The organism is Psychrobacter sp. UBA6766 (genome assembly GCF_002453355.1).
Lineage (GTDB): Bacteria > Pseudomonadota > Gammaproteobacteria > Pseudomonadales > Moraxellaceae > Psychrobacter.
Genome location: NZ_DKGQ01000010.1, coordinates 1 through 42,483 on the forward strand (window position 1 = coordinate 1; position 42,483 = coordinate 42,483).

The 42,483-nt window shown below is 44.2% G+C and carries 31 protein-coding genes and 2 tRNA genes; 20 read left to right on the top strand and 13 right to left on the bottom strand.

Features of this window, described 5'->3' with window-relative positions; translation table 11 throughout:
- Window positions 1–395: 395 nt before the first annotated feature.
- Entirely contained in the window at window positions 396–1,421 is a 1,026-nt protein-coding gene (locus tag B4K26_RS02530; protein WP_296243334.1) for a purine-nucleoside phosphorylase, read from the bottom strand.
- Window positions 1,422–1,675: 254 nt separating this feature from the next.
- Here B4K26_RS02530 and B4K26_RS02535 point away from each other — a divergent pair, with 254 nt between their 5' ends.
- The 5 genes from B4K26_RS02535 (at window position 1,676) to B4K26_RS02555 (ending at window position 6,869) form a co-directional block, all read left to right on the top strand.
- On the top strand, window positions 1,676–2,086 hold the full coding sequence (locus B4K26_RS02535; protein ID WP_296243335.1) for an OsmC family protein: 411 nt from the start codon (window positions 1,676–1,678) through the stop codon (window positions 2,084–2,086).
- 52 nt (window positions 2,087–2,138) lie between these two features.
- Complete coding sequence (locus tag B4K26_RS02540) at window positions 2,139–2,603, top strand: flavodoxin family protein (protein WP_296243336.1); 465 nt, start codon at window positions 2,139–2,141, stop codon at window positions 2,601–2,603.
- A gap of 68 nt (window positions 2,604–2,671) precedes the next feature.
- Window positions 2,672–3,325 (top strand): DUF938 domain-containing protein, encoded by a 654-nt coding sequence (locus B4K26_RS02545; RefSeq protein ID WP_296243338.1) that lies wholly within the window; start codon window positions 2,672–2,674, stop codon window positions 3,323–3,325.
- Window positions 3,326–3,743: 418 nt separating this feature from the next.
- The gene (locus tag B4K26_RS02550) at window positions 3,744–5,831 is read left to right on the top strand and encodes a catalase (protein ID WP_296243339.1); all 2,088 of its coding nucleotides are present in this window, start codon (window positions 3,744–3,746) and stop codon (window positions 5,829–5,831) included.
- 255 nt (window positions 5,832–6,086) lie between these two features.
- Window positions 6,087–6,869 carry an MBL fold metallo-hydrolase gene (locus B4K26_RS02555; protein ID WP_296243340.1) on the top strand — a complete coding sequence of 261 codons (783 nt, stop codon included), beginning with the start codon at window positions 6,087–6,089 and terminating at the stop codon, window positions 6,867–6,869.
- Window positions 6,870–6,942: 73 nt separating this feature from the next.
- Here B4K26_RS02555 and B4K26_RS02560 read toward each other — a convergent pair.
- From B4K26_RS02560 to leuS, 7 genes are all read right to left on the bottom strand, one after another.
- Window positions 6,943–7,018 (bottom strand) — tRNA-Lys (locus B4K26_RS02560).
- A gap of 156 nt (window positions 7,019–7,174) precedes the next feature.
- A tRNA-Lys gene (locus B4K26_RS02565) sits at window positions 7,175–7,250 on the bottom strand.
- A 429-nt stretch (window positions 7,251–7,679) separates the two neighbouring features.
- Window positions 7,680–9,674 carry a MacB family efflux pump subunit gene (locus tag B4K26_RS02570; RefSeq protein WP_296243341.1) on the bottom strand — a complete coding sequence of 665 codons (1,995 nt, stop codon included), beginning with the start codon at window positions 9,672–9,674 and terminating at the stop codon, window positions 7,680–7,682.
- Between the two features lie 108 nt (window positions 9,675–9,782).
- Entirely contained in the window at window positions 9,783–11,144 is a 1,362-nt protein-coding gene (locus B4K26_RS02575) for an efflux RND transporter periplasmic adaptor subunit (RefSeq protein WP_296243343.1), read from the bottom strand.
- A 190-nt stretch (window positions 11,145–11,334) separates the two neighbouring features.
- On the bottom strand, window positions 11,335–12,408 hold the full coding sequence (gene holA, locus B4K26_RS02580) for a DNA polymerase III subunit delta (protein WP_296243345.1): 1,074 nt from the start codon (window positions 12,406–12,408) through the stop codon (window positions 11,335–11,337).
- A 96-nt stretch (window positions 12,409–12,504) separates the two neighbouring features.
- On the bottom strand, window positions 12,505–13,224 hold the full coding sequence (locus B4K26_RS02585; RefSeq protein WP_296243348.1) for a hypothetical protein: 720 nt from the start codon (window positions 13,222–13,224) through the stop codon (window positions 12,505–12,507).
- Between the two features lie 96 nt (window positions 13,225–13,320).
- The gene (gene leuS, locus B4K26_RS02590) at window positions 13,321–16,080 is read right to left on the bottom strand and encodes a leucine--tRNA ligase (protein ID WP_296243398.1); all 2,760 of its coding nucleotides are present in this window, start codon (window positions 16,078–16,080) and stop codon (window positions 13,321–13,323) included.
- 167 nt (window positions 16,081–16,247) lie between these two features.
- Here leuS and B4K26_RS02595 point away from each other — a divergent pair, with 167 nt between their 5' ends.
- Window positions 16,248–16,619, top strand: a complete 372-nt coding sequence (locus tag B4K26_RS02595; RefSeq protein WP_296243349.1) for a Spx/MgsR family RNA polymerase-binding regulatory protein — start codon at window positions 16,248–16,250, stop codon at window positions 16,617–16,619.
- Window positions 16,620–16,919: 300 nt separating this feature from the next.
- Here the strand turns inward: B4K26_RS02595 and argB are convergent, their stop codons facing one another.
- The 5 genes from argB to B4K26_RS02620 form a co-directional block, all read right to left on the bottom strand.
- A complete protein-coding gene (argB, locus tag B4K26_RS02600; protein WP_296243350.1) occupies window positions 16,920–17,831 on the bottom strand; it encodes an acetylglutamate kinase in 912 nt (303 codons plus the stop codon).
- Window positions 17,832–17,933: 102 nt separating this feature from the next.
- On the bottom strand, window positions 17,934–19,646 hold the full coding sequence (locus B4K26_RS02605) for a phosphomannomutase (protein WP_296243352.1): 1,713 nt from the start codon (window positions 19,644–19,646) through the stop codon (window positions 17,934–17,936).
- 106 nt (window positions 19,647–19,752) lie between these two features.
- Complete coding sequence (gene dut / locus B4K26_RS02610; protein ID WP_296243353.1) at window positions 19,753–20,217, bottom strand: dUTP diphosphatase; 465 nt, start codon at window positions 20,215–20,217, stop codon at window positions 19,753–19,755.
- 69 nt (window positions 20,218–20,286) lie between these two features.
- Entirely contained in the window at window positions 20,287–21,690 is a 1,404-nt protein-coding gene (gene mgtE / locus B4K26_RS02615) for a magnesium transporter (RefSeq protein ID WP_296243354.1), read from the bottom strand.
- A 254-nt stretch (window positions 21,691–21,944) separates the two neighbouring features.
- Window positions 21,945–23,978 (bottom strand): UvrD-helicase domain-containing protein, encoded by a 2,034-nt coding sequence (locus B4K26_RS02620; protein WP_296243355.1) that lies wholly within the window; start codon window positions 23,976–23,978, stop codon window positions 21,945–21,947.
- Between the two features lie 923 nt (window positions 23,979–24,901).
- On the opposite strand from B4K26_RS02620, the gene ndhC reads away from it, so the two are divergent.
- From ndhC to B4K26_RS02690, 14 genes are all read left to right on the top strand, one after another.
- Window positions 24,902–25,525 (top strand): NADH-quinone oxidoreductase subunit A, encoded by a 624-nt coding sequence (ndhC, locus tag B4K26_RS02625; protein ID WP_296243356.1) that lies wholly within the window; start codon window positions 24,902–24,904, stop codon window positions 25,523–25,525.
- Between the two features lie 114 nt (window positions 25,526–25,639).
- Window positions 25,640–26,308, top strand: coding sequence for a NuoB/complex I 20 kDa subunit family protein (locus B4K26_RS02630; RefSeq protein ID WP_296243358.1), 669 nt, complete (start codon window positions 25,640–25,642; stop codon window positions 26,306–26,308).
- Between the two features lie 254 nt (window positions 26,309–26,562).
- On the top strand, window positions 26,563–28,317 hold the full coding sequence (nuoC, locus tag B4K26_RS02635; RefSeq protein WP_296243399.1) for an NADH-quinone oxidoreductase subunit C/D: 1,755 nt from the start codon (window positions 26,563–26,565) through the stop codon (window positions 28,315–28,317).
- Window positions 28,318–28,479: 162 nt separating this feature from the next.
- Window positions 28,480–28,989, top strand: a complete 510-nt coding sequence (nuoE, locus tag B4K26_RS02640) for an NADH-quinone oxidoreductase subunit NuoE (protein WP_296243360.1) — start codon at window positions 28,480–28,482, stop codon at window positions 28,987–28,989.
- Complete coding sequence (gene nuoF, locus B4K26_RS02645; RefSeq protein WP_296243362.1) at window positions 28,986–30,410, top strand: NADH-quinone oxidoreductase subunit NuoF; 1,425 nt, start codon at window positions 28,986–28,988, stop codon at window positions 30,408–30,410. The genes nuoE and nuoF overlap by 4 nt, the downstream gene beginning before the upstream one ends.
- A 10-nt stretch (window positions 30,411–30,420) precedes the next feature.
- Complete coding sequence (gene nuoG, locus B4K26_RS02650) at window positions 30,421–33,543, top strand: NADH-quinone oxidoreductase subunit NuoG (RefSeq protein WP_296243364.1); 3,123 nt, start codon at window positions 30,421–30,423, stop codon at window positions 33,541–33,543.
- A 49-nt stretch (window positions 33,544–33,592) separates the two neighbouring features.
- Window positions 33,593–34,594, top strand: a complete 1,002-nt coding sequence (gene nuoH / locus B4K26_RS02655; RefSeq protein WP_296243401.1) for an NADH-quinone oxidoreductase subunit NuoH — start codon at window positions 33,593–33,595, stop codon at window positions 34,592–34,594.
- Window positions 34,595–34,670: 76 nt separating this feature from the next.
- Window positions 34,671–35,219, top strand: a complete 549-nt coding sequence (gene nuoI, locus B4K26_RS02660; RefSeq protein WP_296243366.1) for an NADH-quinone oxidoreductase subunit NuoI — start codon at window positions 34,671–34,673, stop codon at window positions 35,217–35,219.
- A complete protein-coding gene (gene nuoJ / locus B4K26_RS02665) occupies window positions 35,216–35,977 on the top strand; it encodes an NADH-quinone oxidoreductase subunit J (RefSeq protein WP_296243367.1) in 762 nt (253 codons plus the stop codon). The genes nuoI and nuoJ overlap by 4 nt, the downstream gene beginning before the upstream one ends.
- Before the next feature lie 98 nt (window positions 35,978–36,075).
- A complete protein-coding gene (gene nuoK / locus B4K26_RS02670; protein WP_296243403.1) occupies window positions 36,076–36,384 on the top strand; it encodes an NADH-quinone oxidoreductase subunit NuoK in 309 nt (102 codons plus the stop codon).
- A gap of 4 nt (window positions 36,385–36,388) precedes the next feature.
- The gene (gene nuoL / locus B4K26_RS02675; protein ID WP_296243369.1) at window positions 36,389–38,263 is read left to right on the top strand and encodes an NADH-quinone oxidoreductase subunit L; all 1,875 of its coding nucleotides are present in this window, start codon (window positions 36,389–36,391) and stop codon (window positions 38,261–38,263) included.
- A 1-nt stretch (window position 38,264) separates the two neighbouring features.
- Window positions 38,265–39,893, top strand: coding sequence for an NADH-quinone oxidoreductase subunit M (nuoM, locus tag B4K26_RS02680; RefSeq protein WP_296243370.1), 1,629 nt, complete (start codon window positions 38,265–38,267; stop codon window positions 39,891–39,893).
- Between the two features lie 3 nt (window positions 39,894–39,896).
- A complete protein-coding gene (locus B4K26_RS02685; RefSeq protein ID WP_296243371.1) occupies window positions 39,897–41,375 on the top strand; it encodes an NADH-quinone oxidoreductase subunit N in 1,479 nt (492 codons plus the stop codon).
- Between the two features lie 205 nt (window positions 41,376–41,580).
- On the top strand, window positions 41,581–42,399 hold the full coding sequence (locus B4K26_RS02690; RefSeq protein WP_296243372.1) for a ferredoxin--NADP reductase: 819 nt from the start codon (window positions 41,581–41,583) through the stop codon (window positions 42,397–42,399).
- Window positions 42,400–42,483: the final 84 nt, after the last annotated feature.

Genomic DNA, 42,483 nt, shown 5'->3' on the forward strand with positions numbered 1-42,483 from the left:
CATCGTCAGCTCTCTATTCTAGATTCGCCCCCAACGTTAATTCGTTGGGGGCTTTTCTTTGTGTGCGCGGTTCTCATAGACGAAGATCCTCACTCATCAGAACAAGGGTTTTGTCCTGAAGCTACTATCACGAGTGGTTATTCATCAGCTGACTTACTGAAAACTTCCTTCAAGCTAGTTGGTTGTTTGCGCTTAACTTCATTGTGCTCGTGACGCGCTTTAGAGGTAGATGGTAGGCTTAACTAGACCATGATTGGGTAGGGTTAAAATAGGGCTTATAATTAAACTGTAAGCTTATAAGTTTCTGAAACAGGTATTAAACCCATTCCAGAATAATTGATTGGTAATTAGCTGCTAGTCTACTTCTATAAGATCACAGATCTATTCAAGAGTTTTTATTTTTGCTGGAGTTCTGGTACGCCATTCTTCCAAACTGTCCAGTTATTAACAATATGATCAACAGTTTTTGATCCTACTAACACTATATTTTCTACTGTTTCTGCAAACCCACCAGCGGTTTCTCCTGGAGCTGGATCTAGATGTTGAAGAGTAGTCTCATTTGGATGGCCTTGGTCAAAGTTTACTGCACCACGTAAGCTCATTATGCGCTCAGTTCCTACAGTTCTATCTAGAACTTGCGCTATTGCAGCGGCTTCCATTTCAGTGATTACGTAATCATCAGCATTATACAGCTCAGTGATGTATTGAGCTTGTTTAGACAAACCGGGACCATGAAAAAACGTATCTCCTGTCATATGAGTCCCTACCGTTATGGCTGGACTACGTCTTGCTTCAGCATTTGGGTATCTCATTCGATAAACACTGGCTTCTTTTGAGTCTTTCAAAGAAACTGACTCGCTCAGATATAGGTTCCATTTAAGTAATTTAGGGTTGAGTTGATAACGACGAATATCTTCATAACCTTTGCGAGGCATAAAAGTAGGCGCGCCTTTTTCGCCTTCTTCTGCTTTCCAACGGTGACCTAAGTCATAATCCACCAGCCAAGATGCCCAGCTTACATCTCCTATAGTGCCTTTATTAGGAGGTGTGCCTGCGACGCCGCTTAGAATGAAATAACTCTTTGAAAAATCAAATTTAGGAGAGAGTGTAATTGCTTGCATAGATGCTGAAGATCCTACTTTACCCATACCTAATACTGACCCACAGACGCCTTCAGAATTACAGTAGACTGGGCTATAAGCTCCTTCTACTTTTATAGGCTTACTGTCGGCAAAATACCGCGCATACCAATGCTGAAACTCACCTGCTTTATCTCCACTGTTTTCGCCAATTTCAAACATTGCTGCAATAAATACTTTCACTGGGATTATATCTTGATGAGTTTTAGCTTGTGCACTGCTGCAAAACATGATTATCATAGTAAAAAATGATAGATAAAAAGAATGTCTTTTTATAAACATATTGGATGCCTATTTGAAATATGTGATTCTGAGTTTGATTAATTTACATGCCAACACTCTTCTAGCTAAAGCTAGGAGAGTGTTGGTGCACAGGGTACCATAATCTGTAGATAGGCTGCAGAAGCTAGCTAACTTAAAGCGTCGATCAATAGGTTTTAATATAAATAGCGTTTCTCTTTTTCAGCTATTAATATATTAATCTGAAGCTTATTAAAAATAGAAGTTTAACAATCATAACTAACAAAGAGAAAACTATGACAACTTCAAAAGTAACCTACCAAGGCAATCTACGCACTACCGCCATTCACTTTCAGTCAAACAATGAAATAATTACTGATGCTCCTATCGATAATCAAGGTAAAGGCGAAGCGTTTTCACCGACTGATTTATTGGCGACCAGCTTAGCCAGTTGCATGTTGACCATTATCGGTATTAAAGCGCGTGATATGGAGATCGACATTGCAGGTACTACCGCTGAGGTGACCAAAATAATGGCAGCTGAGCCAAGACGTGTCAGTGAAATACATGTCGAGATCACTTTTAATCAAGAGTTAGACGATAAAACGCAAAAGATATTCTACAACACTGCGTTAACTTGTCCGGTTGCGAAAAGCATCCATCCTGATATCATTCAAAAGGTAACTATTGACTCTAAGAGCTATTAATTCTAAAAGCTCTTGATTCATAGAACTAATGATCTTTATAGGGGTGAGTAAAATGGCCATCAAAACCTTACTTATTGTCGCTCATGCACCGTCGCCTAATACCAAGAAATTGGCTCACGCGGCGTATCATGGTGCCAATCATCCTGATATAGATATCAATGTCATATTAAAGTTACCACAGGATACTCAGCCTGAAGATGTATTGGCAGCGGATGCGCTAATACTAGGGACGACTGAGAATTTGGCTTATATGGCAGGGCTGACGAAAGATTTTTTTGATCGCTGTTATTATCCAGTGTTAGAAGAGAAGCAAGGCATGCCATTTGCGTTATATATCCGAGCAGGTCATGATGGAACGGGTACCAAACTTGCTATAAAGACTATCATTACCGGCCTGCGCTGGAATCAAATCCAAGATACGTTGATTTTACAAGGGGATTGGCAAGAGGTATTTACTGAGCAAGTAGAAGAGCTAGCAATGACACTTGCAGCTGGGGTAGATGCAGGTATTTATTAGATTGTAGTTGCTTATCGCCATTATTAATATCAGCGCTTTATTTATTCAGAATGATAAGGGTGGTAATTGTGTTTAACGATGATGCAAATAATACTCAGTCTATTGCTCCAGAGGGCGTGCCGTTTTCCCAAGCTTGCGAAAATAATAAGCAACCTATTTTAGAGATTTTGCAAAAAGAGCTGCAAGATGCAACGCATGTATTAGAAGTTGGGTCTGGAACGGGGCAGCATAGCGTCTATTTTGCGCCGCGATTGACGCATCTAACTTGGCAGACTAGTGATGTTTCAGCGCATCATCACATTATCAATGCTTGGCATGCCGCTTACCCTGCGCCAAATTTATATGCGCCATTAGCTTTTGATTTATCTTGTGATTCGATACCAATCAACAAAGCCAATCCCACTTCTTACGATGCAGTATTTACTGCTAATACCTTACATATTATTTCTTGGGCATTGGTTAAAACGCTTTTTGAATTGGTCGGAAATACTTTACCTCTAGAAGGTAAACTTATCGTTTACGGACCGTTTAATGATAATGGACTCTATAGTAGTGAAAGTAATCGTCAGTTTGATTTAAGTCTACGACAGCGTGATAGCAACAGTGGTATCCGTGATTTGCAAGACGTTATAAAAGTAGCTCAAAAGAATAAATTGCAATTATCACATCAATATTCAATGCCCGCCAATAATCTAATCTTAGTTTTTCAAAAGCAATCGTAACCTACCCCTGCTTTTAATCTAGTCCATTAATTACTCTATCAAAACGCTATTTTATTCTATTGCCCTTTGATTGAATCCTCTCTTCTGGTTTTAACGTCAAGTTTATTATTAATAATAAAATCAATTAAAATTGTTTCGTAGCCTTGCGCGCAGGCATCGTGATTAACCAAAAATCAACACGCTTAACGATATATGTGACATACCTACGGTAGATTTTGAGTAATATGATTGATGAGCTTATCGATGCTGTCATGCATCAATGTCTAACAGCATTCTCATCTATCAAGAAACAATTGCGCTGAACACAGAAAATTAAACGACATCTGAAGTCAAAGTTATCTCTAAGGATATAAAACTGTGTTGGTGCTTATTTGGTGGGCTATCTGTAGTCCATTTTACTCATTAGCTAGGATATTTTATGAAGAAGAATATTGATCATACCGACCCCGCTAAAAATATGAATACCGAACGTGGTAATGGCGGTGAAACGCATCAGCGTGCCGATGGTGATACAAGAGCGATGACCACCCAGCAAGGCGTTGTCATTTCTGACAATCAAAATTCGCTTAGAGCCAATACTCGTGGTCCAACGTTGTTAGAAGATTTTGTCTTACGCGAAAAAATTACTCATTTTGACCATGAGCGTATTCCTGAGCGTGTGGTGCATGCGCGCGGTAGTGCTGCCCACGGTTATTTTGAGCTGACCGAGTCATTAGAAGAGTATACGACGGCGAAAATTCTTACGGAAACGGGTAAGCAGACGCCTTTATTTACCCGTTTTTCTACCGTAGCCGGTAATAAGGGCTCAAAAGATACGCCACGAGACGTTCGTGGTTTTGCCGTAAAGATGTATACTGAAGAGGGTAATTGGGACTTAGTCAGTAACAATATGCCGATTTTCTTTATTCAAGATGCGATTAAATTCCCTGATTTGGTTCATGCAGTTAAGCCTGAGCCTGATCGTGGCTTTCCACAAGCGGCCTCTGCTCACGATACCTTTTGGGATTTTGTTTCCCTTAGCCCTGAAACCATGCACAATGTCATTTGGTTAATGAGTGATCGCGCGCTGCCGCGTAGCTTTAGTATGATGGAAGGCTTTAGTATTCACAGTTATCGTTTTATCAATAAAAACGGCAAAAGCACCTTTGTGCGTTTTCATTGGAAGCCGGTTAATGGCGTACAATCATTAATTTGGGATGAAGCTGTTAAAGTTTCGGGCGCCGATCCTGATTATAACCGCCGTGATTTGTTTGAGTCGATCGAACAAGGTTATTTCCCTGAATGGCATCTTGGTGTTCAGTTATTTACTGAAGAAGAGGCAGCGACATTCCCATTTGACCATTTGGATGCGACCAAACTGATTCCTGAAGAACTGGTTCCAGTAAAAATCGTTGGTAAAATGGTGCTAAACCGTTATCCAGATAACTTTTTTGCAGAAACCGAACAAGTGGCGTTTTGTCCATCGCACGTGCCACCAGGCATCGATTTTAGTAACGATCCATTGCTGCAAGGTCGACTGTTTAGTTACCTTGATACTCAGCTTTTCAGACTAGGGTCACCAAACTTTGCCCAAATTCCGATTAATGCGCCAAAATGTCCATTTGCCAATAATCAGCAAGACGGCTATATGCAAATGCACGTTCCGAAAACCAGAACGCTTTATGATCCTCAAAGCTTAGACCCTGAGCGTCCGCGTGAAAACCCGAAAAAAGGTTTTGAGTCATTTCATGAGCAGTTAGATGACGGTGTTAAAGGTCGCGTACGCGCTGAAAGCTTCGCGGACCATTATAGCCAGCCGCGTATGTTCTATCGAAGCCAGACGCCAACTGAGCAAGCCCATATCGCCTCTGCCTATGCGTTTGAGCTCGGTAAAGTAGATACGCCGCATGTACGAACACGAATGCTTGGTCATTTAATGAACATTGACGAAGACTTGGCAAATCGTGTAGCAACGGCATTGGGAATGAAGCTACCAGAAGCCATAGAACCAGCAGCGCCAGTACAAGATTTGCCAACCTCTAAGCCACTACAAACGATTGGTCGAACGCCAAAGAGTTTAAAGGCACGAATGATTGGTATTTTAGTCGCAGAAGGCTCGAAGCATAGTGAAATTCAGAAGTTTGAAGAGGCAGCAATGGCGCAAGGTGCTCGCGTTAAGATTGTGGCACCAAATAAAGAGGTAACTTTAGATGATGGGATTATCATACAAGCCGATGAGCGTGTCGCTGGTGGTCCGTCAGTCATGTTTGATGCCGTAGTGAGTATCATCATGCCAGATCAAGCGAAAAAGCTGGCAAAAGATAGTTCTACTCTAGATTGGTTCAATGATGCTTATGTTCACTGTAAAGCAATTGCTTATTGCGGCGCGACCGATGAGTTTATCTTGAGTAAACTACCGATTGAAAAAGATACGTTTGTGACGCCACTCGCTGAGCTTGAAAGCTTTATCGAAAATGCCAAATCACGCTTGTGGGAGCGTGAGCCAAAGGTGCGTGACTTGGCTTAATTGATAATAATATAGCTTGCTAATAATAAAAAACTCAGCCTATGTGCTGGGTTTTTTGTCTAATGACTTTGTAGATTAACGATAAATGACTTTTCAACACTTTAACTTTAGTCACAAGCGTTCACTCAAAGACGTTTATTTTTAACTGATGAACGTTATACTAAAGGACAGTTTTTTATTATTACATCAAAAAAGTGACTAAAATGCATCACTGATTAGCGATTAGTAAAGCAGGAAAGAGGTCAAGGAAGATAAATGAGTTTATGTCAAATCGTACGTTTGGACGGTTATATTCAAAGCAGCTATCTTGCTGTTTATCCAGATAAATTGCTGTTATTGGATGGCGGCTGTCGTCCTGATGTGGCAATGATACTGGATTATATTAAAAACACGCTCAAGCGTCCAGTTAGTGATTTAAAAGTGGTGATTGTCACTCATATGCATCCAGATCATGCAGGTGGCGCGCATAAGCTTAGAAAAGCCACTGGCTGCCTGATTGTCTCGGCTGTCAAAGAAACTCAGTGGTATAGTGGTTTTGGAGGGCAAGTCATGCATTTGGTCGATTTGGGTCTTGCTCACTATGTGGCAAAGAGGCAAGGGCGTTCTTTTAAAAAACTCTGGTATCCTGCGCACTTAGAGCCTGATTTGACAGTAAGCGATGGTGATACTGTTCCGCAATTTGATGACTGGCAGGTACTTGAGACGCCAGGGCATACGGATCGCGATTTATCCTTGTTTCATGTTTCAAGCCGTCAAGTTTATACCGCCGATTTAATTATTAAGCTGCGCCATAAATTTGTCGCACCGTTTCCCATTTATAATCCTAAAGTTTATATGCAGTCACTACAAAAGGTAAAAGACTTACAACCATCTAATGTCATGATGGCGCATGGCTGTGAGTTGGGTATCGATGCAGCAACTTTTGATCAGCTCATTGCGCAAGCGCCTAAGCATCGGCGCACTATTAAAGATACCATTAAGCATAAATTGCTTTGGCGCCAAGATGATGGCTTTAGTATCCGGAAACGTAAACGCTAAAGTTCATTGAAACTCTACAAATGAAAGACATAAAAAAAAGCCCAATCATTAGATGACTGGGCTTTTCTAAATATGGTGGGCCGACCGCGACTCGAACGCGGGACCAATTGATTAAAAGTCAACTGCTCTACCAACTGAGCTATCGGCCCTGAAGAGCGTATAAAAAAAGCATTGCTTTTTTAGCTCTGCAAGATAAATTTCCTTAAAGGAAAATTTATAACAACTAGACATCAAAAACAATGTCTTTAAACTTATTATGCCACTACCGGATAGGGTAGCATACATCATAAGTATAATACTAAATATGGTGGGCCGACCGCGACTCGAACGCGGGACCAATTGATTAAAAGTCAACTGCTCTACCAACTGAGCTATCGGCCCTGAAGAGCGTATAAAAAAAGTACTGCTTTTTTAGCTCTGCAAGAGAATTTACATTTTCGTAAATTCTGTGGAAACTATAAATTGCATGACAATTTTAGCTTCGCAAGATAAATTTCCTTAAAGGGAAACTTATTAAAACCAGACATCTAAAAAATGTCTATAAGCTTAATTTCTTTATCTATAGATGAATCTATATCAAAAGAGGCAACAAGCTTGTTTCATCGTTTAGATTATTTGTATCGCTAAACGTGAGAGCACATTATATATATAATTTTGACAATTACAACCCCGAATCCTAAAAAAAGTGCAAATCCTTGCTAATAACTGATAATTTTTTTAATTTAAGTGCTATTTGTCTTTTGGACTAAATAAAATACTAACAATATCGCCCTTTAAAAGGGTAATTTTAGATATCAAGGCTAAATTTTCTTAGTCTCTAGATAGGGCTTCTACTGGATCTAATCTGGCAGCGTTACGAGCAGGTAAGAATCCGAAAACAACCCCAATCAGCGTCGAGCAAATAAAGGCGGCAATAATAGATGTTGGTGAATAAATGACTTGGAAGCTGTCACCGCCGACACGATTGATAATTTCACCAATAGCGAATGCCAGCCCAATCCCTAATAGTCCGCCTAAAATACAGACCAAAACGGCTTCAATTAAAAACTGCTGCATGATATCGCTTTGACGCGCACCGACCGCCATCCGTACGCCAATCTCATTGGTGCGCTCGGTCACCGAGACCAGCATAATATTCATAACGCCAATACCGCCGACAATTAGCGAGATAATAGCGATAGAGGATATGAGCAAGGTCATCGTTGCGGTGGTAGCTTCAATGGTTTGACGAATCGAGTCGGAGTTACGGATGCGAAAATCATCGGTGCCATGCCGGCTTGTCATGAGCTCTGAGATAGCAGATTCAGCGGCAGCAGAGGAGATATTATTGTCAATGAGTGCGATAAAGCTTTCAATGTAGGCGCTGCCTATCAGTCGCGACATCATGGTGGTGTAGGGCATATATAAAGTAGGCGAGTCGACGCTGCGACCAAAGCCGCCATCATTTGGCTCTAAGACGCCAATGACGCGCCCAGGAACGCTCCCTACGAGTAATACTTCGCCAATCGGATTGGCATTATCAGGAAAGAACGTTTTACTGGCATTATCATCGATAATAATATCTTGAGTACGGCGCAGAATACTTTGTTCATTGAACCCTTGACCTAGGGCTAACTTTTCACCGCTGACATCGAGATAATCTTTACCAACGCCGCTGATACTGGCGGCTTCTTGGATATTACGATAGCGGACGTTCATATTGCTATTGAGCTGCGGGCTGACACTAACCACATATGGCTGATCAGCAACCGCTTGGGCATCTTGCGGCGTCAGATTATCATCGTTGTATTGCCGTCTAGGGTCACCGTAGGGATAGCCATCAGTGACGGTGATGGTATTGGTACCTAGGGAGCTAATATTAGATAATATCTGCTCTTGTGAGCCTTTACCAAGACCGACCACTGATACTACTGACGCAATACCAATAATAATCCCTAACATCGTCAATAAAGTGCGCATTTTATGAGCGCGCATAGCCAGCAATGACATTTTAAACGCTTCAAATAGGCGGTCGATAAAGCTGCTAAACGCGCTTTTACGGTGCTTATCTATGTCAGCTGCTGGCTGTGGTTCTGCATGCTGATAATCGTCATTTTTGTAGTCGGCAATGATATAGCCGTCTTTGATTTCGATGACACGCTCAGCTTGAGCGGCAAGGCTAGGATCGTGGGTAACCATAATGATGGTATGACCTTGGGCGTTTAAGTCTTTGAGGATTTGGACGACATCTTCACCCGATTTACTATCGAGCGCACCCGTCGGTTCATCGGCTAAGATAATATCGCCACCGTTCATCAGCGCCCTTGCGATAGAAACGCGCTGCTGCTGACCGCCAGATAGCTGGCTTGGACGATTATTGACCTTGTCACCGAGTCCCAAATCTGACAATAGCTTTTCAGCACGCTCGCTGCGAACTTGTCCATCCATTCCTGCATAAACGGCCGGTACGGAAACGTTGTCGCGAGCGTTGATATCACCCAATAAATGATAGCGCTGAAAAATAAAACCAAAGTGCTCACGGCGTAACTTTGCCAACTCATCCGCATCTAGGCGGCTGACCGATTGACCAAATATTTTATAGTCGCCCGCCGTCGCTTGATCTAAGCAGCCCAAGATGTTCATCAAGGTCGATTTGCCTGAGCCTGATTGCCCAATAATGGCTACCATTTCGCCTTGATTGATGGTCAAGTTGATATCATGCAAGACACGAATCATCTGCTCGCCAGCTTTAAACTCTCTAATCAGTCCTTTGACTTCCATCAAAGGCATCTTAGTCGCATTAGAAGTCGGATATTGGTTATTCATTTGCTATCCTGCTTATTTTAAATCTCAAGTCATTATCAAAGCTAAAGCCAAAGCTGATGTGTTGCTCGCATCGATTTTATTTAACTATTTTTTACCAAATTTTAAATACTAGAACGGTCGACCGCCTCTGCCACCTCTACCACCCTTGCCTTTATCAGCACCTTCCTCACCTAATATGACCTCATCACCTTTTTTCAGACCGCTTAGAATTTCCGCATTAACACGGTTATTGATACCGACTTTGACCGTTTGCTCAACCACTTCGCCATCAGCTTTAAGGACACGTACCATCGCCGTTGTTGCATGAGAATCGTTATTAGAAGCAGCCGTATCTTTTTTAGGGTTTCCGGACTTTCTAGATTTACCAGCAGGTTGTAGCGCCGCAGAAGGGATAAGTAGTGCGTCTTTTGCTTGATTGATGACGATATAAACTTGCGCGGTCATATCAATACGAAAGCGGCGTTCGGTATTGGGAACTTCGATATAACCGATGTAATAAATCGCCGCATCAGTCGAGCTGGTGTCGCTGATTTTCTCAGGAGCGGGTTCAATGGCTTTAAGGGTCGCATCGTATTTTTGGTCAGGATTACCGATAATATTAAAATAGACAGGCAAGCCTGCTTTGACATTAATGACGTCGGCTTCAGAGATTTGCGCATTGATACGAACAGTCGATAGATCGGCCAAGGTCACAATGGTTGGCGCGGTTTGATTGGCGTTGACCGTGGTGCCTTGCTCAGTGGTCACCGATACCACTGTTCCTGACATCGGCGCACGGATGGTGGTATAGCTTAAATCTTCCTGTGCAGTGCTGACGTTGGTTTGAGATTTACGTAACGCCGCTTGTTGACTATTGATATTAGCTTCAGTTGTCGCAATCGCCGCTTTTGCGGTATCGATAGCAGCACGAGCATTAGCAACGGCGGCCTGTGCCGTGGCAACTTTGGTCGCTTGCGTATCATAATCTTGCTGCGATATCGCGTCGATAGCCAGTAAGCCTTGCAAGCGTGAAAAGTCTGCTTGCGCTTGCTTTAATTCAGCTTGACGGCTGACAAGATCCGCTTGCGCACTTTTTAGACTTGCCTGACGGCTTAATGACTCGGCACGGGCACTTTGTAGCGCCGCTTCACTTTGCTCAAGGCTCGCTTGCTCATTGCTTAAATTATTCTTTTGCGTTACCTGATCAATTTGCGCAATTAAATCGCCTTTTTTAACTTCATCACCGACGTCGACAAATAGCCGCGTCACTTCACCCGAGACCTGAGCACCAACATCGACGGTATTTAACGCTTTCACTTTACCCGAGGCCATAACGTTATTTTCGATATCGCCAATCTCAGCGGTCGCCGTTAGATAGTTGGGTGTGGTTTCTTTTGGTTTAAACGTTTTGTAGGCTAAAGCCCCTAAAGCTACGATGACAAGGGCAATGACGCCCCATTTTATAGCAGACTTTTTGCTCATTTTGCGCATGACAACAATCCAATCACAGTTAAATCAAGTGTAGCTATAGTAGAGGCTTGACGCCTAAAAGGGAATGGCAATTAGTTTGCGAAACGTTAAGAGGAAAAAGTTTAGCAGCAATAATCATGAAAGCACAGACAAAAAAATAACCCTATAAAAAGGGTTAAATAACAGAACGCAATATTTTATCGTTAATGAATTACGGTGTCTTGAACAACCTCTGCCCTGACAATTCCAATGCTGCTTGTAACAGTAACTCCCACGCTGGCTGGCGGACCAAGCCTTTAATCGCTTGGTCACATTTGTAAAGCAGAGCCGGCCAAGTAGCCGTTTGGGCTTTTGAGTGGCGGCGGCACGCTTGCTGGTATAAACCTTGCTTGCTACGCCAAATGCCAAGCACTTGTGGGTCTTGTCCATCCATTAACTGCATGATTTGCCGCATGTCTTTACTAATCGCCCATAAAACCAAGGTAGTTGGCTCATCGGTGGCTTTTAGCTGAAAAATGATTTTGGCAACTTGGGCGCTATTACCAGCAAGCATCGCATCGGATAAATCAAACACGCTAAACTGTGCGTCGCTGACCAATGCCGCTTGCAGGTCACCAATGTCTAATGCCACGTTTTTCACGGGCAGAGTAGAGGTACTTTCAAAATTCTCACTGCTACTATTCGCCATCAATTGTGGTGCAAATAAATACGATAATCGCCATAAGGCTTGATAGGCACTAAGCAAATGATGTTCAGTATGTGACATCAAAAGCTGCCAAGCTTCTTGCGACAGTGTTAAACCAAACTGCTGAGCTTGTATCTGCAATAACTGCTGACGCTGCTGCTCGTTGTATAAATTACAGTCGATAACGTGACCGTATTGCGCAAATGGCGCAAACCATTTGCTGGTCTGCGCACGCTTATCTTGTTTTGGTGTGAGCCACAATAAACTGTGATTATGTGCCCCTGTTTGCGCATCAACGGCAAAGCGTTCTAGCTCGGCGATAACGGCTTTGTCAGGTTTATGATTGCCGGTGACAATCACTGCACTGGCATCATCGAATAAAGACTGGCTACCAAGCTCTGACAGCACTTCTTGCCAGCTTTTTACTGACATCAGCTCGAGGCGTTTAATGGCATAGTTTTGCGCGCGCCAATGTGGACGCAGGGCATCGACGAGCCATTGACTGAGTAATGGCTCATCACCGTGCGCCAGCCACAAGCCAGCTACTGCAACGGAAGGTTGAAGTAGTCTTGGGAACGCTTGTATAAAGGTATCTTGCATAGATAAAAGGACACAAGGTTATGAATATAAGACTAAGACTGCCTTTAATAAGGATATGTTTAATAACTTCATTTTTAAACATGAAAAACATCAGTATTAGGGTTTTGGGGCGATAACAGCAGTAGATACTGAGCCTTTACTATTTTTAATAGCGGATTTGACACTATTAGGAGCAACTTTAGGCAGTGAAATCGCTACATATTGGTCAGTGATGCGGCGCGCTAAGCTGTCGTAAAGCCAATCACGAATTTGATCACCTTGCTGGTCATCGGTACTTACCGAAGCTTCGTTATACTGATAGCTACGCTCAACTTGAATAGGGTTGGTGAGTGTCACAGGATTGCCGTTTTCTACGGTTTTGTAGCTGACATCAGCCGATATCACCAAGCGAATTTCTGTCAATACACCCACCAACTCGTAACGCTTAAAACGGACATTATTAACTGTAATTGTCGAAATAGGATCAGCGTCCGCTTTTTGGTTATTACTAGCGACATCCGCTAAAGTCATATTATCAATCACCTCGACCCCTAGCGCTTTTAAGCGACTAACGAGAGGCAATTTTAATGGAAATGAAGTGCGATTGTCTTCGATAATCACGGCAGTTTTATTGACGTCAAACAACATTGGCACATCATAACCGCGTAGCTGAAAACCACAACCGCTGAGGCTCAAACCTGTGCCCAATACTGTAACCATTGGCAAAGCTGTCAATAGCGCGGTTGCGAGTTTTTGCGCGCCTGATTTATAAGCCAGGGTGCTTTGTCCGTTCGATTTTGCTTGCTGTGACTGCGACGCTCGGTGCTTATACAACATAATCGCTATCCTTATTTTGATAAGAAGGCCTACAACAACGTGTTTTTAAACGTTGCCTTTTAAGCGCAACGTCTAAAAACTCAGTGTTCAAGAGAACTAGCCTGCAACCACGATATTAACCAGTTTATTTGGTACGACGATTTCTTTTTTAATCTCGCCAGTAAGGAATTTTGCCACGCCTTCAAGCGCTTTTGCTTGCATTTTAACCTGCTCAGGATCGGTATTGGGCGCCACATCCATTTTACCGCGCATTTTACCGTTAACCTGCACCACCATAGTAATCGTATCTTGTACTAAAGCGCTTGCATCGACTTCTGGATATTTTAACGTCACGGTATCCATTCCTAATTGCTCAAGCAAGTGCTCACCGATGTGCGGCGCGTATACCGATAGCATAATCAATAAATCTATCAAGGCTTCATGCTGAACTTGTAGGTCTTGCTCACTACTTGCTTTAAAGTTACTCAGCTCGTTAGCAAGCTCCATCAGGCTAGAAACTGGCGTATTAAGTGCTAAGCGCTTGCCTAAATCACTATCGATCTTACCAATGGTTTCATGGATCTTACGGCGTAAGGCTTTTGCTTCTTTGCTTAAGTTATCCGTATTTAATGCTTCGCTATTCAAAGTAGCAAGGCTTAAATTGGCATCAGTTAATGCTTGAAGATGTTCGGTAGCAATGCGCCAAACCTTTTTTACAAAGTTATAAGGACCTTTTAACGCATCGTCTGACCATTCTAGTGTTTGGTCAGCAGGTGCAGTAAATAGCGTATAAAGGCGCACGGTATCCGCACCATATTTATCAATCGTAATTTGCGGATCAACACCGTTATTTTTTGACTTCGACATCTTTTCGATTTTACCAATCGTCACGGGCTGACCGTCTGATTTTAACGTGGCTTTAATCGGCTGACCACGCTCGTTGTAATCAATATCGATGTCTTCAGCAAAATAATAGGTAGTACTGCCATCTTTATTGCGGCGGTAGAAGGTACCAGCAAGAACCATCCCTTGGGTCATCAAATTGGCAAATGGCTCATCGCCTGATACCAAGTTTTCATCGCGCATGAGCTTATGGAAGAAGCGCGCATATAGTAAATGCATCACCGCGTGCTCGACACCGCCAATATATTGATCAACTGGTAGCCATTTGTTGGCAGCAGATTTATTGACCATGTTAGTCGTATCATGCGGGCTAGCAAAGCGCGCGTAGTACCAGCTCGACTCTACAAAGGTGTCAAAAGTATCGGTTTCGCGCTCAGCCGGATTGCCACATTTAGGACAAGTCGTATTAACAAATTCTGGGATGTTTTTTAGGGGATTACCGCGACCATTAGGGACAACGTCTGTTGGTAGAACGACTGGTAGGTCTTGCTCTTCAACCGGTACTGTACCGCAATGCTCACAATTAATCATTGGAATAGGGCAGCCCCAATAACGTTGGCGTGAGACACCCCAATCCCGCAGACGGTATTGGATTTTTTTCTTCGCAAGCGCTTGTGGTTCAAGTTTAGCAAGCATGGCTTCAAACGCTTGCTCAAAGTCCATACCGTCAAATTCGCCTGAATTGACTAAGGTATTGCGTTCGGTATAAGCATGGTTATCATTACCTTCTTCTACATCGTCAAAGTAGCCAGCAGGAATGTCAATCACTTGTTTAATCGGTAAGTTGTACTTAGTCGCAAACTCGTAATCGCGCTCATCATGAGCAGGAACCGCCATGACTGCACCAGAGCCATAGCTCATGAGCACATAATTGGCCACCCAAACTGGCACTTCTTCACCCGTTAAGGGGTGGGTCACGGTCAGGCCCGTGTCCATACCGATTTTTTCAGCTTTAGCCAAATCCGCTTCCGCAACCGAACCTTTTTTGCACAGCGCATTAAACTGGGCAATGACTTCATCTTTTTCAGCAGCATATTGTGCCAATGGATGCTCGGCCGCGACCGCGACATACGTCACACCCATTAAGGTATCAGGACGGGTAGTGAACACTTCTAAAGTGTTGGTTTCGCCTTCCAACTCATAAGGGAAGTGGACTTCCATACCAGCACTACGGCCAATCCAATTGCGCTGCATGGTAATCACTTCAGACGGCCAGTGACCTTCTAATTGATCCAAATCATCAAGCAATTCGTCAGCATAGTCGGTGATGTTAAAGTAATACATCGGAATATCACGCTTTTCGACCGCAGCGCCACTACGCCAGCCTTTCCCATCGATGACTTGCTCGTTGGCTAACACGGTATTGTCGACCGGATCCCAGTTGACAGTGGCAAGTTTTTTATAAACCAAGCCTTTTTTGTATAGCTGTAAAAATAACCACTGCTCCCACTGATAATACTCAGGGCTACAAGTGGCAAATTCGCGTGACCAATCAATCGATAAGCCAAGCAATTTAAGCTGCGCGCGCATGCTGTCAATATTGGCAAACGTCCATTTGGCAGGCGGCGTTTGATTGGCAATCGCCGCGTTTTCTGCTGGCAAGCCAAAACCGTCCCAACCCATTGGCTGCATGACTTCATAGCCTTTTAGGCGATAATAACGGCTCAATACGTCAGAGATGGTATAGTTACGCACGTGACCCATATGCAGCTTACCGCTTGGGTAAGGGAACATCGACAGCATATAGCGACTTGGCTTGTCGCTTGGCTCGTTGCTGACTTCAAAGCGCTTGTCAGTTGCCCATTTGGCTTGCTGCGCCGCTTCTATCAGTTGCGGCTGATACTGGGTGTTGTCGATAGAAGTATTATTGGAATGGGAAGTATTAGCAGTTTCTGCTGTCACGGCGTTGCTCATAGTTGGCTCGGAATTGGTTATTACAGATAAATTGGGTAAAATTTTACAATGCCATAGCATAGCGTAATTTGGCAAAAATTGCGACGATATGATAGAGCGTTTGTTCACTGTAAAGGCGATAAATTCGCAAGGTGAATACGCATATGGGTGTTTTCATCGTCATTAACCACATGCTCATGTCTGTTAGGTATAATAAACAAAATAATGATCATTGATTTGGAGTTTCTATGACCATCACCATTTACGGCATTAAATCATGTAGCACCATGAAAAAAGCGTTTACCAAGCTTGATGACCTCGGCGTCGGCTATGACTTTCATGATTATAAAAAGCAGGGCATAGATAAAGAAGCCGTAGAGCGCTGGGTAGACGAGCTGGGTATTGATAAAGTGCTAAACAAGCGCGGCACCACATGGCGCAAGCTGACTGACGAGCAAAAGCAAGCGGCTGATGATAACGTCAATAACGCCATTGATTTTCTTATAGAAAATACCAGTATGATTAAACGTCCAATAGTAGAAGGCAAGCTTGAGGATAAGAATCAGTCGATACTGTTATGCGGTTTTGATGAAGAAGCATTCGACGAGATTTTTTCGTAAAGAAAGCTTTTAGATAAAGAAGGCTTTTAGACAACGGCAAAAAGCCCAAGCTTAGAGTCTAAGCTCGGGCTTTATAATACCTACGATAAACCAGATCACACTGAAGCACCAAATAATGAGCACGTAAAGACGAATTTGCTCCGCGGTCCAATCAAGTGCAAACCATTCAATCATAAAGAACGACCTCCAGCCCTCTATCCAGTGCGCGCCGCCATAGCCAATAATCCACCAGCAATATAAGCTCTCTAAAACAAACAGTAGGCACCACAGCCACAGCGGCATGATTGACTCCTCCAGAAGCTAAAACATGGCCGCATCAATATCACGGCTAATCAAGGTACCGACGCCTTCGTTAGTAAAAATCTCTAACAGTGTCGCATGTGGCACACGACCGTCGACGATAACTGCGCTTTTTACGCCGCTACGAACTGCGTCGAGCGCACACTGAATCTTGGGAATCATACCACCTGAAATCGTACCGTCTTCAATCAAGCTATCCACTTTCTTAGGCGTCAATCCCGTGACCACTTCACCATCACGGCCCAACACGCCTTTGATATTGGTCAGAAGCATCAGCTTTTCTGCTTGTAAAAACTCAGCGACTTTACCCGCGACCAAGTCAGCATTGATGTTATAAGTGTTGCCCTCAGAATCAACCCCAAGCGGGGCAATGACAGGGATAAAATCAGAGGCAATCAGCATATTAATCACGTCTTTATTGACGCTGACCACATCGCCGACAAAGCCCAAATCGACTGGTACAGCAATACCATCTGCGCCGATTTTTTCCATCATTAACTTTTTGGCTAAGATTAAATTGGCATCTTTACCCGTCAGGCCAATGGCGCGGCCGCCGTGCTTATTGATTAAGCTAACGATAGATTTATTGACGCTACCGCCAAGTACCATCTCAACGATATCCATCGTGCTTTTGTCAGTCACGCGCATGCCGTCGATACGATCAGATTGACGACCGAGTTCTTTTAACAAATTATCCACTTGTGGACCGCCACCGTGAACGACCACAGGATGGAGACCAACGGTTTTTAATAAAACGATATCACGAGCAAATGAGCTTTCAAGCGCAGGGTCGGTCATGGCATTGCCGCCGTATTTGACGACGATGAGCTTATCAACAAAGCGTTGAATATAAGGCAGCGCTGTGGTTAATACTTCTGCGGTAATTTTGGCTTCATCCAAATTAAGCGTCATGACATGCTCCTAAAAGACAAGGTTAAACGGTTGATTGAGGGTTTCTGCTTCTTTCTAGCATTCTTTAATAAAATAAATGGTAAAAAGTCATTTCAATAACATTTATTCAGCAACAATAGCCAAAATTTGCGTGGCTAAATGCTCGTTAAATGGGTGGCATAAAGCGGCGAATCTCGTTTGAATATCGATAAGGTCGTCGATGCTATCACCAGCAAAGCGCACCGTTAGGTTTTGACTGGTATTTGATTGGCGCAATACGCCAAACCCGCGTGCAAAATCTAGGCGCACCCCATCAATACAGCTGAGCTTGGTACCTACTGGTAATAACGCTTGCGCCTGCTCTAAAGTCATAGATCGGCTTTTAATCGAACAAGTACAAAATGAGGGCGTACCAGCAATGATGGCGTGCGAGTCGGATTGGGCAATAAAAGTAGCCGATGTTGCATGAACCAATTGCTGTAGATACTGGCAGAATATAGCCAAATGCTGCACGATTGAACAGTCGTTAATAATGGCCTCTGGCAGCGGTAAATAATGATCGGCCGTACTGACGATAACGGGTAAGCCATCAATGATGTCGGCCAGTTTGGCTGTACGGTTTGGCTCAGCGCGTTGGGGTCCTACTAACCAATGTAGCAATCTTAATGCTGCATACATAGCGTCATCATAAAGAATAAAGCGGTTATCATTAAAAATAAAATGTCCGGATAATTCTCCTGCAAAGATAATTTCACCATCAGACTGCTGCATTTGTTGCCGCATTAGACTACTACCTGTTTTACTAATCACGGGCATTGCGCCAAGTTTAGTAATGAGCTTTGGTAAATGATGACAGCATTTAATATCAAAGAGCACTTGAGGGCTTAATAGTGAAGATTCTAACGACTGTGGACGCTCAGTGACGGCTATTTTCGCTAATAGATAAAGCAGATGATCAGGTGTAACAACCTTGCCATGATTATCGACCACCATTAGTCGATCGCCATCACCATCAAAGGCGATACCGATATCTGCCCGATGGATAAGAACATGTTGCTGCAATTGTTTAAGGCGTTTCGGCTCAGTTGGATCAGGGTTTCCTGACGGGAAGTCACCGTTTGGGGTGTCATTTAACATGATGACGTGCCGGCAAAAATGCCCAAATAAGGGTTGAGCAAAATTGCTGGTCGCGCCATGCATACAATCAATCACCACGACCAAATCAAGTTTAGAAGAGGGGGTTTGGTTACCTTTTACATTCTGGTTGTTTTTTTGACTAGCATCACGGCAAATTTGTCTAAAGACTTGCTTAATTCCATCGGTATAAGCGTTTGCTACTTGGTCAGCGGATAAGTATGGCTGATTACGATAATTAATCTTATTGAGGGTGTTTAAAGCATAGTTTTGAGCATTTCCGTGAGCTATCTGCTGATATAGCGCTTGAATATCTGTGCTACTAGGAGAGATATGATTGACTAACCACTTGACCCCTAAAATGTCTTTTGCGGAATGGCTCGCGGTGACGATAATGCCATGCCCCTGATATTGATCAGCCCAAAAAATCATCATGGGCGTGGTCACTAAACCCAATTGGATAACGTGTAAACCATGCTGGGATAAAATATCAGCGAGAGTCTGTGCAATGGTATTGCTACTATTGCGAACGTCATGACCAATCACGACGATGTTTTTTTCGTTATCAATGCTTTGCTGACCCTGATAAAGGTGGGTAAAAGCGTGCCCTAATACGCGAATAAAGTCATCAGTAAAATGCTGGCGCGAACCGCGAATATCATAAGCACGAAATAAGGATTGCTGCGCAACAAAAGACGGCATCGCTTACTCTCCTTATTGTCGTGATAAATGGGTAGTGATAAATGGAAAATAAATCGCTCGTTATTTTTATTGATGCGATTTATGGTAGATAGAAAATTGGTTACTTTTACTGACGACCAGAGTGACCAAAACCACCCGCGCCGCGAGCGCTGATATCACTAAACTCTGATACCACTTCAAACTCAGGGCGAGCAACCGGAACGACCACATATTGCGCCATACGCTCGGCAGGATTTAAGACAAAATCTTCGTTACTGCGATTCCAAATACTGACCATTAGCTCACCTTGATAATCGGCGTCAATCAAGCCAACCAAATTGCCCAAAACGATACCATGCTTATGACCGAGTCCTGAGCGCGGCAAAATCATGCCAGCAAAGTCAGGATCTTGAATATAAACCGCAAGACCAGTGCCAATTAAATGGGTGGCACCTGCTTTGATCGTTAAAGGCTCATCTATACAAGCTCGCAAGTCGATTCCTGCGCTGCCATCAGTCGCACGAGTCGGTAAAGAAAACGCTTTATCTTCAGTAATTTTTGGGTTTAAGACTTTAACTTGAACAGCTTGCATAACGCACTCACTTAACGGTTTGATGGTTTTATAAATGACAATTTTATCACTGATGGATGCCTAATTTAGCTAAAGAATTAATATGCTCGCCAAGCCCAAGAATGACATAAAGCCGACAATATCGGTCACGGTGGTTAGGATAACCGAGGCAGAGAGGGCAGGGTCGATATTCATACGCTTTAGCATTAGCGGAATACTAATGCCGGACACGTTAGCGGCGGTCATATTAATCGCAATGGCCAAACCGATGACTGCACTGATTTTAACATCATGAAACCATAATTGAGCAATTATCGCCATGATTATCGCCCATATGATACCGTTTATCGCCCCGACCCACAGCTCTTTATTGAGTAACCATAAGCGGTTGGAGCCGCCGATTTGACCCATTGCCATGCCGCGAATGACGACAGTAAGCGTTTGTGAGCCTGCAATACCGCCCATACTGGCGACCACAGGCATGAGAATCGCCAGCGCTACTACCTTTGCCAGTACGGCTTCGAACTGTCCGATTACCGCAGCGGCCAATAGTGCGGTACATAAATTTATGCCAAGCCAAATACTTCGGCTTTTGGCACTGGTCAAAATAGGCGCAAACAGCTCTTCATCTTGGCTAACACCGGCCAGGTTTTTCATCGTGCTATCGACATCATCTTGGATAATTTCCATAATGTCTTCGCCATTTAACTGACCAACCAATTCGCCATGGCTGTTAATCACGGGCGCAAAGCGAATATCTTCTGAACGGAAGATCGCCGCTGCATCTTGAATATCTAAGCGATCATTGATAGTAATGGCATTATGAATTAAATCAGCCACCAACGTTGTTTGATTATGTTTAATCAAGTCCGCCAAACTGAGAAGGCCAAGCAGTTGCTGGCTTTGATCGACGACCAGTAGCTCTTTACTTTCCTCATCGAGCAAATCGGCATTTTCTCGCAGCCAGTTTTGTACCTCAGCAAGCGATATATCTTCCCTGACTTGAATAAGCTCAGGATCCATATAACTACCAACTTCCCAGTCGTTATAAGTATCGAGCTTATTGACCTGAACTCGAATCTCTTCATCCAAGGTCGCCATCACCGAAGTTCGTACGCTTTCGGTGACGGTATCCAAAATCTCCGAGATGTCCTGCGCATCAAGGTCTTGAGTAAATAGCGAGATTTCTTTTGACGAGACGTTTTCTAACAGCGGCTGGCGGGTATCAAACTCGAGCTCTGCAAGGACTTCACCTTTGATGTCTTCTGGCACTTGCGCCCAAATCAATAACCGATTTTGGCTAGGAAAGGACTCGAGCAAGCTGGCAATCTCATATTCTGATTGCTTTTCTAAAAACTCAGTAATCGCCTCGAACGCTTTATCCGCAACCAACTCCTGCAAATACAGCAGCTTATATTCACCGCTAGACTCTACCGGATTGTAGTCGCCTTGTCGTGTCGTTAGTCGTTCAGGATTCGGCGTCGAGGTGGGCATAAAGATTCCAAGTTTTGAACAGGTATAAATAATAATGACCGAAATAGCGGCTTTGAGTTCAAGGTCTAGCGATATTTATTAGCCAGTTTTTTATTATGGTTGGCTTAAAATAAAATCGTTACGTTAATAGTCAGGTGTGACTGGTATAAATTTTCCTTGCTTGCTGCTGTCACAGAGGCTACAAAAAATTCATCCCAGTCGCACTACTTTGGTTTTAAAGTCAGTTTACTAAAAGTCAGTCTATTATATTGAGCTTAGCGGTTTCCTAATAAGGCGCGAATATTGGCTAAATATTCATCAGCGACTTTTTCAGGGTCTTTGCTGGCTTTTTTCTTTTTTGCTTTGGCAGGCCAGTCGATGTGATCTTCTGGCAATTCATCCAAAAACCGTGATTCTGAGGTCACACGCATTTGACCGCCTGCACGGCGCTGGGTGGCGAGCGTCAATGTTAGCTCACGACGGGCACGGGTAATTCCCACGTACATTAGGCGCCGTTCTTCTTCGACCGTTTCACTGAGAATAGAGTTGCGATGTGGCAGCATCTCTTCCTCAAGTCCCATGATGTAGACGTAATCAAATTCCAAACCTTTTGCCGCATGTAAGGTCATGAGGTTGACTTTATTAGTATTCTCTTCTTCTTGCTGTTGCTCTAGCATATCAAGCAGCACCAATTTGCGAATGATGGTATCAATCGTTCGGTCGTCATCTTCTTCAGCGCGATTAATCAGTGACTGAATACTGGTATAAAGCATATCAATATTATCGATACGGTTTTTTTCTTGTTGCGGCGTTTTGGCATCGCTACGAACAAAGTCAATGTAGCCAGTTTCATCAATCATTTGACGCACGATAGGAACAGGATCGGGGTGCTGATCGAGCTCACGAGTGTAGTGTTCGATAAAGTCGCCAAACTCTTTTAGCGTCCCATAGGCTTTTGATGGCAAAACGTGAGCAAGACCGGCATGGGTACAAGATGCCAATAGCGAGATGCTATGCTCTTGTGAAAAAAGGCCAAGCTTTTCAAGGGTTGCAGGTCCCATTCCGCGCTTCGGTGTATTGATAATTCTTAAAAACGCGCTGTCATCTTCAGGGTTTAAAATCAGACGCAGATAGCCCATGATGTCTTTAATTTCACTTCGGGCAAAGAATGACTGACCGCCGGATAATTTATAAGGGACTTGCAACTGGCGCAGTTGTGCCTCAAGCATGCGCGCTTGAAAATTACTACGATAAAGCACTGCATATTGTTCCCACTCATTTCCAAAGCGCAGTTTATGCGTGACGATCTCCTTTGCCACGCGCTCCGACTCATCGTCGTCATTACGGCAGTTAATAATGCGGATTTTTTCGCCTTGACCTTTATCTGACCAAAGTTTCTTTTCAAATAAATGCTCGTTATTGGTAATAACCGCGTTGGCAGAGGTTAAAATACGCGTGGTCGAGCGGTAATTTTGCTCAAGCATGACGATTTTTAATTTGGGGAAATCTTCTTTAAGCAGTGCCATGTTTTCAGGTTTTGCACCGCGCCACGCATAGATAGATTGGTCGTCATCGCCAACAACGGTAAAGCGCCCCTGCGGTCCGACCAGATATTTAATCATTTCGTACTGGGCGGTATTGGTATCTTGATACTCATCGACTAAAAGGTAACGGATACGGTTTTGCCATTTATCACGCAGCTCAGCATTTTCACGCAATATCTTAGTCGGCAACACAATCAAATCGTCAAAATCAACCGCATTGTAAGCGCGCAAATTACGCTCGTATAAAGCATAAAGCGTAGCAAAAATCATATCTTCTGGATCGTCTAAGGTTTCCATCGCCTTATCAGGTTCGATAAGATCATTTTTCCAATCAGAAATCATTTTTATCGCTTTGCCAACCAGCTCACGGCTTTCCGCGCCACTTAGATTGTCGCGCATCATCAGCTCCATCAGCAGGCGTTTACTATCATCGCTGTCCATGATCGAGAAGTTGCCTTTGAGTGGCGTATGAATCAGCTCATAACGCAAAAACTGAAGCCCGAATTGGTGGAAGGTTGACACCGTCAGACCGCGCGTTTTTTCACTTGGCAGCAACTTTCCAACCCGGGCTTTCATTTCACGCGCTGCTTTATTGGTAAAGGTGACCGCAGTGATGCGCTCAGCTGGCATGTTGCATTCTTCGATCAGATAGGCAATCTTACGCGTAATAACCGAGGTTTTACCTGAGCCTGCTCCCGCCAATACCAATAAAGGTCCTGAGACATAAAGCATGGCTTCTTGTTGTTTGGGATTAAGTTGACTCATAAAATGACCTGTAAGACGAAAGCAAAAAAGAAAATAAAACGGATAGCAGCATCGTTAAATACACATTGCGTCAATAAAAAAGGGAACAATATAGCGAGGCTTTTAGAAAAACAATACTTTGAGTGAGAAGGTAATAAAAACGATACCTCTAATAAAATCCTCGTTACTAGCAAAGACGATATTTTTGACAAAGTGAAACCAATAATAAAGGTAACAAAATGTGTGATTGAATAACGACAAAGTATCAAAATTAGGTGAGCCATTATAAAGCAAAAACTAAGCCTTTGGGTGAGGAGTTGGCGACAGGTTTTAAGACGAAAAAGCGTTTGGTTTTCGCGGCTTACACTATATATACGAGTCTTTGTTCAGAAAGTCGGATTTAAGGTTAATATAAGGTAATGTCTATACCATAGTTTATAGTAAAAAAAATATGTTTTTTTTGCAGATAAAATGACCGTTCAATGCAGTTAAAAACTAGCTTTTAATTGCTAATATGCGTATAGTACGTAAATAATTTATGCCAGTTGTCACGTCATTGTTGACCACGTGTATGAGCTATTAAATCAATTAAATAAACTGTCGAATATGATATTGATTTAATAAGTTGATCTTACGTTGTTAAAAGATGCGTTGGGCGACCAGCCTTTTATCCGTATGCATGCCGGAATATTTATAGTTGGTCATGTCTGACATCGTCGTCAATAAGCTTGATAATTGGTTATTACCAGCACAGTAGCTATAATAGTCATTGAAAGATCAGAGTGGTTTAAATACCTTTACTCACATCAAATGACTTAATGACAGCTATTTTATGATAGCTACTTTGTGTTTTCGTCTGCGTTATGCTTATCGCCATTACCACCATCATTTGTGAGTATTCGCGGTGCGCTTGACACTCGATTGGGTGAGGAGCACGTATTATCATGTCTGCTTTTAATTGGTCAGCAATTGCTTTTATTTTAGCCGCCATTGGGCTAGTTGTCTTTATGCTGGTCGTTCCGCGCTTACTTGGCGGTCGCTCTCAGGGCACACAAAAAGAAGAAGTATTTGAAGCGGGTGTTGTCGGAGCTGGCAATGCCCGCATTCGTTTGTCTGCTAAATTCTATTTGGTCGCAATTTTCTTTGTAATCTTTGACTTAGAAGCGCTGTATTTGTATGCATACGCGGTATCAGTGCGGGAAACAGGCTGGCTTGGATTTGCGACAGCAGCAACGTTTATCGTCGATTTATTGATTGGTTTGGTTTACGCCTTGAGCTTGGGCGCACTCAACTGGTCACCAGCGGATAAGCGCCGCAAACAAGCGCGTTTATATGCAGCGCCTGCGGGCTTTAATTTGGCTGACATTACCCAGTTTGATGGCGTTGATGAGCTTATGGTTGACCCAACAGGCAAAATTCCAGCGCAGTCTTCAGGACAAATTAATGTCTCAAACAACATCGAGACCAATCGCCGTCACCTGCAAAATATCGACCATATTAATACCACAGGTAATGTGACGTCTGTGGATTTTGCCACGTCTGCGCGACAGGATAATATCAAAGGCTAAGCGCTTTTGGCCTCTTATTCCAGTGTGGCCACTTATTCATATAAATAATAGAAGTTATGGCGATAGTGATGACCAATGCTTATCACGTAGCGCCTATAATAAAGGTTGTATGTTATGAAATACACATTAACAAAAGCCAACCCTGATGCAGATGTCTATCCTGCACAGACCAGTCAGACGGTCAATGATCCTATCGAAGATGAAGTCAATAAAAACGTCTTTATGGGTCGTCTTGAAGACCTTATCCATTCAACAGCAAACTGGGGACGAAAGAACTCCCTTTGGCCATTTAACTTTGGTACCTCTTGTTGCTATGTCGAATACGCCACTACTTTAACTGCAGTTCACGATTTGTCTCGCTTTGGTGCCGAAGTTATTCGTGCCTCGCCTCGTCAGGCGGACGTGATGATTGTCGCTGGTACTTGCTTTATCAAAATGGCACCTGTTATTCAGCGCCTTTATGAGCAAATGTTAGAGCCAAAATGGGTCATTTCGATGGGTGCTTGTGCCAACTCTGGTGGTATGTATGACATTTATTCTGTGGTTCAAGGCGTTGATAAAATTATCCCTGTCGATGTTTATGTGCCAGGTTGTCCGCCGCGACCAGAAGCGCTGATTCAAGGTTTGATGCTGTTGCAAGAGTCTATTACTAAAGAGCGTCGTCCGCTGGGAATCCATGTCAATGAGCAAGGTATTTACCAGCCGCAAATGACGCCTGAGCGTGATCGTAAACAAGCGGATCGTATCGCTGTGAAAAACTTGCGAAGCCCAGATAGCATTTAAGCCATGAGCGTTTAGCCAAACCGTATTTAAGCATGAAGTATTTAAACGAAAAGCATCTTATTTGCTGGTTTGGCTCAATCATTAATAATCCGTAAAATTGCGCAGTACGCATATATTCATCATGATTCAGTTATGATTTGCATATCTCGGTCTTGTTTAGCAGAGTTCGGTTATGTTTCATATAGCTTAATTATGATTAATGAAGGAATACATCATTCATGGTCACGGTAGTCGAAAACATAGATCTTAACAACATGGATCCTAAAATTAAGCCTGTTCCAGCGGTTATTGCCGAGCTTGAGCAGAAGTATGCCGGTAAGTTTGTCGTGCAGCACACTATTGATGAGATTCCAACGGTTTGGGTCGCGCGTGCTGATTTACTCGATATCCTTTTATACCTGCGTAAATTGCCAAAGCCTTATGTCATGCTATTTGACTTGTCAGCGATAGATGAGCGTTTACGTCAACATCGTCAAGGCTTGCCTGAGAGTGACTTTACAGTGTTTTATCACTTGATGTCGCTTGAGCGAAATAGCGATGTGCGCATCAAAGTCGCCCTAAGCGAAGATGATCTTAATGTACCGAGCGCGACCAAAATTTGGCCAAATGCCAACTGGTACGAGCGCGAAGTGTGGGATATGTTCGGAATTGTCTTTAGCGGCCATCCGCATTTAACCCGTATTTTATTGCCAAAATATTGGGAAGGTCATCCACTGCGTAAAGAATATCATGCGCGGGCGACTGAGTTTACTCCTTATTTCTTAAATAACGCTAAACAACAATACGAGCAAGAAAACTTGCGTTTTATCCCTGAAGAATGGGGAATGAAGCGCTCGGGCCGCGATGAAGACTTTATGTTCTTAAATATCGGTCCTAACCATCCATCGGCTCACGGTGCATTCCGCTTGGTGTTACAGCTTGACGGTGAAGAAGTCGTCGATTGTATCCCTGATATTGGCTATCACCACCGCGGCGCCGAAAAGATGGCTGAGCGTCAAACGTGGCACTCGTATATTCCTTATACCGACCGTATCGACTATCTCGGCGGCGTCATGAATGAGCTGCCGTATGTCATGTCGGTCGAAAAACTTGCTGGAATTACGGTGCCGCCGCGTGCTGAGACCATCCGTGTGATGATGAGTGAGTTTTTCCGAATAACCAATAATTTACTCTTTGTCGGTACTTTTATCCAAGATGCTGGCGGTATGACACCGGTATTCTATATGTTTACCGACCGCCAAAAAGCCTATGACGTCATCGAAGCGGTGACGGGTTACCGAATGCACCCAGCGTGGTTCCGAATCGGCGGTACAGCACACGATTTACCGCGCGGCTGGCAGCGTTTGGTTCGCGAGTTCTTGGACTGGATGCCAAAACGCTTGGATGAATACGTTAAAGCAGCCCTACAAAATAGTGTGCTAAAAGGTCGTACCCAAGGCGTTGCCCAGTACAATACCAAACAAGCATTAGCGTGGGGCGTCACAGGTGCGGGGTTACGTGCAACAGGATTGGATTTCGATTTACGTAAAGCGCGTCCTTACATGGGCTACGAGAATTACGACTTTGAAGTGCCAGTTGGTCATAACGGCGATGCTTATGATCGCTGCATGGTAAAAATCGAAGAGATGCGCCAGTCGTTACGTATCATCCGTCAATGTATGGATAATATGCCGCAAGGTCCTTATAAGGCGGATCATCCGCTTGCAGTTCCACCGCCAAAAGACCGTACCTTAAACGATATCGAGACCTTGATTAACCACTTTATCTCCGTGTCTTGGGGTCCTGTCATGCCAGCGGGTGAGTGTGCCACCATTATAGAGGCAACCAAAGGCCTAAACAGTTATTACATTACCTCGGATAAAGCAACGATGAGCTACCGTACTCGCATACGTACGCCGACATTTCCGCATTTGCAGCAGATGCCATCAGTCATTAATGGTTCACTGGTGTCCGATGCCATTATGTATTTGGCGTCGATTGATATTGTGATGGCGGATTGTGACCGTTAGAGGTCTACGGTGATGCGTTTACCGTCATCATCGTTCATAAGTGTTTAATCCTAAAAGTAAAACACGTTTATTAATATGTTATCGCCAGACTGGCACACCAAAACGCTGTTAAGACGCCAAGCGTCATATAAACAGTGGGCTGAGTGAGGAAAGAAGAAGATTATGAGAATTGTTTCCGATAAAATGCCAAAAGTAGATGTGGCAAGTATTTTAACCGCTGAAGAAATTGCGGCTATCCATGAGTATATGCATCATTATCCCCATCCACGGGCAGCGTCTTTAGATGCGCTAAAAATTGTGCAAAAGCGTAACGGCTGGGTCGATGATGCACAAGTGAATGCCATTGCCAATATTCTAAACATCCCTGTGACCGACATGGATGGGGTGGCAACCTTTTTTAACCGTATTTACCGCCAGCCAGTCGGTCGTCATGTCATCCTTATTTGTGACTCGGTCGCTTGTTATTTGACAGGCTATGAAGCACTGGCGGCTGAATTAAAAGCGCAGCTGGGCATCGACTATGGTCAGACAACCCCTGACAACCGCTTTACGCTATTGCCGATTTGTTGTTTGGGTAACTGTGATAAAGGCCCTGCGGTATTGATTAATGAAGATACCTATGGCCCTGTCCAGCCCTCTGAGGTCGCCCAATTGTTGGAGCTATACGCATGAGTTTAACGATTTCTGAGCAGATTGCTCGTCGCGGCCAAGGCAAAGCGCCTAGCCAATTAAATGACCAGCGCATTCCTGTTTATGGCGATAAAGCGACTGCTACTAGCGAAACCAAACCATTAACATGGCGCTTAGCACACCACGATGCAGTCCTAGACTTAGCGACTTATGAATCATTACGTGGATTTGAAGCCTTAAAAATGGCGTTAAACCAATCGCCAGATGACACTTTAAATACCATTAAAGAAGCGGTGGTAAAAGGTCGCGGCGGTGCAGGATTCCCAGCTGGAATCAAATGGTCGCTGATGGCGCCACCCGATGGCGGTCCACGCTATCTAGTCTGTAATGCCGATGAGATGGAACCGGGAACCTTTAAAGATCGTTTATTGATGGAGCGGCTGCCGTTTCAGCTTATCGAAGGAATGCTGATTTCAGCTTATGCGATTGGTGCAACGGCAGGTTATATCTTTATTCGCGGTGAATATATCTTAGCAGCAGAGCGCCTAACGGCTGCGCTTGAAGAATTGCGTGCCAATAATTTGGTCGGCGACAATATTTTAGGGTCAGACTTTAGCTTTGACTTGCACGTTCATACTGGCGCTGGTCGTTATATTTGTGGTGAAGAAACCGCTTTGATTAACTGTCTTGAAGGTCGCCGTGCTAACCCTCGAACCAAACCGCCATTTCCACAAGTAGCAGGTGCATGGGGACGTCCGACTGTGGTCAATAACGTTGAAACCTTGCACAACGTTTCAGCCATTATTTTACACGGCAGCAAATGGTATCAAGATCTACCAAAAGCCAAAGGTGTGGTCGAAACCCCAGGAACTAAGCTATTTGGTTGCTCGGGTTTGGTCAATGATCCGGGTCTTTGGGAGTTGCCATTTGGCTATACTGCGCGTGAAATTATTGAAGATTTTGCTGGCGGAATGCAGGAAGGTCGCAAATTAAAAGCTTGGTTACCCGGCGGCGCCTCAACCGATTTTTTAACGGCAGAGCATTTAGATACGGTCGTTGATTTTGATACCATTCAAAAAGCTGGAAGCCGAATGGGAACCGGTCTGATTATGGTGGTTGATGAAGAGCAAGACATGGTACCGTTACTGCGTAACCTTGAGGTTTTCTTCCAACGTGAATCGTGCGGTTGGTGTACACCGTGCCGAGATGGCTTACCGTGGGGCGTCAAGCTGCTGACTGCTATCAATGATGGTCAAGGTCAAATCGGTGATGTTGAGAAGCTTGAGGAGTTAACCCGTGATTTATGGATCGGTAAAACCTTTTGCGCTCATGCCCCAGGTGCGATGGAACCACTGATGAGTGCAATTAAATATTTCCGTCCTGAGTTCGATCAAAAAATTGCGCAGGCGGTTGGTGTAGAAGTCATTGAGGCTGCAGCCCATCAACAGCCAGATGTGAAATAAGGAGAACGGCATGGCAGTCATACATATTGATGGAACCACTGTCGAAGTAGATAGCAGCGACAACTTGCTCCAAGCCTGTTTGTCACTTGGCATTGATGTGCCGTATTTTTGTTATCACCCAGCCTTAGGTTCAGTCGGCTCTTGCCGTCAGTGTGCGGTTAAGCAATACCAAAATAAAGAAGATATGGAAGCAGGTCGCGGTCGCCTAGTGATGTCATGTATGGTCGCTCCTGGCGATGATATGTATATCTCGGTTACTGACGATGAAGCCAAAGCGTTTCGTAAATCGATGGTTGAGCTATTGATGGTCAACCATCCGCATGATTGTCCAACTTGTGAAGAGGGCGGACATTGTCATCTACAAGACATGACTTATATGTCAGGTCATAGCCGTCGTCGCTATCGCTTTACCAAGCGCACCCATCATAACCAAGAGCTTGGGCCATTTATCGCTCATGAAATGAACCGCTGTATCGCTTGCTACCGCTGCGTCCGTTTTTATAAAGACTACGCAGGCGGCGAAGATTTGGGCGTTTATGGCTCAAATGAGCGCGTTTATTTTGGTCGTGATAAAGATGGTCAGTTTGAAAGTGAGTTTTCAGGAAACTTAACCGAAGTTTGCCCAACGGGTGTGTTTACTGATAAGACGCATTCGGAGCGCTATAACCGTAAATGGGATATGCAGTATGCACCAAGCATCTGTCATGGCTGCTCAGCGGGTTGTAACATCTCGGCGGGTGAGCGTTATGGCGAATTGCGCCGTATTGAAAACCGCTATAATGGTGAAGTAAACCGTTACTTCTTATGTGACCGTGGTCGCTTCGGTTATGGTTATGTCAATCGTGAAGATCGTCCAACACAAGCGCTCGAACGTATTAATGATAAGCATGTCAAAATTAATGTCGGTTATGCCCTCGATGAAACCATCAAGCGTGTCAAAGATAAAAAAGTCATCGGTATTGGCTCACCACGTGCCAGCCTTGAAACTAACTTTGCGCTAAAAAATATGGTCGGCTTTGAGAATTTCTCAACGGGTCTTAATCATCAGCAGCAAAATTTGGTCAATAAATGTATTGAAGTGCTCAGCACCGAGGGGATTTATAATCCTGGAATGGCTGATATCGAAAGTCATGATGCGGTATTAATCTTAGGTGAAGATATTACCCAGACTTCATCGCGTGTGGCGTTATCGATTCGTCAAGCGGCAAAAAATGAAGCGATTAAGATGGCGGCAGCGACCAAAACCCAGTCTTGGTTGGCAGAGCCGGTCAAACGCATTGGTCAAGGTGTTCAAAGCCCAGTATATGTCATCGATGTTATCCAAACCAAGCTCGAAGATATTAGTAAAGTCAGCGTCGTTGCAACGCCTGAAGATATTACTAAGCTTGGCTTTAAAGTGGCTGATGAAATTGCGAATTTTGCTGATGATTTGAAAAAAATAGCAGATCCGAAAACAGCAGAACAAGATGCCAATATTGATACTAATGTTGACGGTATGAAAGCTTTAGCACAGCAAATCGCTTATGACTTGATTCAGGCCGATAAACCGTTAGTGGTTTCGGGAACGAGCTTATCATCGACTGCATTGATAGAAGCAGCGGCGCAAATTACCCAAGCGTTGACCCAAAAGCGTGCAGCGATTAAAGCCACTGAGCAACAGCAGATCGAAGCGCATAACGCTAAAACCCGTGATGAACAGCTTCGTGATGAACAAGTCCGTACGGCTAAAAAACAGGCGCAAACTGAACAGCCTGAAGAAGATAAAGAACTAGCAGCAAAACCGGCCAAACCTGAAACGGGAACGGACAAAGAAGCGCAAGACGATATCGAGCGTGAGCCTGCAAGCAAGCCTGAGCTAAAAGAGGTGAATAAAAACTATCACGCTCAAGCCGGAATTTACTTAGCCGTTCCTGATGCCAATAGCGTCGGCGTTTGTATGCTAGGGGGTCAATCCGTCGAAGAGTTGTTGGCGACTGATTTCGATGTCGTCATCGTTGCTGAAAATCAGCTAACGGATGCTATTGATGCCCATAAATTAACTCAGCTACTGACGGATAAAACCGTTATCGCGTTGGATCATCAGCTACTTGATTGGCATAAAGATGTCGATATCGTCTTGCCAGCCGCAAGCTTTGCTGAAGCGGATGGTACACTCATATCAGCTGAAGGCCGTGCGCAGCGCTTCTTCCAAGTTTATGATAATAATTATTATCATCCAATGAGCGGTATTAAAGAAGGCTGGCGCTGGTTACATGCCGTGCACAGCAGCTTAGAAGGTCGTGATGTCGATTGGACATTGCTGGATGATGTCATCAATGCGCTAATCGCCACTCATCCTAAGCTTGCTGGTATTAAAGATGCTGCTCCTGATGCCGATTATCGTATTAATGGTCTTAAAATTGCCCGTCAGCCGCGTCGTTATTCAGGTCGTACCTCGATGCGCGCGCCAATATCTGTTCATGAGCCAATGCAGCCAAAAGATTTGGATACTGGTTTAACCTTTTCGATGGAAGGCTATAGTGGTAAACAAACCCCAAGCTCTATGATTCCTTTTGCTCGCGCTGCTGGCTGGAACTCACCGCAAGCGTGGAATAAATACCAAGATAAAGTTGGTGGTAGCCTTAGAAATGGTGATCCAGGTGTTCGTCTGTTTGATCAATTAGAGCGTCTTGCTACGCGTCAATATGTTGCTCCAGAATTTAATTCGGTAACGACGACAGATATGCAACAAGGGCAAGCAAAACTGGTGCCTATCTATAATCTTTATGCCAGCTCAATGATGGCATCGCGTAGTCCGGTCGTCGCTGAGCAGTTACCTGTCGCCGCATGGCGCGTGGGTATTGACGATGCCAAAGAATGGGGTCTTGCTGCTGGCGATTATCTGGCGGTTGAGATTGATAATCAGCAGATTACTTTACCTGTTGAGCTTGTTGGCTATTTAGCAGAAGGCTGTATCGGCTATCCAGTCGGGCAGGTGAGTATTATCCATCCATCAATGCCAGCTTCGGTACGTAAAGTTGATGCGCCGGTAACGATGCTCGGCAGTATGGCCAGTGACAGCTCTTTAACGAGTGATAAAAATAACCGCGCCACGTCAGTAAGCACAGCGCCGACCACCACACAGGAGGTGTAATTTGCAAGTTACCCGTATTATCCCTGATGTGCCAAGCTTTTTGGCTGGTATGATGACCTTTGATACTTGGTCGATACTATTTATGGTCGTGCAAGCGTTGGTTATCTTCTTAGTGGTCGTTATTGTGGCAGCGTTGATGATCGTTTATGAGCGCCGAATGCTAGCGTTGTGGCAAGACCGTTATGGTCCAAACCGTGTCGGTCCGTTTGGCTCGCTGCAGCTGGTTGCTGATATGTTGAAAATCTTCTTTAAAGAAGATTGGACGCCAAACTTTACCGATAAGTTTATGTTTACCTTGGCACCCGCAGTTGCCATGTTTACCGCTTTGGCATCCTTTGCCATTATTCCTATTTCACCAACCCTTGGTGTTGCTGATTGGGATATCGGTATTTTATTCTTCTTTGCTATGGCCGGTATTGCAGTTTATGCCGTGATGTTTGGTGGCTGGGCCTCTGCCAATAAATTCTCATTACTTGGCGGATTACGGTCAGCGGCGCAAACCATCAGTTATGAAGTTTTCTTAGGGTTATCATTGATGGGCGTTGTGGCGCTAACGGGCTCATTTAATCTACGTGAAATCGTTGAATCACAAATGGACGGCTGGTATATCATTCCACAGTTTTTTGGCTTTTTAACTTTTGTTGTGGCTGGTGTTGCTGTAACCCATAGACATCCATTTGATCAGCCAGAAGCAGAGCAAGAATTGGCCGAAGGGTATCATGTTGAATACTCTGGTATGAAATTTGGTATGTTCTTTATTGGTGAGTATGTCAACGTCGTACTGATTTCAGCATTGATGACGTGTCTGTTTTTTGGCGGCTGGCTTGCGCCATTTAATTTAGATATTCCTTTTGTTCCACCAGCTTTTTGGTTCATGATTAAGACGTTATTCTTTATGACCATGTTTATTTTGGCACGCGGTTCGCTCATTCGTCCGCGCTACGATCAGGTGATGAACTTTGGCTGGAAAGTCTGCCTGCCGATAACCTTAATTAATTTATTGGTTACTGCCGCAGTAATTTTGATCTTTTCCCCGACACCAATAGTGTAGTTGTGAATAATTATTGGTAATCATCAGTATGATATTAATGATGAATTAGGGTAAAGATAATAAGGATAATAACCCCATGTTTCATAGCATAAAAAAGATTATCGTTGGTTTCTATACTATTATCCGCAGTATGTGGATGGTCAATAGTCACGCCATCAGACCGCGCGATACCATTCTTTATCCAGAAGAGCCTGTGCCAGTTCCGCCGCGCTTTCGTGGCCGTATTATATTGTCTCGCGATCCTGACGGTGATGAGCGCTGCGTTGCTTGTAATTTATGCGCGGTTGCCTGTCCAGTTGCCTGTATCTCTTTGCAAAAAGCAGAGCGTGAAGATGGTCGCTGGTATCCAGAATTTTTCCGCATCAACTTTTCACGTTGTATCTTCTGTGGATTGTGTGAAGAAGCTTGTCCGACGACGGCGATTCAGATGACGCCTGACTTTGAGATGGGCGAATATGTCCGTCAAAACTTGGTCTATGAGAAAGAGCATTTGCTGATTTCAGGACCAGGTAAATATCCCGATTATAACTATTATCGCGTGACGGGAATGGCGGTAGCAGATAAACCAAAAGGCGCGGCGCAAAACGAAGCTGCACCGATTGATCTAAGGAGCTTGCTACCATGATGAATATCTTAAATAGTCCTGAATTGGCGGGGTTTTATGCGCTGGCAGCCGTGGCAGTATTTGCCAGTTTGCGCGTGGTGACGCTCGCCAATCCAGTGCACGCTATTTTATCGATGATTGTGTCGTTATTGGCCATCTCAGGTATTTTCTTTGTGTTAGGTGCACCATTTGCTGGGGCACTTGAGATTGTCGTTTATGCAGGCGCCATTATGGTGCTATTCGTCTTCGTTATTATGATGCTAAATTTAGGCATGAGTAATGATGAGCGAGAAGAGCGTTGGCTTGATGCCGGAACTTGGGCGGTGCCGACGGGGCTAACGATTATCATCGCGGTTGTGCTGTATGCGTTGATAGGTCTTAACCATGAAGAAGCCGCAATGATTGGCGGATCGACAATTTCAGCCAAAGCGGTGGGAACGGCATTATTTACCAAATATATGATGTTGGTAGAAGTGGCGGCACTGTTGTTATTGGCTGCGTTAGTTGCCGCTTATCATTTGGGAAAAGAGTCCAGCAATGATGAGGTTATCAGTAATATAAGTCAAAGTAACGATAGCCAAACGCTTCATCCAAATGTAGCCAATATCAAATCATACGATAACAATATACGTCAAGACAGCTCGTATATGGATGGCACAATTACAGAGGGTGATGCGTTAAGGCTTGCTGAAGAATACGAGTATAAAGATGTCGACCCGCTTAACTATGTAGGTAAGCAGGTAGCCATACAACGAGTCACGCGCAAGGAGTCAGACTGATGGTACTAGCAGCAAGCGTGGCACAAGAGGTTGCAAATGTGCCGTTTGCCCACGAGGTAGCAGGCTTTGTACAGCCAGTTGCTGAGGCGCAAAATGTACTGGGAATGATTCCCATGAGCCATGGATTGATTTTAGCCGGTATCTTATTTGCTATCGGTCTATGCGGCGTCATGGTTCGTCGTAATTTTTTATTTATGCTGATGAGTCTTGAGATCATGATGAATGCCGCGGCATTAGCATTCGTGATAGCAGGAAGTCGCTGGGTCGATCCAGATGGGCAGATTATGTTTATCTTTATCTTGACCTTAGCAGCAGCAGAAGCTGCCATTGGTTTGGCAATATTATTGCGGTTTTATCATCAGCGTGGGCATCTCGATGTCGATAGCGCCAATGAGATGAAAGGATGATGTCATGAGTTTATTACCATTAACCTTTATATTCCCGCTCGTTGGCTTTTTGATCTTAGCCTTTATGCGCGACAAGTTAAGCGAGCAGGTAGCAGCGATTGTCGGTGTCGGTAGTATGTTGCTATCAGCGCTTTGTACGCTGGTGGTTAGCTATACCTTTTTAACCAGTAATCCTGCTGGAACGATAGTAGAAGTACCACTGTGGACATGGTTCCAAGTTGGTGATTTTGCGCCGAGTTTTGGACTAAGCTTTGATGGCTTGGCACTGACGATGACGGGAGTAATTACCGGTATTGGCTTTTTGATTCATCTTTTTGCTGCTTGGTATATGAAAGGTGAAACAGGCTTTGCGCGCTTTTTTAGCTATATGAACTTGTTCGTCGCCAGTATGTTATTGCTGGTATTGGCGGACAACTTGTTCTTGTTATATCTTGGCTGGGAAGGCGTCGGTATTTGTTCTTACTTGCTGATTGGGTTTTATTATCAAGACCGTGCCAACGGTCGGGCTGCGATGAAAGCTTTTACCGTGACCCGTGTTGGCGATGTGTTTTTAGCCTTTGGCTTGTTTTTATTATTCCGCGAATTTGGCACGCTTCATATTCAAGAGATTATCACTCGTGCACCGGAAGTATTTGATATTAACAACCCAACGATGATTTTGACCACGATGATGCTCGTTGGTGGAGCGATGGGTAAATCTGCGCAGTTGCCATTACATACGTGGCTTGCCGATGCGATGGCAGGTCCAACGCCAGTCTCTGCTTTGATTCACGCTGCGACCATGGTTACCGCTGGTGTCTATCTGATTGCGCGTCTCCATCCATTGTTTATCCTAACGCCTGGCGTTTTATTATATTGGGTTGGCGCAGTGGGGGCATTGACGCTCGTCGTTGCTGGATTTTGTGCGCTGGTACAAACTGATATCAAACGTATTCTTGCTTATTCGACCATGAGCCAAATTGGTTATATGTTCTTAGCATTGGGCGTTGGCGCTTGGCAAGGCGCTATATTCCATTTGATGACCCATGCTTTCTTTAAAGCCTTGCTATTCTTGTCATCAGGGGCGGTCATTCTTGCAGTTCATCATGAGCAAAACATCTTTAAGATGGGCGGATTACGTAAAAAGATACCGCTAGTATTTTGGTGCTATATCGTTGGTGGCGGCGCGCTTGCAGCAATTCCTTGGGTTACCGTTGGTTTTTATTCCAAAGAAGCGATTCTTTGGGAAAGTTACGCGACCGGCCATCAAGTTTTATTCTATATGGGCGTATTTGGCGCGTTCTTAACCGCGATTTATACCTTTAGAATGATTTGGATTATCTTCTTTGGCGAAGAGAAAACGCCTGCGCACAAATTATCTGGTGTGTCATATTGGTTACCGCTGACGGTACTACTGGTATTATCAACCGCAGTGGGAGCTTTGATTACGCCGCCATTACAAGGTGTATTACCTGAGAGCGTTGGGCATTTATTAGAAGTGGCCAATCAAGCACATGACAAACATACGGCGGAATATATCGCCATGGGTGCGATGCTTGTTGGTTTGATTATCGCGGCATTCTTATATGTCTTCGATAAAGGTCGCATGTTAACCCGCTTTAAGCGCACGACTATTGGCTCAGCGTTATACTATTGGTGCTACCACGGTATGGGCTTTGATGCGCTATACGATTTAGTTTTTGTAAAACCCTTTTTGTTCATCGGCCGCTTATTTAAAGCCGACCCTATCGATAAAACGTGGCTTATTTTACCGAAGCTGGCTTCCGCTGGTAACAAGGTATTGTCTGCAACGCAAACAGGGTCACTTCGAGGCTACGCTGCAAGCTTTGGCTTGGGTGTGGCTGTATTGCTCGTGCTGGTAATGATGACGGTGGTATAAGATGATAGAGTTACAACAAACGTGGATGCTACCAGCATTGATCGCAATTCCTTTTATTGCAGGGTTTTTATGCTGGTTGGTTGAGCGGTTTAATAAACGTTTACCGCGCTGGATTGCCTTAATTGGTATGATATTGACCTTTGGGCTGTCATTGGTATTATGGCAATACGGCGATTACAGCGGCATGAGTAAGCAGGTGATTGCGCCTGACTCAACGGTGCCATGGGTTGCCGAGTTTATGGTACCGTGGATACCAAGCTTCGGGATTAGTTTTCATTTAGCGTTAGATGGTTTATCGCTGCTCATGGTTGGCTTGACAGGGCTGCTCGGTATTGCTGCGGTTGCCTGTTCGTGGAATGAAATTCAACGCCGAGTTGGTTTTTTCCATCTCAACCTTTTATGGAGCTTAGGCGGGGTTATTGGTGTTTTCTTAGCCATTGACCTGTTCTTGTTCTTCTTCTTCTGGGAGATGATGCTGGTTCCTATCTACTTCTTGATCGCTATTTGGGGTCATGATGTGGTCGGCGGTAAGACCAAAGAATATGCTGCAACCAAGTTCTTTATTTATACCCAAGCCTCTGGTCTTATCATGTTGGTAGGTATTTTGATATTGGTCATTATCAGCTATGCCCAAAAAGGCGTGGTCAGTTTTAATTATAATGATTTACTCGGCACGTCACTTGGCGGCTGGGAATACCCAATCATGCTGTGCTTCTTTATTGGCTTTGCTGTTAAATTGCCAATCGTTCCTTTTCACGGTTGGCTGCCTGACGCGCATGCGCAAGCGCCAACCGCAGGTTCGGTGGATTTGGCAGGGGTTTTGATTAAAACTGCCGCGTATGGTTTGATTCGTTTTGTCTTACCGCTATTCCCAGCAGCATCACAAGATTTCGCCCCGATTGCCATGACATTAGGGACCATTGGTATTTTTTATGGTGCCTGGCTTGCCTTTATGCAAACCGATATGAAGCGCTTGCTTGCCTACACCAGTATCTCGCATATGGGATTTGTGGTTTTGGCCATCTATGCTGGTACCCTAATCAGTCTACAAGGTTTGATGATTCAGATGCTAGCGCATGGTCTAAGTTCGGCGGCATTATTTATCATGTCAGGGCAGTTATACGAGCGCTTGCATACACGTGATTTGACTTTGATGGGCGGAATGTGGGGTCAGTTCCGTTATTATGCCCCGATACTGATGTTCTTCTGTGCCGCTCTACTCGGTATTCCGGGCACAGGTAACTTCATCGGCGAGTTTATGATTTTGTTTGGCGCATTTGCTGATTATCCAGTGTTTGTGGTATTTGCCACATTCAGTCTAGTATTGGCAGGTTTATACTCGCTTATCTTGATTCATCGTGCCCTGTTCGGAAGCAATAATATTAAAGAAGTGGCGTTACGAGAAACTGAAGCACATGGTTTGCCAGCGCGGCCATTAAAAGATTTGGGCAAGCGCGAGCTGTCTTTGCTGCTTATGTTAGCGGCAGGATTGGTCTGGCTCGGACTGTATCCACAGCCATTCCTTGATACGTCAAGTCACGCGATGCAGTGGATTAACAACGCATATATATACAGTCAAGTGACACAAGTAGATGCATCACAGCTGCTTGATGCAATGGAGGCACGTTAAGTCATGAATGAATTTACGATGAATGATTTGATGGGGCTCATGCCTTATGCGCCAATCATTGCGGTAGTGATGACGGTATTGGTGGTGATGATTGCCATTACGATTAAACGCTCGCATATGGTGATCGGTACCATCTCGGTAATCGGTCTGAACGTTGGTCTGTTTGCGCTGCTTGGGCAAATGGCGGGCATCATTGATAGCGGGACATTTGTCCCAACCGCCGAGCAGTTATTTGTGATTGATAATTTTGCTCAGTTTAATATGGTGGTCATCTTTATATGTGCCTTGGCCTGCTTTACGCTGTCTTATGCGTATTTGGCCGATTTAGACGATCATAAAGAAGAGCTATATTTGCTCATGCTGCTATCGACCGTTGGCGCACTGCTGATGGTCAGTGCTCAGCACTTGGCCTCATTCTTTATGAGCCTCGAGATGCTGTCGATTCCGCTATACGGCATGCTGGCATATACGTATATGCGCAGACGCTCGCTTGAGTCGGGGCTGAAGTATTTAGTGCTATCAGCCACAGCATCGGCAACGTTACTGATGGGAATGGCGTTTATTTACGCGCAAGTGGGCTCGCTTGCCTTTAAACCCATTAGTATGAGCTTGGTCGATATTTTTGAATCGCCATTATTAATCCTCGGAACGGCGATGATGATGTTTGGTATTGCCTTTAAACTCTCTGCTGCGCCTTTTCATATGTGGACGCCAGACGTTTATGAGGGCGCACCCGCACCTATTGCTACGTATTTGGCATCAGTTTCCAAAGTGGCGATGATGGCGCTTGCCGTTCGTTTCTTAATTGATACGTCTTTATTGGCATTGCCGTCGGTGCAGATGCTGCTTATGGTCATGGCAACCTTGTCGATCTTGATAGGTAATATACTTGCCATTCGTCAAACCAGCCTTAAGCGTTTACTTGGTTATTCGTCCATCGCCCACATGGGTTATGTGCTTATCGTGATTGTCAGCATTGGTTCGGCCGCTGATAGTATCTCAAGCATGTATATGGCAATTTATGCCTTTACCTCTATTGGTGCCTTTGGCGTCGTGACCTTGATGTCGAGCCCTTATCGCTTGGCCGGTGAAGCCGATGAATTGACCCATTACCAAGGGCTGTTTTGGCGCCGTCCGATATTGACCGCTGTCATGACGATTATGATGTTGTCGTTGGCAGGTATTCCCTTAACGGCAGGTTTTATTACCAAGCTGTTTGCGATTCTTGCGGCAGTTCAAGGTACCAATTGGTTCTTGGCAGCAATGATTATCTTAGGTAGTGCCATTGGTCTGTTTTATTACTTGCGCGTTATGCTCACACTGTTTAAACGTCCAAAACAATTTATTGAATTTGACGTTTCAAAGCAGTGGGGCTTGCGTACTGGGGGTATCATGGTTATTGCCGTCACCGCCATCATTATCTTCTTTGGTGTGCTGCCAAATAGCATGATTGAGTGGGCAAGTTTGGCTCGCATTTGGTAAGCATAAAAAGTTAAAGGGAGCGACTGCATTTCAGTCTGACGGCCGCCGCTACTTATTGATAGTTATGGTTAGAAAACCAAGATGCGCCAGCTTTATGAGAAGCTCGGCGCATCTTTTAGTTTATAGCCTTTAAAAATTGACAAAAATAGCCATCTATAATAGATAGGCAATAATTATTAATAAAAAACGAGGGTGAATCATTATTATGAGTGACAATATTCAAAAAGTAACGGTGCTTAGCAAAACCACCTGGACGCCCAATCTGTTTAGCTTTACCGTCAGCCGTCCTGATAGCTTTAAATTTACTGCTGGTCAATTTGTACGTTTAGGCGTCAATCCCAGTCAACTAAAATACTATAATCAGCGAGGCGCAGCAGCTAATGAAGCGCTAAACGAAGATATCTTTCGTGCCTATTCGATTGTATCTTCACCCTTCGATGACATTCTAGAGTTCTTCTCTATTGTCATCCCTGATGGCGCCTTTACTTCGCAATTGCAACACCTAGAAGTCGGTGATGAGTTATTATTAAATACCATGCCATTTGGCTTTTTAACCTTGGCGCGATATCAAAAACCCTTACCAAAAGATTTATGGTTGCTGGCGACTGGAACAGGCTTAGCGCCTTTTTTATCGATGCTGCAAGACTTAAAAACCTGGGAAGACTACGAGCATATCGTATTGGCCTATAGCGCGCGCTCAACAGAAGAGCTTGCTTATATTGAAAAAATTGAAAGCCTGCAAGAAGACTTTGGCTCACTGGTTGATAACCCAGCCAAACTCATCTTTATTCCTATTGTGACCCGCGAGCCTGTCGAGGGTGCATTAACAGAACGTCTGCCAAAACTCTTGTTAGATGACACGTTGCAATCGCGCGCGGGCATTGACTTAGATGTCGATAGTACGCACGTTATGCTATGCGGCAACCCAGAGATGGTAGAAGACACTAAAGAGACGTTAAAGACGTTAGGCTTAGTGATGAATCGCCGCGGTGAGGGCAATATTGCCGTAGAAAACTACTGGTAAGGACAATATTGGTTTAGATTTACTATAAGCCTACTTTATTAAAAAATATTCTTTCTACATTAAAAAAGCGCTGACTCTTAAAGA

What these genes read in the sequence shown, in the direction of transcription:
- nuoE (WP_296243360.1), top strand. Translation starts at nt 28,480, where the DNA reads ATGAGAATTGTTTCCGATAAAATGCCAAAAGTAGATGTGGCAAGTATT.
- B4K26_RS02570 (WP_296243341.1), bottom strand. Translation starts at nt 9,674, where the DNA reads ATGAATAACCAATATCCGACTTCTAATGCGACTAAGATGCCTTTGATG.
- B4K26_RS02530 (WP_296243334.1), bottom strand. Translation starts at nt 1,421, where the DNA reads ATGTTTATAAAAAGACATTCTTTTTATCTATCATTTTTTACTATGATA.
- ndhC (WP_296243356.1), top strand. Translation starts at nt 24,902, where the DNA reads ATGTCTGCTTTTAATTGGTCAGCAATTGCTTTTATTTTAGCCGCCATT.
- nuoG (WP_296243364.1), top strand. Translation starts at nt 30,421, where the DNA reads ATGGCAGTCATACATATTGATGGAACCACTGTCGAAGTAGATAGCAGC.
- nuoL (WP_296243369.1), top strand. Translation starts at nt 36,389, where the DNA reads ATGAGTTTATTACCATTAACCTTTATATTCCCGCTCGTTGGCTTTTTG.
- leuS (WP_296243398.1), bottom strand. Translation starts at nt 16,080, where the DNA reads ATGCTATGGCATTGTAAAATTTTACCCAATTTATCTGTAATAACCAAT.
- B4K26_RS02575 (WP_296243343.1), bottom strand. Translation starts at nt 11,144, where the DNA reads ATGCGCAAAATGAGCAAAAAGTCTGCTATAAAATGGGGCGTCATTGCC.
- holA (WP_296243345.1), bottom strand. Translation starts at nt 12,408, where the DNA reads ATGCAAGATACCTTTATACAAGCGTTCCCAAGACTACTTCAACCTTCC.
- nuoJ (WP_296243367.1), top strand. Translation starts at nt 35,216, where the DNA reads ATGATGAATATCTTAAATAGTCCTGAATTGGCGGGGTTTTATGCGCTG.
- nuoM (WP_296243370.1), top strand. Translation starts at nt 38,265, where the DNA reads ATGATAGAGTTACAACAAACGTGGATGCTACCAGCATTGATCGCAATT.
- B4K26_RS02630 (WP_296243358.1), top strand. Translation starts at nt 25,640, where the DNA reads ATGAAATACACATTAACAAAAGCCAACCCTGATGCAGATGTCTATCCT.
- B4K26_RS02555 (WP_296243340.1), top strand. Translation starts at nt 6,087, where the DNA reads ATGAGTTTATGTCAAATCGTACGTTTGGACGGTTATATTCAAAGCAGC.
- B4K26_RS02685 (WP_296243371.1), top strand. Translation starts at nt 39,897, where the DNA reads ATGAATGAATTTACGATGAATGATTTGATGGGGCTCATGCCTTATGCG.
- nuoC (WP_296243399.1), top strand. Translation starts at nt 26,563, where the DNA reads ATGGATCCTAAAATTAAGCCTGTTCCAGCGGTTATTGCCGAGCTTGAG.
- B4K26_RS02585 (WP_296243348.1), bottom strand. Translation starts at nt 13,224, where the DNA reads ATGTTGTATAAGCACCGAGCGTCGCAGTCACAGCAAGCAAAATCGAAC.
- nuoF (WP_296243362.1), top strand. Translation starts at nt 28,986, where the DNA reads ATGAGTTTAACGATTTCTGAGCAGATTGCTCGTCGCGGCCAAGGCAAA.
- mgtE (WP_296243354.1), bottom strand. Translation starts at nt 21,690, where the DNA reads ATGCCCACCTCGACGCCGAATCCTGAACGACTAACGACACGACAAGGC.
- B4K26_RS02595 (WP_296243349.1), top strand. Translation starts at nt 16,248, where the DNA reads ATGACCATCACCATTTACGGCATTAAATCATGTAGCACCATGAAAAAA.
- B4K26_RS02550 (WP_296243339.1), top strand. Translation starts at nt 3,744, where the DNA reads ATGAAGAAGAATATTGATCATACCGACCCCGCTAAAAATATGAATACC.
- B4K26_RS02605 (WP_296243352.1), bottom strand. Translation starts at nt 19,646, where the DNA reads ATGCCGTCTTTTGTTGCGCAGCAATCCTTATTTCGTGCTTATGATATT.
- B4K26_RS02535 (WP_296243335.1), top strand. Translation starts at nt 1,676, where the DNA reads ATGACAACTTCAAAAGTAACCTACCAAGGCAATCTACGCACTACCGCC.
- nuoH (WP_296243401.1), top strand. Translation starts at nt 33,593, where the DNA reads ATGATGACCTTTGATACTTGGTCGATACTATTTATGGTCGTGCAAGCG.
- B4K26_RS02620 (WP_296243355.1), bottom strand. Translation starts at nt 23,978, where the DNA reads ATGAGTCAACTTAATCCCAAACAACAAGAAGCCATGCTTTATGTCTCA.
- B4K26_RS02690 (WP_296243372.1), top strand. Translation starts at nt 41,581, where the DNA reads ATGAGTGACAATATTCAAAAAGTAACGGTGCTTAGCAAAACCACCTGG.
- nuoI (WP_296243366.1), top strand. Translation starts at nt 34,671, where the DNA reads ATGTTTCATAGCATAAAAAAGATTATCGTTGGTTTCTATACTATTATC.
- argB (WP_296243350.1), bottom strand. Translation starts at nt 17,831, where the DNA reads ATGACGCTTAATTTGGATGAAGCCAAAATTACCGCAGAAGTATTAACC.
- dut (WP_296243353.1), bottom strand. Translation starts at nt 20,217, where the DNA reads ATGCAAGCTGTTCAAGTTAAAGTCTTAAACCCAAAAATTACTGAAGAT.
- B4K26_RS02540 (WP_296243336.1), top strand. Translation starts at nt 2,139, where the DNA reads ATGGCCATCAAAACCTTACTTATTGTCGCTCATGCACCGTCGCCTAAT.